The sequence below is a fragment of the Pseudoalteromonas sp. GCY genome (assembly GCF_016695175.1).
GTDB lineage: Bacteria > Pseudomonadota > Gammaproteobacteria > Enterobacterales > Alteromonadaceae > Pseudoalteromonas.
Genome location: NZ_CP068023.1, coordinates 400,857 through 458,527 on the forward strand (window position 1 = coordinate 400,857; position 57,671 = coordinate 458,527).

56 protein-coding genes, 1 tRNA gene, 1 pseudogene and 1 riboswitch (1 of these 59 only partly in view) are annotated in these 57,671 nt (G+C 43.6%); of the genes and pseudogenes, 42 read left to right on the forward strand and 16 right to left on the reverse strand.

Features of this window, described 5'->3' with window-relative positions; all coding sequences use genetic code 11:
* Nucleotides 1-109: the start of a ribonuclease E activity regulator RraA gene (gene rraA, locus JJQ94_RS06975; RefSeq protein WP_010607046.1), read on the reverse strand. 395 nt of this gene lie to the left of the window's left edge; 109 of the gene's 504 nt are visible here — the first part of the coding sequence; it begins with the start codon at nt 107-109; its stop codon lies beyond the left edge, outside the window.
* A gap of 158 nt (nt 110-267) precedes the next feature.
* On the opposite strand from rraA, the gene JJQ94_RS06980 reads away from it, so the two are divergent.
* The 4 genes from JJQ94_RS06980 to JJQ94_RS06995 all read left to right on the forward strand — a co-directional run bounded on the left by JJQ94_RS06980 (nt 268) and on the right by JJQ94_RS06995 (nt 4,667).
* Complete coding sequence (locus JJQ94_RS06980; RefSeq protein WP_099028929.1) at nt 268-792, forward strand: phosphatase PAP2 family protein; 525 nt, start codon at nt 268-270, stop codon at nt 790-792.
* Nucleotides 789-1,841 (forward strand): MJ1255/VC2487 family glycosyltransferase, encoded by a 1,053-nt coding sequence (locus JJQ94_RS06985; protein ID WP_099028930.1) that lies wholly within the window; start codon nt 789-791, stop codon nt 1,839-1,841. The genes JJQ94_RS06980 and JJQ94_RS06985 overlap by 4 nt, the downstream gene beginning before the upstream one ends.
* A 105-nt stretch (nt 1,842-1,946) precedes the next feature.
* Nucleotides 1,947-3,827: a methyl-accepting chemotaxis protein gene (locus tag JJQ94_RS06990; RefSeq protein ID WP_099028931.1), complete on the forward strand. Its 1,881-nt coding sequence runs from the start codon at nt 1,947-1,949 to the stop codon at nt 3,825-3,827.
* A 291-nt stretch (nt 3,828-4,118) separates the two neighbouring features.
* Nucleotides 4,119-4,667, forward strand: coding sequence for a hypothetical protein (locus JJQ94_RS06995; protein ID WP_099028932.1), 549 nt, complete (start codon nt 4,119-4,121; stop codon nt 4,665-4,667).
* A gap of 2 nt (nt 4,668-4,669) precedes the next feature.
* Here JJQ94_RS06995 and JJQ94_RS07000 read toward each other — a convergent pair whose 3' ends face one another.
* From JJQ94_RS07000 to priA, 5 genes are all read right to left on the reverse strand, one after another.
* Nucleotides 4,670-5,044: a gamma-butyrobetaine hydroxylase-like domain-containing protein gene (locus JJQ94_RS07000; RefSeq protein ID WP_099028933.1), complete on the reverse strand. Its 375-nt coding sequence runs from the start codon at nt 5,042-5,044 to the stop codon at nt 4,670-4,672.
* Between the two features lie 49 nt (nt 5,045-5,093).
* Nucleotides 5,094-6,422: an HslU--HslV peptidase ATPase subunit gene (gene hslU / locus JJQ94_RS07005; RefSeq protein WP_010607051.1), complete on the reverse strand. Its 1,329-nt coding sequence runs from the start codon at nt 6,420-6,422 to the stop codon at nt 5,094-5,096.
* Between the two features lie 11 nt (nt 6,423-6,433).
* Nucleotides 6,434-6,952: an ATP-dependent protease subunit HslV gene (gene hslV, locus JJQ94_RS07010; protein ID WP_010368932.1), complete on the reverse strand. Its 519-nt coding sequence runs from the start codon at nt 6,950-6,952 to the stop codon at nt 6,434-6,436.
* Between the two features lie 70 nt (nt 6,953-7,022).
* Complete coding sequence (locus tag JJQ94_RS07015; RefSeq protein ID WP_099028934.1) at nt 7,023-7,553, reverse strand: SPOR domain-containing protein; 531 nt, start codon at nt 7,551-7,553, stop codon at nt 7,023-7,025.
* Nucleotides 7,554-7,566: 13 nt separating this feature from the next.
* Complete coding sequence (priA, locus tag JJQ94_RS07020) at nt 7,567-9,738, reverse strand: primosomal protein N' (RefSeq protein ID WP_099028935.1); 2,172 nt, start codon at nt 9,736-9,738, stop codon at nt 7,567-7,569.
* Nucleotides 9,739-9,952: 214 nt separating this feature from the next.
* On the opposite strand from priA, the gene rpmE reads away from it, so the two are divergent.
* Both rpmE and JJQ94_RS07030 read left to right on the forward strand, forming a co-directional pair.
* Entirely contained in the window at nt 9,953-10,168 is a 216-nt protein-coding gene (gene rpmE, locus JJQ94_RS07025) for a 50S ribosomal protein L31 (RefSeq protein WP_010607053.1), read from the forward strand.
* 771 nt (nt 10,169-10,939) lie between these two features.
* Nucleotides 10,940-12,181 (forward strand): malic enzyme-like NAD(P)-binding protein, encoded by a 1,242-nt coding sequence (locus JJQ94_RS07030; RefSeq protein WP_099028936.1) that lies wholly within the window; start codon nt 10,940-10,942, stop codon nt 12,179-12,181.
* An 80-nt stretch (nt 12,182-12,261) separates the two neighbouring features.
* On the opposite strand, the gene metJ is transcribed toward JJQ94_RS07030, so the two are convergent.
* Nucleotides 12,262-12,582, reverse strand: coding sequence for a met regulon transcriptional regulator MetJ (gene metJ / locus JJQ94_RS07035; RefSeq protein ID WP_010368921.1), 321 nt, complete (start codon nt 12,580-12,582; stop codon nt 12,262-12,264).
* A gap of 344 nt (nt 12,583-12,926) precedes the next feature.
* Between metJ and metB the strand changes: the two genes are divergently transcribed.
* Both metB and metL read left to right on the forward strand, forming a co-directional pair.
* Nucleotides 12,927-14,147, forward strand: coding sequence for a cystathionine gamma-synthase (gene metB, locus JJQ94_RS07040; protein WP_099028937.1), 1,221 nt, complete (start codon nt 12,927-12,929; stop codon nt 14,145-14,147).
* Nucleotides 14,148-14,151: 4 nt separating this feature from the next.
* Nucleotides 14,152-16,500: a bifunctional aspartate kinase/homoserine dehydrogenase II gene (metL, locus tag JJQ94_RS07045; protein ID WP_099028938.1), complete on the forward strand. Its 2,349-nt coding sequence runs from the start codon at nt 14,152-14,154 to the stop codon at nt 16,498-16,500.
* A gap of 61 nt (nt 16,501-16,561) precedes the next feature.
* Here metL and JJQ94_RS07050 read toward each other — a convergent pair whose 3' ends face one another.
* A complete protein-coding gene (locus JJQ94_RS07050) occupies nt 16,562-19,018 on the reverse strand; it encodes a penicillin-binding protein 1A (RefSeq protein ID WP_099028939.1) in 2,457 nt (818 codons plus the stop codon).
* Between the two features lie 129 nt (nt 19,019-19,147).
* Between JJQ94_RS07050 and JJQ94_RS07055 the strand changes: the two genes are divergently transcribed.
* The 9 genes from JJQ94_RS07055 to JJQ94_RS07095 all read left to right on the forward strand — a co-directional run bounded on the left by JJQ94_RS07055 (nt 19,148) and on the right by JJQ94_RS07095 (nt 28,011).
* Nucleotides 19,148-20,227 carry a pilus assembly protein PilM gene (locus tag JJQ94_RS07055; protein WP_099028940.1) on the forward strand — a complete coding sequence of 360 codons (1,080 nt, stop codon included), beginning with the start codon at nt 19,148-19,150 and terminating at the stop codon, nt 20,225-20,227.
* On the forward strand, nt 20,215-20,787 hold the full coding sequence (locus tag JJQ94_RS07060; protein WP_099028941.1) for a PilN domain-containing protein: 573 nt from the start codon (nt 20,215-20,217) through the stop codon (nt 20,785-20,787). Before JJQ94_RS07055 ends, JJQ94_RS07060 begins: the two co-directional genes overlap by 13 nt.
* 16 nt (nt 20,788-20,803) lie before the next feature.
* Nucleotides 20,804-21,409, forward strand: a complete 606-nt coding sequence (locus JJQ94_RS07065; protein ID WP_099028942.1) for a type 4a pilus biogenesis protein PilO — start codon at nt 20,804-20,806, stop codon at nt 21,407-21,409.
* Nucleotides 21,406-21,948 (forward strand): pilus assembly protein PilP, encoded by a 543-nt coding sequence (locus JJQ94_RS07070; protein WP_099028943.1) that lies wholly within the window; start codon nt 21,406-21,408, stop codon nt 21,946-21,948. The genes JJQ94_RS07065 and JJQ94_RS07070 overlap by 4 nt, the downstream gene beginning before the upstream one ends.
* Nucleotides 21,938-24,004, forward strand: a complete 2,067-nt coding sequence (locus JJQ94_RS07075; protein WP_099028944.1) for a type IV pilus secretin PilQ — start codon at nt 21,938-21,940, stop codon at nt 24,002-24,004. The genes JJQ94_RS07070 and JJQ94_RS07075 overlap by 11 nt, the downstream gene beginning before the upstream one ends.
* A 150-nt stretch (nt 24,005-24,154) precedes the next feature.
* A complete protein-coding gene (gene aroK / locus JJQ94_RS07080) occupies nt 24,155-24,673 on the forward strand; it encodes a shikimate kinase AroK (protein WP_010607062.1) in 519 nt (172 codons plus the stop codon).
* A 24-nt stretch (nt 24,674-24,697) separates the two neighbouring features.
* Nucleotides 24,698-25,768 (forward strand): 3-dehydroquinate synthase, encoded by a 1,071-nt coding sequence (aroB, locus tag JJQ94_RS07085; protein WP_099028945.1) that lies wholly within the window; start codon nt 24,698-24,700, stop codon nt 25,766-25,768.
* Nucleotides 25,769-27,130: an SPOR domain-containing protein gene (locus tag JJQ94_RS07090; RefSeq protein WP_099028946.1), complete on the forward strand. Its 1,362-nt coding sequence runs from the start codon at nt 25,769-25,771 to the stop codon at nt 27,128-27,130.
* 47 nt (nt 27,131-27,177) lie between these two features.
* Nucleotides 27,178-28,011: a Dam family site-specific DNA-(adenine-N6)-methyltransferase gene (locus JJQ94_RS07095; protein ID WP_099028947.1), complete on the forward strand. Its 834-nt coding sequence runs from the start codon at nt 27,178-27,180 to the stop codon at nt 28,009-28,011.
* 19 nt (nt 28,012-28,030) lie between these two features.
* Here the strand turns inward: JJQ94_RS07095 and JJQ94_RS07100 are convergent, their stop codons facing one another.
* Together JJQ94_RS07100 and JJQ94_RS07105 are read right to left on the reverse strand one after the other, a co-directional pair.
* The gene (locus JJQ94_RS07100) at nt 28,031-28,225 is read right to left on the reverse strand and encodes a DUF2970 domain-containing protein (RefSeq protein ID WP_010368896.1); all 195 of its coding nucleotides are present in this window, start codon (nt 28,223-28,225) and stop codon (nt 28,031-28,033) included.
* 38 nt (nt 28,226-28,263) lie between these two features.
* Complete coding sequence (locus JJQ94_RS07105) at nt 28,264-28,566, reverse strand: hypothetical protein (protein WP_010368894.1); 303 nt, start codon at nt 28,564-28,566, stop codon at nt 28,264-28,266.
* A 137-nt stretch (nt 28,567-28,703) separates the two neighbouring features.
* Here JJQ94_RS07105 and rpe point away from each other — a divergent pair, with 137 nt between their 5' ends.
* The 14 genes and pseudogenes from rpe to JJQ94_RS24340 all read left to right on the forward strand — a co-directional run bounded on the left by rpe (nt 28,704) and on the right by JJQ94_RS24340 (nt 41,724).
* Nucleotides 28,704-29,375 (forward strand): ribulose-phosphate 3-epimerase, encoded by a 672-nt coding sequence (rpe, locus tag JJQ94_RS07110; protein WP_099028948.1) that lies wholly within the window; start codon nt 28,704-28,706, stop codon nt 29,373-29,375.
* Nucleotides 29,375-30,040: an HAD-IA family hydrolase gene (locus JJQ94_RS07115; RefSeq protein ID WP_039494034.1), complete on the forward strand. Its 666-nt coding sequence runs from the start codon at nt 29,375-29,377 to the stop codon at nt 30,038-30,040. The genes rpe and JJQ94_RS07115 overlap by 1 nt, the downstream gene beginning before the upstream one ends.
* A gap of 25 nt (nt 30,041-30,065) precedes the next feature.
* Nucleotides 30,066-31,070 carry a tryptophan--tRNA ligase gene (trpS, locus tag JJQ94_RS07120; protein WP_010368888.1) on the forward strand — a complete coding sequence of 335 codons (1,005 nt, stop codon included), beginning with the start codon at nt 30,066-30,068 and terminating at the stop codon, nt 31,068-31,070.
* A 185-nt stretch (nt 31,071-31,255) separates the two neighbouring features.
* Nucleotides 31,256-31,837: an anthranilate synthase component II gene (locus JJQ94_RS07125; RefSeq protein WP_099028949.1), complete on the forward strand. Its 582-nt coding sequence runs from the start codon at nt 31,256-31,258 to the stop codon at nt 31,835-31,837.
* Between the two features lie 219 nt (nt 31,838-32,056).
* Entirely contained in the window at nt 32,057-33,232 is a 1,176-nt protein-coding gene (locus JJQ94_RS07130) for an HDOD domain-containing protein (protein WP_099028950.1), read from the forward strand.
* 357 nt (nt 33,233-33,589) lie between these two features.
* Nucleotides 33,590-34,801 (forward strand): aspartate aminotransferase family protein, encoded by a 1,212-nt coding sequence (locus tag JJQ94_RS07135; protein ID WP_099028951.1) that lies wholly within the window; start codon nt 33,590-33,592, stop codon nt 34,799-34,801.
* A 67-nt stretch (nt 34,802-34,868) separates the two neighbouring features.
* Nucleotides 34,869-35,882, forward strand: a complete 1,014-nt coding sequence (gene astA, locus JJQ94_RS07140) for an arginine N-succinyltransferase (RefSeq protein WP_099028952.1) — start codon at nt 34,869-34,871, stop codon at nt 35,880-35,882.
* A gap of 15 nt (nt 35,883-35,897) precedes the next feature.
* A complete protein-coding gene (gene astD, locus JJQ94_RS07145; RefSeq protein WP_099028953.1) occupies nt 35,898-37,370 on the forward strand; it encodes a succinylglutamate-semialdehyde dehydrogenase in 1,473 nt (490 codons plus the stop codon).
* 152 nt (nt 37,371-37,522) lie between these two features.
* Nucleotides 37,523-37,858, forward strand: coding sequence for a DUF3802 family protein (locus tag JJQ94_RS07150; protein ID WP_029215895.1), 336 nt, complete (start codon nt 37,523-37,525; stop codon nt 37,856-37,858).
* A 103-nt stretch (nt 37,859-37,961) separates the two neighbouring features.
* Nucleotides 37,962-38,375: an OsmC family protein gene (locus tag JJQ94_RS07155; RefSeq protein WP_099028954.1), complete on the forward strand. Its 414-nt coding sequence runs from the start codon at nt 37,962-37,964 to the stop codon at nt 38,373-38,375.
* 85 nt (nt 38,376-38,460) lie between these two features.
* Nucleotides 38,461-39,270 carry an adenosylmethionine decarboxylase gene (gene speD, locus JJQ94_RS07160; RefSeq protein ID WP_010607075.1) on the forward strand — a complete coding sequence of 270 codons (810 nt, stop codon included), beginning with the start codon at nt 38,461-38,463 and terminating at the stop codon, nt 39,268-39,270.
* A 447-nt stretch (nt 39,271-39,717) separates the two neighbouring features.
* Nucleotides 39,718-40,350, forward strand: coding sequence for a hypothetical protein (locus JJQ94_RS07165; protein WP_099028955.1), 633 nt, complete (start codon nt 39,718-39,720; stop codon nt 40,348-40,350).
* 59 nt (nt 40,351-40,409) lie between these two features.
* Nucleotides 40,410-41,042 (forward strand): imm11 family protein, encoded by a 633-nt coding sequence (locus JJQ94_RS07170; RefSeq protein WP_099028956.1) that lies wholly within the window; start codon nt 40,410-40,412, stop codon nt 41,040-41,042.
* Nucleotides 41,043-41,089: 47 nt separating this feature from the next.
* A pseudogene (locus tag JJQ94_RS24340) lies at nt 41,090-41,724 on the forward strand (imm11 family protein).
* A gap of 66 nt (nt 41,725-41,790) precedes the next feature.
* Here the strand turns inward: JJQ94_RS24340 and JJQ94_RS07180 are convergent.
* From JJQ94_RS07180 to JJQ94_RS07190, 3 genes are all read right to left on the reverse strand, one after another.
* Entirely contained in the window at nt 41,791-42,447 is a 657-nt protein-coding gene (locus JJQ94_RS07180; protein WP_099028957.1) for a hypothetical protein, read from the reverse strand.
* Between the two features lie 98 nt (nt 42,448-42,545).
* A complete protein-coding gene (locus tag JJQ94_RS07185; RefSeq protein ID WP_099028958.1) occupies nt 42,546-43,334 on the reverse strand; it encodes a hypothetical protein in 789 nt (262 codons plus the stop codon).
* 157 nt (nt 43,335-43,491) lie between these two features.
* Complete coding sequence (locus JJQ94_RS07190) at nt 43,492-43,842, reverse strand: helix-turn-helix domain-containing protein (protein ID WP_099028959.1); 351 nt, start codon at nt 43,840-43,842, stop codon at nt 43,492-43,494.
* 346 nt (nt 43,843-44,188) lie between these two features.
* On the opposite strand from JJQ94_RS07190, the gene JJQ94_RS07195 reads away from it, so the two are divergent.
* The gene (locus JJQ94_RS07195; RefSeq protein ID WP_010607079.1) at nt 44,189-44,422 is read left to right on the forward strand and encodes a hypothetical protein; all 234 of its coding nucleotides are present in this window, start codon (nt 44,189-44,191) and stop codon (nt 44,420-44,422) included.
* 125 nt (nt 44,423-44,547) lie between these two features.
* Here JJQ94_RS07195 and JJQ94_RS07200 read toward each other — a convergent pair whose 3' ends face one another.
* Nucleotides 44,548-46,626, reverse strand: a complete 2,079-nt coding sequence (locus JJQ94_RS07200) for a TonB-dependent receptor (RefSeq protein ID WP_099028960.1) — start codon at nt 46,624-46,626, stop codon at nt 44,548-44,550.
* 111 nt (nt 46,627-46,737) lie between these two features.
* Here JJQ94_RS07200 and JJQ94_RS07205 point away from each other — a divergent pair, with 111 nt between their 5' ends.
* The 8 genes from JJQ94_RS07205 to JJQ94_RS07240 all read left to right on the forward strand — a co-directional run bounded on the left by JJQ94_RS07205 (nt 46,738) and on the right by JJQ94_RS07240 (nt 54,337).
* Nucleotides 46,738-47,127: an acyl-CoA thioesterase gene (locus tag JJQ94_RS07205; protein ID WP_099028961.1), complete on the forward strand. Its 390-nt coding sequence runs from the start codon at nt 46,738-46,740 to the stop codon at nt 47,125-47,127.
* Between the two features lie 155 nt (nt 47,128-47,282).
* The gene (locus JJQ94_RS07210) at nt 47,283-47,702 is read left to right on the forward strand and encodes an META domain-containing protein (protein ID WP_010368829.1); all 420 of its coding nucleotides are present in this window, start codon (nt 47,283-47,285) and stop codon (nt 47,700-47,702) included.
* A gap of 68 nt (nt 47,703-47,770) precedes the next feature.
* A riboswitch (TPP riboswitch) is annotated at nt 47,771-47,900 on the forward strand.
* Between the two features lie 118 nt (nt 47,901-48,018).
* Nucleotides 48,019-49,971, forward strand: a complete 1,953-nt coding sequence (gene thiC / locus JJQ94_RS07215) for a phosphomethylpyrimidine synthase ThiC (protein ID WP_010607083.1) — start codon at nt 48,019-48,021, stop codon at nt 49,969-49,971.
* A gap of 58 nt (nt 49,972-50,029) precedes the next feature.
* A complete protein-coding gene (locus JJQ94_RS07220; protein ID WP_099028962.1) occupies nt 50,030-51,043 on the forward strand; it encodes an FAD-dependent oxidoreductase in 1,014 nt (337 codons plus the stop codon).
* Nucleotides 51,040-51,237, forward strand: coding sequence for a sulfur carrier protein ThiS (gene thiS / locus JJQ94_RS07225; protein ID WP_010368823.1), 198 nt, complete (start codon nt 51,040-51,042; stop codon nt 51,235-51,237). The genes JJQ94_RS07220 and thiS overlap by 4 nt, the downstream gene beginning before the upstream one ends.
* Before the next feature lie 2 nt (nt 51,238-51,239).
* Nucleotides 51,240-52,037: a thiazole synthase gene (locus tag JJQ94_RS07230; RefSeq protein WP_099028963.1), complete on the forward strand. Its 798-nt coding sequence runs from the start codon at nt 51,240-51,242 to the stop codon at nt 52,035-52,037.
* A gap of 34 nt (nt 52,038-52,071) precedes the next feature.
* Nucleotides 52,072-53,595 (forward strand): thiamine phosphate synthase, encoded by a 1,524-nt coding sequence (gene thiE / locus JJQ94_RS07235; RefSeq protein ID WP_099028964.1) that lies wholly within the window; start codon nt 52,072-52,074, stop codon nt 53,593-53,595.
* Complete coding sequence (locus tag JJQ94_RS07240; RefSeq protein WP_099028965.1) at nt 53,588-54,337, forward strand: HesA/MoeB/ThiF family protein; 750 nt, start codon at nt 53,588-53,590, stop codon at nt 54,335-54,337. The genes thiE and JJQ94_RS07240 overlap by 8 nt, the downstream gene beginning before the upstream one ends.
* Nucleotides 54,338-54,358: 21 nt before the next feature.
* On the opposite strand, the gene asd is transcribed toward JJQ94_RS07240, so the two are convergent.
* Both asd and rsgA read right to left on the reverse strand, forming a co-directional pair.
* Nucleotides 54,359-55,225 (reverse strand): archaetidylserine decarboxylase, encoded by an 867-nt coding sequence (gene asd, locus JJQ94_RS07245; protein WP_045965938.1) that lies wholly within the window; start codon nt 55,223-55,225, stop codon nt 54,359-54,361.
* A 99-nt stretch (nt 55,226-55,324) separates the two neighbouring features.
* Nucleotides 55,325-56,377 (reverse strand): small ribosomal subunit biogenesis GTPase RsgA, encoded by a 1,053-nt coding sequence (gene rsgA, locus JJQ94_RS07250; RefSeq protein WP_099028966.1) that lies wholly within the window; start codon nt 56,375-56,377, stop codon nt 55,325-55,327.
* A 161-nt stretch (nt 56,378-56,538) separates the two neighbouring features.
* Here rsgA and orn point away from each other — a divergent pair, with 161 nt between their 5' ends.
* Nucleotides 56,539-57,084, forward strand: coding sequence for an oligoribonuclease (gene orn / locus JJQ94_RS07255; RefSeq protein WP_010607090.1), 546 nt, complete (start codon nt 56,539-56,541; stop codon nt 57,082-57,084).
* 321 nt (nt 57,085-57,405) lie between these two features.
* Nucleotides 57,406-57,481 (forward strand) — tRNA-Gly (locus JJQ94_RS07260).
* Nucleotides 57,482-57,671 lie beyond the last annotated feature (190 nt).

Consider the following 57,671-nt stretch of genomic DNA (forward strand, 5'->3'; position numbering starts at 1 on the left):
TGATACGACCACTAAATGACGTCTGGCCGCCAAAATTGATGAACATAGGCTCTAGCACATCAACCACATCAGCAAAGTGGTCGCAAAGATCAGAAGTGCTGTATTCCATATTGAATCCTCGAATATTGATTGTCGATAACCAGTATACTCTCATACTTGTGCTTAGCAATGCTTTGATTCAACTTACATATTTGTGTCTTAAAAGTGTCACCCATTTGTTATTTTGCTCTTCTATGCTGATATTGTGAGCAATTAGGCGTGACTCGAATGATGAAAGCAAAACTAGCCGAGCTGGACGCTGCATTATACTTTGTGGTGTTTTGCCCTAAACCAAGAAACTGGTTTAGATTGATAGCATTAGGTCTATCCAAAAGTGGCAACGGTGGACTCTATGTGTTGGTAGCAATTGCGTGTGCTCTTTTTTTGGAGCAGCTAGGTCAGCAATTTGCACTCACCGTGATTTTGGCTTTTGCAATTGAAAGGCCGCTTTACTTCTATCTAAAAAATCGTTTTGCACGATTACGACCATGTGACTGCTACGCAGTGAAAGCTTTGTTGACGCCGAGTGACAAATTTAGTCTGCCCTCGGGGCATAGTGCTGGCGCTTGGTTATATGCGACTTGCTTGATGGAGCAAATTCCACTGGCTGCGTTTCCGTTGATGATTTGGGCTTCAGGAGTGTCATTGTCACGCGTAATTGTAGGGGTACATTATCCACTTGATGTGGTGCTTGGCGCGGCAATGGGTGTTGCCTGTGCAAGTTTAGCGATAGTGATATTAGGAAGCATATGAAAATACTATATGGTGTTCAAGGAACGGGAAATGGCCATACGACTCGAGCTCGGGTAATGGCAAATTGCTTTCGCAACATGGGGGTTTCTGTTGACTACTTTTTTTCTGGACGTCCTTCGGAAAATTATTTCGATATGCATGATTTTGGTGATTATCGCAGTTGTCGAGGGTTGTCATTTGTTACCGAGCGTGGCCAGTTAAATCGCTTAAAAACTTTCCAATCGCTCAAGTTTGGTGAGTTTATCCGCGACGTAAAAAAGTTAGATGTATCGGGTTATGATCTGATCTTTAACGATTTTGAGCCTGTTAGTGCGTGGGCAGGAAAGCTGGCAAAGGTTCCGGTGATAGCAATGAGTCATCAAGCGTCATATTTATATGATGCTGTTCCACAATTTGCCGTACAGCCTTGGCATAAAGCCCTGATCCGGTACTTTGCGCCAGCAGATATCCATTTGGGGGTGCACTGGCAACCGTTTGATAAGCATATTATTCCGCCTTTTATTCCTTATGAGGCAGAGCAGGAGCAATGTGCATCGATAATTAATAAAGTCTTGGTCTATCTGCCGTTTGAAGCATTGGATAGCATTATTGAGTTGCTAAAAGACTTCCCCGATAAGGAGTTTTACTGCTATCACCCCGATGCCGACAATGCTTCTTTACAACATATTCATCTGAGAAAACCGAGTCGTTCTGGATTTATTCAGGACTTAAGAAATACCAGTGGTGTGATTGCAAATGCGGGGTTTGAGCTGTCTAGTGAAGCATTAAAACTCGGTAAAAAACTGCTACTTAAGCCATTAGATGGTCAATTTGAACAGCAGAATAATGCGCAGACGCTAGCCGAGCTCGGTCATGCTCAAGTCATGAATTATCTTAATGCTGGCGCGCTGGAAGAATGGCTACGAACAGACGCGAAAGCATCGTTTTATTTTCCATCCGATCCTAGCTTGTTGGTGGAGTGGCTAGTTGGGCGTCAGTGGAACAACATTGATTTATTGCACAATCAACTCTGGAATGGTGTTAATAATTTGTATGTGAAAGCGGCGTAAATATATTATTTTGTAATATGAATCCAGAATCATTACCTATTATGAGGCAAGGCAGAAAGGCTTCAGCTATACTTTAGCCAGTCTATTAACATTGTAGGTAAGCCGATGGCGGTATTAGAAAATCTGACTATCAGACGTCGTTTGCAAGTGAATGCATTAGTGGTAGGGATTGCCTTGGTTGTTATGTTAATTATGATCATGTACGAAGCTCGTACTATGCTGAAATTGAATGAAACCATTCAATATGCAGAAGAGCTCGACATTCATGAATTAGCAATGCGCAAACACGAGAAAAACTTCCTTTTTTACAAGCAGGTAGAGTCACTCGATGAGTTTGAGAACGAGTATCGAGAGCTACAAACTAAGCTCGCTTTATTGCAGGGGACTTTTTCTGATTTTGATGTCGATTTAGACCGGATCAACGAATTCGATCGGTTAGCAAAAAGTTATTACGATGACTTTCAAAAAGTGGTGCAATTACAAAAAACAATTGGATTGCATCCAAAGGATGCCCTTTACGGTGAGCTTCGTGGTGCGGTACACGAGGTAGAAACACTGATAAAAGAGCAACAGAATTATCAACTCCTTGCAACCATGCTGCAGCTTCGCCGAGCCGAAAAAGACTTTATGCTACGTTTTGACATCAAATACTTGAAATACTTTGACGAGCTAGTTGCACAGTTTTCTCAGGAAATTCGTGGTGCTGGGTTTAACGCTCAATATCAATCTAAGTTGCTTAACTTATTGAACACCTATCAATCCAAATTTGCGAGTTTAGTTCGAGCACAAGAAGCACTTGGCTTAGATTTGACGAGCGGTGCGCTAGGAAAAATGAAAGTGAGTGTTGAGAAAAGTGATGCGGTGGTCTCTGAAGTCGTAGAACAGGCAAAAGCAGAGATCAAAGAAAACGTTGATAAAACTCAGATGCTCGCCATTGGTGTATTTGTTGTGGCTGGTATTATCGTGATGACTTTGGTGTTATCGACTAGTCGCTCAATTATTCAGCCCGTAGAGCGCGTTTATCAAACCATTGAACGTATTCGTCGTGAAAATAATTTAAGTCTACAAATTGAGCAAAGCGGCAATGACGAAATCACGATTATGACCCGTGACTTTAATAGCTTAATTTCTGACTTTAGAGATCTCATTGCTGATGTGAATGGGGCGTTGGCAACCATTAATGAAGCCACGGATCATTTAACGGAGACAACAGCCCAAACGAGTACTGGTATGGCTGAGCAGTTGCACGAAGCGGATATGGTCGCAACCGCTGCAACCGAGATGCAAGCGACGATCCAAGACATTTCTCATAATACGGGTGAAGCGGCGCATAAAGCCGAGACAACGAATGAAAATGCGCAACAAGGTCGCCGTGAGGTTACAGCAACAATTGAGCACATCATGCAGTTATCGGAATCGTTAGGTGGTGCTTCAAGCGTTGTTGCCCAGTTAGAGCGTGACGGTGAAACCATTGGCTCTGTCTTGGATGTGATCCGTGGTATTGCAGAACAAACAAACTTACTTGCGCTAAACGCTGCTATTGAAGCTGCGCGCGCAGGTGAGCAAGGTCGAGGTTTTGCTGTTGTGGCGGATGAAGTTAGGTCACTTGCGCAGCGCACTCAAGACTCCACACAAGAAATCGAAAGTATCATTTCTACACTGCAACAGCGTACACGAGAAGTGGTGAACATCATGGAACAATGTCGTGAGCAAGGCAATGAAAGTGTGTCGCAAGCCGAAAAGGCTGGGGAGTTGCTCAGCATGATCACCCAAGATGTGCAAACGATTATGGAAATGAGCACGCATATCGCGACGGCAATTGATGAACAAAACCAAGTTGCTTCAGAAGTGAATAAAAACGTGGTTAAGATCAGAGACATTGCGCAAGGTGCGTCAGAGCATGCTCGTTCTAATGCGCAAAGTAGTGAAGAAGTCGCAGAGCAAGCGCGCGTATTACACCAAGCCGTTGCTAAGTATCAGGTATAAACACCAATTCAACCTAAGATTCTTTATGTCGAAGCCCCACTTATTTTATAGTGGGGTTTTTTATTTAACCTGAGGATCGGATAAGAAATGAGCTTGCTTATTATTTTTAAAGTTCAGGTTGATTGTCATTTTGAATATTGAGAAGCGTATTGCATTTAAGGCGACTCTATTCAACATCGTGAGTAATATGTACTGTTGCAGAAATTTTCCGGATCGTCTTAGGTAGGGGTTTGCATCTTTAAAAGGTATGTTTTATAAAGAGAAAGTCACATGTTGAAAAGGAATATTTAAATGAAACTCTCCACACGTAATTCTTGTATCCGGGGGCTATTTTTACTTTTGGCTATGGGAAACTTTTCTGTTCAAGCCTCGATGTTATGCCGAGATAGCTTTGATACTTTACGCAATAACATGACTAATATGAATTATAAAAGCTTTGATCAAACACCTAACTCTGGGTGGCGAGTACTGTATAATCAGGGTTGTTATTTAGAAGCTGCAATGCTCATTGAGCAATATAAAACCATGACTGGAGAGCAGCAAGCAAGTTTGCAATGGCATTTATTTCAGAATTACGCTATGGCGGGAAAGCGAGAAAAGGCGATAGAGGTTGGAGAGGCACTTCTGCTCTCTGCGAAGAATAATCCCGCCGAGTTCCTTTGGGTAGAGTATATAGCCGCGAGCGTTGCGTTTTTAAAAGAAGATAGAGTGACACTAATGAAGATGCGTAACAAACTAGCGGCACAAGCTGATTTCTTCCCCAATAAGATGAATTTAAAGGTTTTAGATAGCTTGGTCGATAATGTCAAATCTTCGTATCAGGCTGCTTATCAACAGTAAATTTAAGGCACAAACTTGATAGGTACGCTGTCCTTTTGGGTTTTATACTCTTCTACCGCGTCTACGTATTCCTGCCATAGCGCATCGTGTTGTGTAGCTATAGTGTATAAGTATTGCCAGCTGTAGAGCCCTGAGTCGTGGCCATCATCAAAAACAAAGCGTGCAGCATAGTGACCAACGGGTTCAATTGTCTTGATAGCGACATTCTGCTTGTTTAGCACGAGTTGCTTTTGCGCTGGGCTATGTCCTTGTACTTCGGCGGATGGTGAGTGTGTTCGCAGAAATTCGGCACTTAGCGTAAAACAGCGGCCGTCCTCAAAATAAACATCGAGCACTTTACTGAGCGTATGATAATGAAGTTTGGTGACTTGATACATAGTTTGTATATCTCAAAAAGCGGAGCAAGGCTCCGCTTTTGATTTTCATTTACAGAATGAAGCGACTTAAATCTTCATCCTGAACAAGCATGTCTAAATGCTGTTCAACGTAGGCGGCATCAATCGTCAAGGTATCACCGGCCTTTTCACTGGCATCGAATGAAATCTCTTCCATCAGTTTTTCCATCACAGTGTGAAGGCGACGCGCACCGATGTTTTCAGTTTTCTCGTTGACCTGATATGCAGCTTCAGCCAGTTTGGTGATAGCGTCATCGGTAAAGTCGATAGTGACGTCTTCTGTTTTAAGTAGCGCCTGTTGCTGCTCTGTAAGAGATGCATTTGGCTCAGTTAGAATACGTTTGAAATCACCCGCAGTTAGTGCTTCTAGTTCAACGCGAATAGGTAAACGACCTTGTAGCTCTGGGATTAAATCCGACGGCTTGGCCATTTGGAATGCACCTGACGCGATAAATAGAATGTGGTCGGTTTTTACCATACCGTGTTTAGTATTAACGGTTGAACCTTCGATAAGTGGTAGTAAGTCGCGTTGTACACCCTCACGGCTAACATCTGGGCCAGAAGATTCTCCGCGCTTACAAATTTTATCGATTTCATCAATAAACACGATACCATTTTGTTCAACGGATTCAATAGCTTGCTCTTTAAGCTCTTCTGGATTAACAAGCTTTGCAGCTTCTTCTTCAATCAATAACTTAAGTGCTTCTTTAATTTTCAGCTTACGGTTCTTTTTCTTGTCACCCGACATGTTTTGGAACATGCTCTGTAGCTGGCTGGTCATTTCTTCCATACCAGGAGGTGACATGATCTCAACATGAGGCGCCGTTTCTGCGATGTCGATCTCAATTTCTTTGTCGTCTAACTGACCTTCACGTAGTTTCTTACGAAATACTTGGCGTGTTGACGAATTTTCATTTGGCTGAGACTCACCCCAAGCGTCTTTTGCTGGTGGCAAAAGTGCATCTAAAATACGCTCTTCAGCAGCTTCTTCAGCGCGGAATTTGAATTTCTTAGTTTGCTGTTCACGTGTTAGTTTAAAAGAAACTTCAACTAGGTCACGGATGATGGTTTCAACTTCTTTACCAACATAACCCACTTCGGTGAACTTAGTCGCTTCTACTTTGATAAATGGCGCGTTAGCAAGCTTTGCTAAACGGCGGGCAATTTCAGTTTTACCTACACCCGTTGGGCCGATCATCAAAATATTCTTTGGTGTAACTTCTGCACGCAGCTCTTCATCAAGCTGCATACGACGCCAGCGGTTGCGCAGTGCAATCGCGACGGCTTTTTTGGCTTTGTCCTGACCGATAATGTGTTGATCAAGCTCGTGCACAATCTCTCTTGGAGTCATAGCTGTCATGACGAGTCCTATTACAATTCTTCGATAGTTTGGAAATTATTGGTAAATACGCAGATATCGCCAGCGATCTTCAGGCTCTTTTCCACGATTTCTTTCGCACTTAAGTCTGTATTTTCAAGTAGTGCGGTTGCAGCCGCCTGTGCGAAGTTACCACCACTGCCGATAGCAATAAGGTCATGCTCTGGCTGCACCACATCGCCGTTACCTGTGATGATAAGCGAGGCGGTTTCATCGGCTACCGCAAGTAGGGCTTCAAGCCTTCTTAATGCTCTGTCGGTACGCCAGTCTTTTGCCATTTCTACGGCTGCTTTAGTGAGATGGCCTTGGTGCATCTCAAGCTTTGCTTCAAAGCGTTCAAATAATGTAAATGCATCAGCTGTACCGCCAGCGAAACCTGCCAGTACTTTACCATTGTATAGACGACGTACTTTACGTGCGTTGCCTTTCATAACTGTGTTACCAAGCGAAACTTGGCCATCACCGCCGATAACCACTTTGTCATCGCGACGAACACTAACGATGGTAGTCATAGTAATCCTTATCTGGGCCTGTGCCCGTGTAACTCTAGATTAGTAGGAAATATGGGTAGACTTATAAAAATCAAGTCCAGCCCCAAATCCCGCAGCCAAATATCCCAACACGCTGCAACTTGTTTTTATCACTCTCGGCTAAACGTTTGGTATCGTAGGGACCAAGACGGACACGATACCAGACACCGTTACTCCCTTCGGTACGACGGATCTCCGCGATTAATCCAGCAAACGCAACTTTGGCTTTCATGGCTTCGGCTTGGCTATGGGTTCTAAATGAACCACACTGCATTTGATAGGGGCCTTTGCTCTCGATCTCTTTAACTTCGACCTTGATTTCATGATTTTTAATTTCTTCAATGAACTCAGGTGGGCGAGGCTTTGGTTTAATAACCTTTTGCTCGGCAATTGGGTGCGGGTTTTTGGCTTGCTCTACTTCTTTAGGATCGGCATTGGTTTTTATAAACCAAAGACCGTAGGCAAACCCACCGATCAGTAGAAATGCAAAAATAGCAGCAATAACAGGAAATTTTGCCGATTTTTCTGGCTTGTCTTTCCCCTTGCCTTTAGGTTTCTTATTGATGTAATCGTGCTGTGCCATAGGTTATTTGATTTTAATAGCTATCCATTGGATCAACATCTATGCTCCAGCGTACTCGATTGGCAGACTCATGCGTGGCGATATAGCGCGCAAGTTGCGAAAGGTAGTCCCGCAGCACAGTGCGTTGTTGTGCGTGTATATGTAATTGATATCTGAACTTTCCAGCTATTCGTTCAAGTGGTGCTGGAATTGGACCCAGCAATTGTATACCAGGATAGGGGGTAGCTGGAACCAAATCCGACAAAAAGCGCAATACTGTATTTATATTTGTTGCCTCGGCGCGGATGATAGCTAAGTGTGCGAAGGGGGGAAGCATTGCTTCTTCACGCTCTTGTAAGGCATATCGCGCAAAGTCGCCGTAGCCGTTATTGATTAAATCTTGCAATAATGGATGTTCTGGAAAATGTGTTTGCAATAACACGGTTCCCGCTTCACCGGCGCGTCCGGCTCGTCCAGCAACTTGCGTAATAAGCTGCGCCATTTGCTCGGTTGCTCTAAAGTCGCAAGAGTAAAGTCCTGAGTCCACATCCAAGATAATCACAAGACTGACATCGGCAAAGTGGTGGCCTTTGGCAAGCATTTGAGTGCCGACCAGAATTCGCGCGCCACCTTGATTAATCTCTTCAAGGGCGCTTTCAAGGCTGCCCTTACGGCGCGTGGAGTCTCGGTCAATGCGAGTAACAGGAATATCAGCGAAGCGTTCGCTTAAAAAGCCTTCGAGTTGTTCTGTACCAAGCCCTGTGGGCATGATTTGGGTGCTGCCGCAATCTGGACACTGTCTCGGTACAAAGTCCTGCTCACCGCAATGATGGCATACCAAGCGGTTCATGTTTTTATGGTACGTGGCGCTGGTAGAGCAATGTTTACAGGTATTAAGCCATCCGCATTCGTGACACATCAATGTTGGTGCAAAACCCCGACGATTTAGAAACACCATAACCTGCTTACCGCGAGCGAGTGTTTTTTCCATCCAATGTAAACTCATTGGTGAAAACCCGCCTTGTTCTGGCTGACCTTTCATGTCTACAAGGTGAAATTGGTTATCGTGCTGGGTCTGCGCTCGTTTACTCAGTGTGACGAGTTGATATTTGTTGGTAATGGCTTTGTGTAATGTTTCTAATGCCGGTGTTGCGGTTCCCAAAAGCAAGGGGCAGTGCGCCTGATGCGCTCGAAATGCAGCGAGATCTCTGGCGTGATAGCGCAGGCCTTCTTGCTGTTTAAACGAGTTGTCGTGCTCTTCGTCAACGATGATCATGCCGAGATTTTGAAATGGCAAAAAAATGGCCGAGCGAGTACCGATAACCAAAGCGCTCAGACCCTTTTCGGCACGACGCCAAGTATGCAGGCGCTCGTTATCGGTTAGATTTGAGTGCCATAAATCAATGGGCAGGTTATTAAAGCGCTTTTTAAAGCGGTTGACTGTTTGCGGTGTGAGTCCAATTTCAGGCACCAAGATCAGTGCTTGTTTACCCGCTTTTATTATGTTTTCAAGGCTTTGTAAGTAGACTTCGGTTTTACCACTTCCCGTTACACCTTCGATTAAAAAGGTACGGTAACCGACTTGTGCATTGACAGCGCTGCAAATAGTCGCTTGCTGGTCGTTTAGGCGCGGCTTTTCGCCTAGCTGTAATTCGTTTTGCGACCAATCACTATCATGCTCAATAGATTGTGAGATAAGCGCTTTTTCTTCCAATGCTTTAATCGTTTGGCTAGCAAACCCGAGCGCTTTGAGCTCGCTTAATTTTATTGCGCCACCTTCATATAATTGAGAAAGCAGTGCTTGTTGCTTTTTGGCTCGTAGTGTTGGTAGCTTTTGCCCTTTTTCCGTTAATCTGACGATAGGGATCTGTGTTTTGTCTGGGCTTCCACCATCTCTGAGTACTGCCGGTAGTGCTGTGAATAAGGTATCGCCAATAGGATGACAGTAATACTGAGAGACAAAGTGTAAAAAGCTAAGTTGTGCTTGATTAAAGACAGGATGCTCGTCCAACACCTCAATAATTTGCTTGAGCTTTTCTTTTGGTACATCGGTGTCGTCTTTTTTAGCAAGCGCAATTGCAGTGCAACGACGGTTGGCGAAATTGACGGTGACTCTCATTCCTGCTTCAACTTGCATGGTTGGTGCTAGCAAATAGTCGAATGTTCGGTGCAGTGGCAGCTTTAAAGCTACTTCAAGAATGAGCATGTATTACAATTCCATAAAGTGAGCGCAGTGACGAAGTATATACCTAAGGTGGCACGAATTGAAAACGTACTCTGCGACGGCGATAAAAAACTCTGAAATATTGCTTGTAGATTGTTCAGTTAGGCACTAGAATATGCGTCCACATTTTTGTATAACTACGTATGGTGCCAGGCTTCGGGTTTGGAGAGCGATACGGCCTTAACTAGAGGTTGCTATGAAAGAAGGTATTCACCCTAATTACGAGACGATCACTGCATCGTGCTCTTGCGGTAACAAGTTCGAAACTCGTTCAACGCTATGTAAAGATATTCACCTAGACGTATGTTCTGCATGTCACCCGTTCTACACTGGTAAGCAGAAGATCCTTGACACAGGTGGCCGTGTAGATCGCTTTAACAAGCGTTTCGGTGCACTTAGCAGCAAGAAGTAATCTTGTTGGTCTAGTCGAAAGAAGCACCTTTGGGTGCTTTTTTTGTGCTTGTTTGAAAATACCTTCCCGATTTATACATCCTATTCTTCATCAACAGACAGACCGTCAGTCACCCTGTCTTATTGTGTCTTTTATTCTTCTAAAATAAAAAACTTGCCAGTTTGGCAGCAAAACTTTACTGATCTCTTGGGTTGAGTAAAAACTCTATTTAGTAGATAAATACTGAACATTTACGAGCTTAAGTTGTGAAAATAATCAAAGCTCATATAGTAAATAGTATCAGGTATGAGCACTTTATATAAACTAAAGTCACTATATTGCGATTAAATGTGGGTATCTTGACGTTAAAGTTAGTTAAGTTGCTATTTTCTTATTGTTTTTATATTTGGTGTACATCTGTGTCAATTTTATTCACTTTGTGCTGGTTTTAGCGTCTTATTTTTTAAGTTTTAGTCATTTTATTTGTGAAATATTTCTTAAAATTGAGCTTATCTTCTCGGAAAAGTATAGAAAATACCGTGCTAGTGGATAGACCTGATTTTACTTGAATAATGAGCAAAACTCGGTATTGTGTGAATACGGTCGATTAACTATATGTCCTATTGACATACCGCGACAGCAAAGCACATATGCTTGTTGAGTGGTTGAATGTCGTCGCTCATATAGTTAATCGCACTGTGTGTTGCTGTAACCAGCCAGATAGGTTGCCGACATTCAGAATGCGAACGTTTACCACACTCTCACATTAACTTCGTAGGAAAATATCGCGCCATGACAGATTTTCGTCAACAAGCTCTAGATTATCACGAGAAGCCCGTTCCAGGTAAAATCAGTGTTGAACTCACTAAACCTGCCGAGACCGTAAAAGACTTAGCACTTGCATATAGCCCAGGTGTTGCAGAGCCAGTACGTGAAATCGCGGCTGATCCGGCGAATGCATACCGTTACACGGGTAAAGGAAATATGGTTGCGGTGATCAGTAATGGTACGGCAATTCTTGGCTTGGGTAACTTAGGTCCTTTGGCGTCAAAGCCTGTTATGGAAGGTAAGGCGCTATTATTTAAGCGTTTTGCGGGTCTTGATTCAATCGATATCGAAGTTAAGCACAATACCACCGAAGACTTCATCAATACGGTGGCAAATATCGCAGACACGTTTGGTGGTATTAACCTTGAAGATATTAAAGCGCCAGAGTGCTTTGAAATTGAGCGCGCGCTAATCGAACGTTGTGACGTTCCTGTATTCCATGATGATCAGCACGGCACCGCAATTGTAACCGCTGCGGGTATGCTGAATGCATTGGAAATCCAAGGTAAAGATATTCATGATGCGATTATTGTGTGTCTTGGCGCGGGTGCAGCCGCTATTGCTTGTATGGAATTATTGATCAAATGCGGTGCTCAACGTGAGCACATCTATATGCTGGATAGAAAAGGCGTGATCCATACTCGCCGTGATGACCTAAATGAATACAAAGAGCTGTTTGCAAACAACACGGATAAGCGTACGTTACAAGACGTGATTGCGGATGCGGACGTATTTGTTGGTGTTTCTGGTCCAGACTTACTTTCTGCTGAAGATCTGAAGCTAATGGCTGACAAGCCAGTGGTATTCGCTTGCTCTAACCCAGATCCTGAGATCAGCCCTGACGTTGCACACGGTGCACGTAATGATTTGATCATGGCGACAGGTCGCTCAGATTATCCAAACCAAGTGAATAACGTGCTGTGTTTCCCGTTTATCTTCCGTGGTGCGCTTGATGTACGTGCAACCGCTATCAATGACGAGATGAAGATTGCAGCGGTTGAAGCGATTAGAACGATTGCGAAAGAACCAGTGCCTGCTGAAGTGTTAAAAGCGGCTGACGTGGATAGTCTTGAGTTTGGTCCTGAGTATATTATTCCAAAACCAATGGACCCGCGTTTGTTACCTCGTATCGCAAAAGCGGTAGCGGTAGCTGCAATTGAATCAGGCGTGGCACAAATCGATATGCCTGCTGGATATATGGAATAATACCATTGGTATTATCCAAATGAAAAAAGCCTCGATTGAGGCTTTTTTTGTGTCTGTTTTCCAGAGCGAGAGAGTAGCTATCACTCTTCGTTTATTTCTGGGATCTCCAAACCGCGCTCTTCCATTATTTGTCTTACCTCTAGCGGAATACGCTCTGGATTATCTTTTCTCAAGTCTTCATCGCTCGGCAGTGGCTGACCTGTGAAAGCATGTAGAAACGCCTCACATAAAAGCTCACTGTTCGTGGCATGACGTAAGTTATTCACTTGGCGACGTGTACGCTCATCAGTTAGCACTTTGAGTACATTCAGAGGTATGCTCACCGTGATCTTTTTTACTTGCTCTGCTTTCTTACCGTGTTCTGCATATGGGTGAATATACTCACCGTTCCATTTTGCCATAATTGTGTACTTGCCTCAGTTACATCAATGCCAATATGACTGGGTTCTGGTCTACATTATTCACCAACCGCATGAATATAGAGATAACCTTACGAATTAAAGATAAATCCCAAACTCAAAGAGATGAATAAACTAATCCGCCATAGCGAGATAGAAGAATCTCTGCCATAGTTTTCAATAACTCAGTCGTATTAGCAACGCCTAGAGTGGCGAAATTTTATCGGTTTAAAAAAGATAGTCAAATACTAGTTATTTAGCCATTTAGCAGTATAAATGTTTTGACTTCTAGTTTCTGTTGCTCTAACCTTTTAGACGTCTAAACATCCAACTATCTAGGTGACCTTATGAGTCAAGTTAACAAATCGACGGTTGCAGTGCGTCACGGTATAGAAGCTGATAAAGCGCATGGGGCAGTAGTGCCACCGCTTTACCTTTCTACCACCTATTCTTTTGCCGATTTTGATACCAAACGCGACTACGATTATGGCCGCAGCGGTAACTTTAATCGTGATGTGCTTGCACAGGCACTTACCGAACTAGAAGGTGGTGCTCGTGGCATTATTACCGCGACTGGTATGGCTGCCGTTCACCTAGTAACACAGCTACTTAACCATGACGATACGCTGGTTATTCCACATGACTGTTACGGTGGTAGCTATCGCTTATTTACATCGCTTGCAAAGCGTGGACTACTCAAATTAGCCGTCTTGGATCTCACGCAACCTGAAAGTCTTGCACAGCTGCAGCAGATCAAACCTAAATTAGTTTGGATTGAAACACCAAGTAACCCAATATTAAGGCTAACGGATATAGAAGCCGTCGTAAATGCAGCACACGCTGTGGGTGCTTTGGTTGCCGCCGACAACACCTTCTTGTCTCCTGCACTACAAAATCCCATTGCCTTTGGCGTGGATGTAGTCGTGCATTCAACCACTAAATATATCAATGGTCATTCTGATGTCGTGGGGGGCGCGGTGATCGCGCGTACACAGGAGTTGGGTGATGAGTTAGCTTGGTGGGCGAATAATATTGGTATTACCGGCGCACCTTTTGATAGTTATCTTACCCTACGTGGGCTGCGCACCTTAAACGTGCGTTTACGCCAACATCAAGAAAATGCCCAGCTGATTGCGGAGTATTTAGAAAAGTCGGCGTATGTTAGCCAAGTTTATTACCCTGGCCTTGAGTCGCATCCTCAACACGAACTTGCGAAAAAACAACAACTCGGTTTTGGTGGTATGGTGAGCTTCGATATCAAAGGCGATCTGCAAACATCTGCGAAGTTTTTAACGTCTCTAACGCACTTTTCATTGGCAGAATCTTTAGGTGGGGTTGAGAGTCTTATTTGCCATCCAGCGACAATGACACACGCAGGTATGGATCCGCAAGCACGTTTAGAAGCGGGAGTGGGCGACACGTTGATTCGTATTTCTGTGGGCATTGAAGATGCACAGGATCTCATTGCAGATCTGGAATCAGGATTTGCATGTATTGATGAAAGTCAGGCGAGTGATGATGCAAAGTCATTCAAATTAACGCCTGCACATACAGTAGCGTTGTGGTGAGTAAATGGCAAAAGTAGTACATAAGTTTGGTGGTTCGAGTTTAAGCTCGCCAGAGCGTTATCAGGCAGTTGCCAAGATAGTGTTAGAGCAATGTCGGCTGGGTGACAGTGTTGTGGTTTCTGCTGCAGGAAAAACAACGAATACACTAGTGAAGTTATGGCAAAGCTTTGAGCAGCAAGATGTTCGCGCATTCAACGATGTTTTATTACAAGTTGAAAACCATCAGCGTGAATTAATTGATGCCTTGTTTGTAGGTGAACAACACGGTGTGTTACTCAAACAGCTTGTCAATGAGCTGCAGGCAATCGCTTTAGGGCGAGAAGAACAGCAGCTTCACTACGCCAGCTTACTTGCACATGGAGAGCTATGGTCGGCTCGTATATTAGCAAACTACCTAAATTCTCAGGGTATTGAAGCCAAAGCTATCGACGCTCGTACGTTATTTGTACAACAAGAGGGAGTGTTACTACACGCCCATAACAAAGAAGCGTGCTATCGCGCAATTGATGACCACGCTATCTATATCGTTACCGGTTTTATTGCCGCAAATGCACAAGGTGAAACGGTGACTTTAGGCCGAAATGGCAGTGACTATAGCGCAACTTTGTTGGCAAGTTATCTTGATGCAGCTCAAGTATCAATTTGGACGGATACAACTGGTGTATTCAGCACTGATCCACGTAAAGTCGCCAATGCCATAAAATACACTAAGGTATGTCGTGGCCAAGCTGAATTACTCGCACGATTAGGTAATCCGGTACTGCATGCAAAAACGCTGTCTCCACTTAAAGATACCGATATAAAACTACAAGTTCGTAGCAGCTTTGATGCCGATGCACTTGGCACTGAGATAGTAAAGGCTGGCTATAGCAAAGAGAAGCGCTTTATTACCACTTTTGGACAACTTGACCTGTTACGCGTTGAACAGCTAAAAAGTGGTGAAGTAAAACAGCTAAGCCAGCTTATCCAGCATAGCATTCATCATTTTGTTAAAGGTGGAGAGGCACACTTACTGGTGCCATCTGAGTTTAGCCATGTTGTGATCAAAGCGCTTGATTCACGAGCCAATATTATTGAGTCGCAAGTACAAGGCTTTGCTATTGTTGCCCCAAGTCAGGATGTTGCTGGGTTACATCAGCAAGCACTAGAATTATTGGATGAGCATGCGATTGTCACCCGTTTTGTGCTGCAAGAGCGTCATTACAGCTTAGTGTTAACCGATCAAGCAATTGATAGCGATCTACTTGCTATATTGCACGAACGTTTGGTGAATAAAGGCAGAGAGCTTGCTGTGATTGTGGCTGGTGTTGGCAATGTGGGTGAAGTGTTTATCGAACAATGCAAAAACCAAGTCGCTAAGCTGAGTGAGCACTTTGATCTTAAGTTGGTTGGCTTACTGCGTTCTAAGCAAATGTTGTTCTGTCCAAGCGGGTTGAACTTAGCATCGTGGCAACAGCAATGGCAAAATGAGGCCATCGAATACAATGAAGCAGAGCTATTCACTCGTATTAAAGAGCTCGATTACGAGCATAAAGTGGTGGTTGATATTACTGCGAGCGAGCGTTTCAGTGAATTGTATCCGCAGTTTGTTGAACATGACTGTCATTTGATCAGCGCCAATAAATATGCCGGCACGGCACAACAAGGTTGGTACTCAAAGCTGCGCCAGCAGTTACAAGAGCGTAACCTGTTATGGCGTTACAACACCAGTGTTGGCGCGGGTCTACCCATTAACTTTGCGTTGGCTGATCTGCAAAATAGTGGTGATGAAGTGGTAAGAATTGAAGGCGTCTTTTCTGGCACTTTATCTTGGCTTTGTAGTCGCTATGATGGTTCTGAAGCATTTTCTGAGCTAGTGCTCGGGGCGCAAGAACTTGGTTTTACCGAGCCTGATCCACGCGAAGATTTATCTGGCCGTGATATGCAGCGTAAGCTTTTGATCTTAGCACGAGAGTTAGGCATTGAACTTGAGCTTGAAGATATTGAATTAGAGGCGTTAATGCCTGAGTCCTTGAGTGTGGGTTCATGGCAAACGTTTTTAGAAAATCGCCAGCAACTCGATGACTTTTATGCAACACACTATGCAAAGGCCACAGCGAATGACGCTGCGCTTCGCTATACTGGTGCGCTTGAAATTGCAAGCAATGGCAAGGTGTCTGCAAAAGTAGGCATTGCACAGGTACCAAACGGCTCTGCAATCGCGAATTTAACACCGGGTGATAATATTTTTGTGATCCACACTAAATGGTATGAACAAAACCCACTGGTGATCCAAGGTCCGGGGGCAGGTAAAGAAGTGACAGCCGCGGGAATACATTCCGATTTATTCTGGTTGACGCAAAATCTAAAATAACTCTATTAAGAAAATAGATATAAGACAAAAATGCCGATACATCTGTATCGGCATTTCTATTTTAGAATAACTCCTCGTGAGTCGGTAGCGGCGCGGTATTGTCAAACGGTGTGCTGCTATCCGTATCTAATACGTATTTGGTTGGGGCTGTACCTTGCTCGAAATACTCAAACCGAGATGTGTAATCGTTCTTACGAGACAAAAGCCCTGTTTTTAAGTCAATCCGAGTTGAAATAAGCCCAGGAGGCGGCTCTATCGGGGCCAAAGGCTCATCTTTAAGTGCCTCACGCATAAAGTCTATCCAAGCAGGTTGAGCTGAAATTGCACCGGCTTCTGCACCAACAAGTTGGTTATCACCAAGGTTAGCGTTGTAGGCCGCACGACCCAAGGATTTACTCGCATCGTCAAAGCCAACCCAAACTGTGGTGAGGACATTACGGTTAAAGCCCGTAAACCAAGTATCTACTGAGTCATTGGTGGTACCCGTTTTTCCAGCAAGATCACGGCGTTTCAACCACTGACCACGCCAGCCAGTGCCGCTCCAGCCCGTGTCGTGTTTCCAGCTACCGCCACCCCAGATAGCACTATGAAGCGCATCGGCAATCAGAAATGCGTTTTGCTCCGAAATCACTTGCGGTGCACAGCGCTCAGGTTGTTCTTCCAGCTGCTGCTCGTCGCAGACTAATAACGGCTCTGCCGAACCCAGCTCGGTACCGAATGAGTCGGTAATTTTATCGATAAAATACGGCTCAATGAGGTGACCACCGTTGGCAAAAGTGGCCATGCCGCGCGCCATTTCAATAGGAGTTAATGCGGCACTACCGAGCGCTAATGACTCGCTGCGATTAATATCTGCGTCTTGGAAACCAAATTTAAGCAAATGATCAGCAGCCTTATTTATGCCAACGCCTTTGATCAAACGAACAGATACCACGTTTTTCGATTGTGCAAGCGCTCGGCGAATACGGATTGGGCCGTTATACACCTCAGGGCTATTCTTCGGACGCCAAGCTACGCCAACGCTTCTGTCCCAATGATTAATCGGGGCATCATTAAGGATGGTGGCTAGGGTATAGCCATTTTCTAATGCGGATGAATAAATAAAAGGTTTGATGTTCGAACCCACCTGGCGCTTAGCTTGGGTAGCACGATTGTATTGGCTAAGCTCAAAGCTGTAGCCGCCCACAATCGCCTTTACACGCCCATCCTGCGGGTCAAGAGAGACAAGTGCACTGGATGCCTGCGGCAACTGACTTAACATCCAACCGTCGTCTTGTTTGCGGACGAACACTTGCATGCCCGGCGCGAGGATATCTGCGGTAGTTTTTGGTGGTAAGCTTTGACGCGTCTCACTGATGTATTGTCTGGCCCAACTTAAGCCTGACCATTCCAATGTAATTTGTTCACCGGTTTTTAAGAGCAGGTCGGCGGTTTTCTCTGCAATGTTTAGCACGACAGCGGCTTTTAAAGGTCCAATTTCATTGACCTTTTTAAGGCGAGTAATAATGCCTTCGTGGCTTAGCGGCGATTCCGTCTCAGCATGCCAATAGGTTTCTTCTGCGCCTCTAAAGCCGTGACGCATATCGTAGGCATGTAAATTATCAACTAATGCATGCTGAGCAGCCTGTTGCATGTCAGACTCCACACTGGTGTAAACTTTCATGCCTGAGTTATAAGCTTTATCAGTACCGTAGCGTTCGACCATATAGGCGCGAACCATTTCAGAAATATAAGGTGCATACAGCTCGATTTCGGCACCATGGAATTTAGCCGTGATGGGAGCTTGTGTCGCCTCATCATATTCTGCTCGAGTAATATACTTTTCTGCAAGCATTCGTCCGAGCACAACATTCCGGCGCAATTGTGCGCGCTCTGGGTTACGAATTGGATTTAACGCAGAAGGCGCTTTTGGCAGGCCTGCAATCATTGCCATTTCTGCTAAAGTTAATTCTGATAGTGAGCGACCGTAGTAGACTTGTGCTGCTGCACCGATACCAAAGGCGCGATTACCCAGTTCAATTTTGTTTAAGTAAAGCTCAAAAATTTCATCTTTTGTTAAGAGTTGCTCAATATGCAACGCAATAAAGATTTCTTTCACTTTACGAATATAGGCTTTCTCTCTTGTTAAGAAGAAGTTTCTGGCAAGTTGCATGGTGAGCGTACTGGCTCCCTGCTTTTTTTGTCCTGTGGTGATTAGCACTAAAGCGGAGCGGACGATACCTATCGGATCTACGCCGAAATGATCGTAAAAACGGTTATCTTCTGTCGCTAAGAATGCCTTTCGCATGGGGAGTGGAACATCCTGCAAGCGTACAGGTATTCTGCGCTTTTCACCAAACTGGTTGATGAGTTTTCCGTCTCGTGTAAAGACTTGCATGGGGGTTTGTAGTTGAACATCTTTCAAAACCTCTACACTTGGTATGTCAGATTTGACATAATAATAAAGACTGATAAGTGTCAACACGCCTAAAAGGGTACAAACAAAAACGAATTGTAAAAATCTTTTCAATAATTTCACGGAATTATCCCTAGTTAGACTCCCAATTACAGGTAGACACTGCTAGTATATCTTGATTAAAAAACGATTAATATTTTTGTGTGCTAAATTTTTATGGTACACAGTCTTAAAAGGAAACGGGCGCTTCACATGCTGAGCCAACTACTAAAAAAACAAGCACCTCTGATGATAGGGATCGATATCGGCTCCCATTGTGTCAAAGCGGTGTTGCTGTCGAAGACAAGTTCCAGCTACCGAGTAGAAGCCGTTGCGATTGAACCTATTCCGAAAGGAGCAGTAAATGAAAGGGCCATTCAAGACATTGAAGCGATCGGCAACGCGATAACTAAAATGAAGCGGCGCATTCCAAAGCTTACGCAATATGCAGCAGTTGCCGTATCCGGTCAGACCGTGATTACAAAAGTGATCTTTATGGATGTGTCATTAACTGATGCTGAACTCGAGTCCCAGATAGCTATTGAAGCAGATAGCCTGATCCCTTACCCGTTAGATGAAGTTAGTCTAGATTTTGAAAAAATTGGAGTAAACGAAGCCGATCCGTCAAAAATGAATGTGCTACTTTCTGCGGCGCGTACTGAAAGCGTGCAAGCACGGGTAGGCGCATTGGAAGAAGCGGGTTTCAAAGCGAAAGTTGTCGATGTAGAAAACTATGCACTGAGCAGGGCCATGGATGTCATTTATCCTGAACTGCCAACTGATGCCTTTGATAAAATCGTAGCAATGATAGATATTGGCGCTGTGCTTACGCTGATAAGCGTTATTCAATCTGGGAAAACGATTTACACCCGTGACCAAGTGTTTGGTGGTGAGCAATATACCAACAGCATTGTTGCTTATTACAACAAAACCTACGATGAGGCAGAACTGGCGAAAACAACGGGGGACTTACCTCCTAACTATACCTTTGAAGTCTTAGCTCCTTTCCAAACTTCTATGTTGCAGCAAATTCGCCGAGCGGTGCAAATGTTTATGACGACCAGTGGTAAAGATCATATTGACTACATCGTGTTGACAGGTGGAACCGCGTTGGTGGATGGCTTAGATAAACTGCTGATTGATGAGCTTGGGATCCACACAATAGTGGCTGATCCGTTTACTGACATGGAGATTGCACCAAAAGTAGATAGACATGTGCTGCAAAAGCATAAAGCGCAGTTCGCCTTAGCGACAGGCTTGGCATTAAGGAGCTTCTCATCATGCCACATATAAATTTGCTTCCTTGGCGCGAGCAGCAAAGGCAAGCGTCGCAACAAATCTTTCTGACTATCATTGCGGTGATCATCGCGGCTTGTCTATTGATAATGTACATGCTTGGTAGTTTTTATGACGGCTTAAAAACCGGGCAAGAAATTAAAAACCGCTATCTCGAAAGTGAGATCTCTCAATTAGATTCACGGATAGTCGCGATTAACGATCTGAATAAGCAAAAAGAAAATTTACAGCGCCGTATTCGGCTTATTGAAGAGTTGCAACTCAACCGTAGTCTTGGCACACAAATTATCGATGAAATAGCGCGAGTAGTTCCGGCTGGGATTTATCTCACCAGTCTTGAACGACAGGACAATATGATCAAAGTCATTGGTCGTAGTGAATCAAACAACCGTTTGTCACAGATGCTACGACAAGTTGAATCGTCTTATTTATTAGAGCGACCTGTCATCCAAGGTATAGTAGCAGGTGAGCAAAGTTCAAAATTATTGAGTGATTTTACGATGCATTTTTATGTTAAGTCTTATGAAGACATCCACTTAGCCGATAAAGCGAAATAGGGCGGAGGCACAGTGCATGAATTTTGACTTAAACAGTTTGAAAGAAATCGATTGGAATGAGCTGGAGCTCGATAATATTGGCCATTGGCCATTCCCTGTAAAAGTTTTATGTTCTGTTCTTGTCGTTATACTGATGATGATATTGGGTTATAACCTGATGGTTTCAAGCTCAATAGACCGTTATGACCAAGCGGTTAAAAAAGAGCAGGAGCTGAGAACGAGCTACCGAATTAAATACGCAAGAGCAAACAATCTAGAGCTATATAAACAGCAAATGATTGATATGGAAGCGCAATTCACAGAGCTGTTGAGACGACTGCCAAGTTCTAACGAAACGCCTGGACTACTTGATGATTTGACTTACGTTGGTACGTCAAGCGGATTAACCTTCCTAAAAATTGGCTGGATGCCTGAGGTACGTAAAGAGTTCTATACCGAATTGCCGATTAAGTTAGAAGTGATTGGTAAATATCATGAATTTGGTCAGTTTGTGAGTAAAGTTTCTGAGTTGCCTCGTATCGTGAGCTTGCATGATTTTAGAATTGAAAATGCGGGGAATGGCGAACTGATATTTAGTGTTGTGGCAAAAACTTATCGCTATGAGCAAGGAGGTCAGAAATGATCCGGCTGATGCTCTGCGTGACCACATTAATGTTCATTTCAGGTTGTAATGATAGTACGGCAGAACAAAAAGAATTTATTGATCAGGTAAAGGCAAGCTCAACGCCGAAAATCGAGCCTATACCTGAAATGCAAAATTATGAACCGTTTAAGTATAGCGCTTCGGAGTTACGTAGTCCTTTTGTTGCGCCGCAGCCAGAAGTGATTGAAAATAAACTAGTTCAAATTAAAAACTGCTTACACCCAGATCCAGACAGAGATCGCTATCCATTAGAGAAATTTCCATTGGATAACCTGCGTATGAAAGGCATTATCGCTAAATCTGACGGTCGTTGGGCGCTAATAGAAGCGGCAACGCAGGGGTTATATCGTGTTAAACGTGGCGAATATATGGGCTTGTATCATGGCAAAGTGCTGAATGTACAAGCCGATCATTTAGAATTATTAGAATTGATCCCAGATGGAACGGGATGTTGGAAAGAAAGGCTAACAAAAGTGGAAATGTTAGAAGCGGAACAAGGTGGCGCGAGTGAATACTAACAATAACGTTATAAAATCAACCATTAAAAGCACTCGAACACTATGGCGTTCTGTGCTCGGTGTTGCCTTAGTTGGCCTTTCGTCAATTGCGCATGCCATTCCTATGTTGTATGACATTCGCTATAACCCAGTGCCAACGGGGGAAACCCAGCTACAACTGGTGTTTGACGAAAAGCTTAATACAGAGCCAAAAGTTCGAGTTGTTGGTGAAAGTGCTAGTATTGAATTATTTTTCCAGCAGGCTGAGTTCGAAGAAAGCTTAAAAGCATTGAGCATTAACAAGGCTGGCATTCAAGGCATTACCAGTGAACTCAGAGATGGCGGTTTTGCCGTTTCCATCAACATGGATGAGCTAAAACTATATAAAACCGAGGTTAAGAATAATCTTGTGATAGTGGAAGTGTCTAACAAACCGATTGTCTCAGAGCAAGATCAAAGTCAAAAAGTCACCGCATTTATCAACCAAATTCAAGCTATCGATTTTCGTCGCGGTGAGAAAGGTGAGGCTAAGGTTCTCGCGTTTCTTGAGCACAACCAAGCGGCCATCGATGTACAAGAGCGCGGTGGCAAAATCATTGCGGACTTCCACCATATCGATATTGCAGAAGACCTGCTATACGAACTCGATGTGTTAGATTTTGGCACTGTGGTATCTCGTATAGAAACCTTTAAAGAAGACAATAAAAGCCGCATTGTGATTGAGCCTAATGCGGCATTCAAGTTTACCTATCAGCAGCTTGATAATATCTTTACCCTAACTATCGAAAAGGATGAAGGTAATAAAACCTTTGGCGATAAAAAAGAGTACAAAGGACAGCCAATCACGTTGAATTTCCAGGATATTCCAATTCGTTCCGTACTACAGATTATCGCAGATACAAACGACTTTAACCTAGTAACAAGTGATACGGTATCTGGCAATATTACCCTGCGTCTAGACGGTGTACCTTGGGATCAGGCTCTTGATGTCGTGTTACGTGTGAAAGGGCTAGATAAGCGTATGGATGGTTCTATTTTGATGGTTGCACCATCAGAAGAACTCGCAGCGAGAGAAGCCAAAGAATTACAAGCGCGTCAGCAAGTGGAAGAGCTAGAGCCATTATATAGCGAGTATATTCAACTTAATTACGCGAAAGCGGAAGAGTTTGCTGACTTACTTAAAACAGATATCAACTCTATTATTAGCCATCGTGGAAGTGTGTCGGTTGATAAACGTACCAATACTTTATTAATTAAAGATACCTCGCGCAGTATTGAAAGTGTGCGCCGTATGGTTGAAACCTTGGACGTGCCGGTGAAGCAGGTGCGTATTGAGTCGCGTATGGTTACTGTGGATGACACGGTACAAGAAGACTTAGGCGTTCGTTGGGGCTTTAGCGACCAACAAGGTAGCGATGCTATATCTGGTACGCTGGAAGGTGCTGATGCTTTGTCCAACGGCAACATCCCGTCTTTGGAAAACCGCTTAAACGTTAATTTAGGTGTGAAAGGAGTTCCTGCTGGTAGCATTGGTATGCACATTGCGAAATTAGCCGATGGTACTTTGATTGATCTCGAGTTGTCTGCCTTGGAGCAAGAGAATAAAGGTGAGATAATCGCGACGCCAAGTATCACTACGGCTAACCAGAAAAAGGCGCGTATTGAGCAAGGTACAGAGATTCCTTACGTAGAGGCATCATCAAGTGGCGCTACAACAGTAAGCTTCAAAAAAGCGGTATTAAGCTTGGAGGTGACACCGCAAATCACGCCTGATAATAAAATAATTCTCGACTTGGTGATTACACAAGACACTAAAGGTGATACCGTGCAAACGCCAAATGGCCCTGCGACAGCAATTAACACGCAAGAGATTCAAACACAGGTACTGGTTGAAAATGGTCAAACTATCGTACTGGGTGGTATATATCAGCAAGAAGTGAAAACAGCAGTAAGTAAGATCCCAATTTTAGGCGATATCCCATATTTAGGTCTATTGTTTAAGAACTCTCGTGATATTAATGAAAAGCGAGAATTGCTGATATTTGTGACGCCTAAGATCATTCAAGACAGTTTATAGGCCCGTTGACAGTAAAAGTATTGCGCTTTTTGCGTGGTTTGACTTGAAATTGTTCACGGATTACTGAGATAATCCCCTCCTTAATTTTGGGGCCAGGTCGTTAGGCGGGGTTTTATTTCAAATTTTAGAGTTCGTTTGTACTAAAAAGATATGGCTGAGAAACGTAATATATTTCTAGTAGGCCCGATGGGGGCTGGTAAAAGCACGATTGGTCGTCACATTGCAGATCAATTACACCTTGAATTTTTCGATTCGGATCAGGAAATTGAACGCCGCACAGGTGCCGATATTTCTTGGGTGTTCGATATTGAAGGCGAAGAGGGGTTCCGCAAGCGTGAAGAAAGTGTCATCTCTGACCTAACAGAAATGCAAGGCATTGTGTTAGCGACAGGTGGTGGCTCTGTGATCAGCAAAGAAGTGCGCAACAAGTTGTCTGCGCGCGGTATTGTTGTTTACCTAGAAACGCCGATCGAAAAACAGGTAGCTCGTACTCAGCGTGATAAGCGTCGTCCATTACTACAAACCAGTGAAGACTCACGTGACGTGCTAGAGCGCTTAGCTGATGAGCGTGAACCACTATATAGAGAAGTGGCGGATCACGTTGTTCGCACGGATGAGCAAAGCGCTAAAGTAGTTGCAAACCAAATTATTGAAAAATTAGATTTCTAATAACAATACCGTAGGAGGGAAGCCATGCTTGAATTAAAGGTTGATTTAAACGAGCGAAGCTATCCCATCTTCATCGGTGAACATCTCTTATCAGATGAAGGACGACTTAAGCAGTATGTTGGGCAAAGTCGTCCTGTTATCATCACCAACACCACCATAGCGCCTCTATATTTAGACGGTTTGTTAGCGATATTTGACGCTCAAAAACCGCTACATTTTGTTATCCCTGATGGTGAACAATACAAATCGCTAGAATGGTTTGAAAAGATCTCTGCCTTTTTGCTTGAGCATAATTGTGGTCGAGATACGTGTTTAATTGCCCTCGGTGGCGGTGTGGTTGGCGATTTGACTGGTTTTGTTGCGGCATGCTACCAGCGTGGTGTTCCGTTTATTCAGATCCCTACGACTTTGTTGTCACAAGTAGATTCGTCAGTTGGTGGTAAAACAGCGGTAAATCATCCGTTAGGTAAAAACATGATTGGTGCTTTCTATCAGCCAAAAGCGGTTTTTATCGACACCAAGACCTTAAGTTCATTACCTGCAAGAGAGTTTGCTGCGGGTATGGCTGAAGTCATTAAATATGCGTTGATCTATGATGCATCTTTTCTTGATACATTAACGGATCAGCACCCTCAGCTCAGCGTACTAGATTCTGAAAGCCTTCAACAAGTTATTTATAAGTGTTGTGCAATAAAAGCTGAAATCGTCGCCAAAGACGAAACCGAAGCGGGGTTGCGTGCATTACTTAATCTGGGGCACACCTTTGGCCATGCGATTGAAGCGCAAATGGGCTATGGTAATTGGTTGCACGGTGAGGCTGTTGCTGCTGGTATGATGATAGCTGCAAATCTGGCTTGCCAGCGCGGCGCGCTTAGTACTGCTGATGTTGAAAAGATCCGTCGCGTTATTGCGCTTTATCAATTACCGACAGAAGCGCCAAGCGAGATGACCGCAGCGCAGTTTTTACAACATATGCGCAAAGACAAAAAGAACAAACAAGGCAAAATTCGCTTTATTCTGCCAACGCAACTAGGTCAATGTGCGCTAGTGGATGATGTTAGCGATGAAACCGTGGTAACTCTAATAGGTCGTTAAATGCAGTCGCAAATTTTACCAAGCAGAGCTGCATTGGTAGATAGAATTGCTATGCAATTCGACTATGGCCAAAACCTGATAACCTTAGTCGGTTCTTCGGGTCTTGGTAAAAGCTACCTTGCGGAATCGTTTCTCACCGATAAATATCCAGACTTTAACAAAGCGTTTGTAAAGCTGACTGCAAATACTCAAGAGTTTGATGTAGTGCGGCAGCTGCTTGAACATAGCTTTCGCAGTCCTCTCATTGATCAGAAGTTATCTCTAAGTGAAAACTTCATGTTGCTCCACGATGAACAAGCTTGTGGACCATGCTTATGGGTTTTAGACAACGTCAGGCATTTAACCCAAGAGCTTGCGGAACAACTACAAAAGCTCGCAAAATCTTCTCGCGAAACAATTTACATACTCGCTACGGCGCAGCAGCCTCAACTGATCCCTGAAAGTTTGGATATTCATATCGAGCCTTTATCCATGCTCGAAAGTAAGCGTTTGATGAGCATGTTTTACAAAGACTTACCGCCTGATGAAGATCCTATTTTTAATACATTTGTTGCTGAAGCTCGAGGTAATCCGAGTGTTTTACTTTCTTGGCAGCCGCAGCAACAGAGTCTGAATTTACGTGAACAAAGTTCAAAAGTGGGTAGCAAATCACAATGGCAATGGTATGTCATTGCGCTTTGTTTGATACTGACCGCGTTAATGGTTGCTTTAGTGTATAAGCAAGAATTAAAACGATACTGGACGCCAACTCAAGATAATGAAGAAACCGTCGCTACTGCTATTGATGCGCAAGCTGTATTTGAAGCGCCAAATGCTACAGTTGAAAAAGTTGAAATTAAAAGCGACGTGCAACCAGAGTTGCCAGCCGAAGCGCCAACGCAAATCGAAACAGCGTCTGTTGGTAGTATTTTATCTGCATTAACTGAAGCAAAAGAAGATACTACAAACAACAATAACGCACAATCAGAGCAAGCGAATGCAGCTGAAGAAACTAATGTTGGTAGTACTCCGGTCACTTTATCGCCAGTAAAAGAACCTCAATACGCAGAGCCTGAACCATTGACGGGAAACCCTTGGTATCTCAGTCGTTCAGATGATGAATGGGTGATACAGTTACTTGCAGTGACAGAAAGTGAGATTGCAGCTGGGTTTATGGCGGAGCATAACGAGGTAGTGACACAGCAGTTTACTGTCTCAAGAAACGGCCGAACTTGGTTTGTAGTTACTACTGATGCTTATGAGAGTTTGGCCTCAGCGAAGCAAGCAAAGGCGGTATTGCCAGAAGCCCTACGAAAAGGTCAGCCATTTTTTAAGAGAATGAGTAAAATTAAACAAGAAATTACTCAGTCTCTCGGTAATTAGCCACATTTAGTGTAAAATCGCGCAACCACTCACGACATAGAACGAGCATGCAACAAAAGACTAGAGCCTTCTTAAAATGGGCAGGCGGAAAATACAGCTTAGTAGAAGATATTTCTAAGCGCTTACAAGCAGCAAGCAATGAAGCCGACACGCTAGTAGAACCTTTTGTTGGAGCGGGATCTGTGTTCCTGAATACTCAGTTTAAGCACTATGTCTTAAATGACATTAACGCTGATCTTATCAACTTGTATAAAGAGTTGAAGCGTATTCCGGATGAATTTATCAGTGACGCTAAAAGGCTATTCGTCGAGCTGAATAACCATCCAGATGCTTACTACGCCTATCGACAGCAGTTTAACGAAAGCATTGATGTGTATGAGCGTGCGATTCTATTTTTATACATGAACCGCCATGGCTACAATGGTTTATGTCGTTATAACCTCAAGGGGATCTTTAATGTCCCTTTTGGTAAGTACAAAAAGCCTTATTTTCCTGAGCGCGAGTTATATGTGTTTGCTGAAAAGGCTCAACAGGCTACTTTTACCTGTCAAAGTTACAGCCAAGTATTTGAAACCATGCCAAATAACGCGGTAGTGTATTGCGATCCACCGTATGTACCTTTGAGCAAAACTGCGTCATTTACTAGCTATGCAAAAGGTGGCTTTAACTTAGACGACCAAGCACAATTGGCGAATCTTGCGGAAACCGCGGCTTTTGAAAAGCAAACGCCAGTGTTAATCTCCAATCACGATACGGTGTGGACACGAAAGATTTATAATCAAGCGAAGCTAGATGTGATCAAAGTGAAACGTACAATTAGCCCTAAAGGCAATGGTCGGAATAAAGTTGACGAGCTAATGGCGTTATATCACCGTCCGTAATTTGCTGCGACATAAAGGACTAAGCCAAAACCACACCATTTACAAACCAAATTAAGCCAATGACAAAGGCGGCGACAAAAACGATGCCCGCAAAAGCAAACGGCCAAAAATGCTTTTTGTTAAAGTCATATGCTTGTTTTTGACCACTCTGCACACCAAACATCGCTGCACAGACACTTTGAACTAATGCGAATTTACTATTGGAAGAAGCCATAGTGTTTACCTCTTACCAGTTGATTGGCTCAACTGGTATTAGTAAGGAGATGAAACTTTACTACTGCTTTGATTATCTTTAGAACCAAGTAATAGCTCAAGCAAATCCAAATAATGGAATTGGCCACTCGAACTACCGCCAGTCAACCACGCAGCCCAACTGGTGTGCGCTTCTTGCTGACATTCCACCGCATTTATTCGACTGCTTAAATTGCCAGTGCTACAAGTGCATGCGGAGTAATTTGCGGCAAGACTTTCATCATTGTCGAAAGAAAATACCCCTGCCGACACGGCTAATACCGTCCCAAGCAGAGCAATCCGTGCTTTATATCTAGAAACCATAACCCTATCCCCAGAAGTTAGATATCACGTAATGATACACAATGTTCGTTTATTGCACAATCATAAAGCGCCTTAAATCGCAGACATTTTGGGCAATTTACTGTACAGTATCACGGTCTTACGTTTAGGGGAAAAGTATGTCTGATTTTTTAATTGCACCATCCATTCTATCCGCAGATTTTGCGAGGTTAGGCGAAGATGTTGAAAAAGTACTGACAGCAGGTGCAGACGTGGTTCATTTCGATGTAATGGATAATCACTATGTGCCAAATTTAACCTTTGGCCCAATGATTTGTGACGCATTAAGAAATTACGGAATTACCGCTCCTATCGACGTACACTTGATGATAAAGCCAGTAGATAGTCTAATCCCAGAGTTTGCTAAAGCCGGGGCGAGCATTATTACATTTCACCCAGAAGCCAGCGAGCACATAGACAGAAGCCTTGCTTTAATTAAAGAGTCAGGTTGTAAAGCCGGTTTGGTATTTAATCCGGGCACACCGCTGCATTATCTCGATCATGTGATGGATAAAATTGATCAAATCCTCTTGATGTCAGTAAATCCGGGTTTTGGTGGCCAAAGTTTTATCCCACATACACTTGAGAAATTAAAAGAAGCGAGAACACGCATTGACGTATCAGGCCGTGATATTCGCCTTGAAGTGGATGGGGGGATTAAGGTGGAAAACATTGCAGAAGTCGCAGCTGCCGGTGCAGACATGTTTGTTGCGGGTTCCGCTATCTTTAATCAACCCGATTACAAAGCGGTAATAGACGCCATGCGTCACGAATTAGCAAAGGTAAAATAATGCGTTTTGAGGGTATTTTATTTGACCTCGATGGCACGTTAGTTGATAGCGTCGAGGATATGTATATGGCGCTTAATTTAACACTGTCTGAGCTTGCTCATCCAATTGTTAGTCATGCTCTAGTGCGTGAATGGGTGGGTAACGGTATCGATATGTTAGTAAAAAGAGGCCTAAGCGGTAGTCATGAAGTTAGCGAAGCGCTATCCGAAGGTTTAGCGCACACCGCCATTGAGCGTTTTAAAGTGCATTATGATGAATTAGTTGGTCAGTATGCAGGTTTGTATCCGCATGTTGAGACAGGGCTATCTGCATTTGCCACAGTGCCAAAAGCCGTCGTGACCAATAAAAATCGTGCATTTACGCTAAAACTACTGGATAAATTAAATCTCACTTCGCATTTTGATTGTATCGTCTGTGGTGATGATACTGACAAGAAACCATCACCAGCTCCGCTATTGCTGGCAGCCGAGCGTCTTGGTATACCAGCGGATAAGCTAATTATGGTTGGGGATTCTAAAAGCGATATTTTGGCCGCTCAGGGCGCTAAGATACCTGTGATCGCGCTAAATTATGGGTATAATCAGGGATTCGATTTGAAAGAGTTCAATCCACAGTACCTTTGTGATGGATTCTTAGATATTATTCCCATTATCAATCAACGTTAATTCAATGAAGAAATAAAGGAACGACATGAGTAAACCTGTAGTATTAAGTGGTATTCAGCCAACCGGTGGTATGACAATAGGCAATTACGTAGGTGCCATTAACCAGTGGCTTAAACTACAAAACGATCATGATTGTTACTTTATGTTGGTTGACTTGCATGCCATTACGGTTCGCCAAGAGCCACAGCAATTACGCGATCGCGTATTAGACGGCGTAGCACTGTATACTGCTTGCGGCATCGATCCAGATAAATCATCACTATTTGTGCAATCACAGGTTCCTGAGCATGCACAGCTAGGTTGGGTGCTAAACTGTTATGCACAAATGGGTGAGTTAAACCGCATGACGCAGTTTAAAGATAAGTCAGCAAAGCACGCAAATAACGTAAACGTTGGTTTATTCGCGTATCCAGTATTGCAAGCGGCGGATATTTTATTGTATCAAGCGGATCAAGTACCTGTTGGTGAAGACCAAAAGCAACACCTTGAGTTGACCCGTGATATTGCAACGCGCTTTAACAACCTGTACGGCGATGTCTTTAAGATCCCAGAACCTTATATTCCAGAGTTTGGTGCTCGTGTTATGAGCTTGCAAGACCCGAGCAAGAAGATGTCAAAATCAGACGAAAACCCAAATGGTTTTGTGATGCTGTTGGATGAACCGAAGAAGATAGAGAAAAAGCTTAAAAAAGCGGTAACGGATTCAGATGAGCAAGCACGTATTTACTTTGATCGTGTTGAAAAGCCTGGTGTATCCAACTTACTGACTCTACTCAGTGTTGCAACTAAACGCTCAATTGAAGAGTTAGTGCCAGAGTACGAAGACAAAATGTACGGTCACTTGAAGAAAGACACTGCCGATGCGGTAGTGAATATGCTTGAGCCTATTCAAGCGCGCTTTAAAGAAATCCGTGAAGATCAAACTTTGCTGGACGAAATCATGAAAAAAGGTGCGGAAAAAGCAAGTATTCGTGCTGAGAAAACGCTTAAAGCTGTGTATGACGCCGTCGGTTTTATTCCTCGCGGTTAATAAAAAACAAAGAAAGACACCATTTATGGTGTCTTTTTGTATTACAAGGGCCTATCGCCTCTTGGTTTAAAGCAGATACTAGATATAAGAAAACCCTCCTGTTGAGTTCGTGATAAAATAGATTCATAACGAAGATCTTTACCTTAGTGGCGAATAGGCTGCTTGGTTCTTTTAGTGGTACCTACATGCTGTTGATGATTGATAACTATGATTCCTTTACCTACAACCTAGTGCAGTATTTTCAGCGCTTAGACGTGGACGTGCTGGTAAAGCGAAATAATGAAATCAGCGCCTCACAAATCAAGCCGCTTAATCCCAAATATGTTGTGCTATCTCCTGGCCCTTGTAGTCCTGATGAAGCAGGGATTTCGCTTGAAGTCGTAAAACGCTTACAGGGGCAAATCCCTATTCTTGGCATTTGCCTTGGTCATCAAACTATTGCACAAGCTTTAGGTGGTAAAATCATTCGAGCAAAACAAGTGATGCATGGTAAAACGTCTCAAGTGCACCATAACAATATGGGTGTATTTCAAGATCTGCCATCACCATACGAAGTATGCCGCTACCACTCTTTGGTTGTTGAGCAAAGTAGCTTACCAAAATCTCTAGCCGTAACGGCTTGGACACAGACGCAAGAGGGTGAACGTGATGAAATTATGGGACTCTTAGCTGCCGATAGAGCACTAGAAGGAGTGCAATTTCACCCAGAAGCTATCCTCACGGAACACGGCTTAGCATTACTTGATAACTTTATAAAACGCTTCTAAAGTTTAAACAAAACCAACAGAGTTTCGCCTAGGTGTTATATATCCATATTTGCCGCGCTTTTGTTGGTTAGACTAGGGTCTAGTTTTTGATACATAACTTTTTGATTCTATTGTGCGCAATATCAAATCATAATATTGCTTTTACTGGTATAATGTTAATCAGTAAGACGATTCTGTGAGTGCTTAACTCAGTGTTTTTCTTTTAGATAAGTAGCATGCATGACGCAAGAAAATAAGCAAATTAGAATGGCACAAGCGCTGTCCGAACGTGCCCATGACCTTCTTATCAGCCTCAACTTTGCGCAGAAGCAAATAGGCTATATTCATACATTTGATATTAGCTACGGTGAGAATATCGCACAGCGCACTATGCTAGAGGTGGAAATTGCTGCGGCTGCAAAACGCCAAGAAAGCAGCACAAGTCATCACAAATATATTGCCAAAGCGAGTAAGCATCTACATTCGGTTATCGAAGAAGCTATTACAAAGCAACTGCATGACCTTGATAATATCTATCATGAAGTCATTGGTGTTCAAGACTCTGTTCCTGCTATCTTAGACATTCTTGCGGTGCGCTCAGCTTCGGTTGGGCGTTTAGAGCCTTTGGTCAATGATTTAAGTTGGTTGGGTCGTGAGCTGGTTTCGCTAGTCAACTTGCCACAGTATCGCAAAAAAAACAGTAAAGGTACGTCCATTAAGGTCGACACGCCGGCATTAGCATTGAGGTACTTAGGCCTTGAGAACTTGCAAATGGTGATCCCGACAATGGCAGTGAGACATTGGATGCCGCATGCAACAGAGCCGTTTACTCTGATGAAACGTAAATTACGCGAGCTGAGTATGAGTACGGCTATTGCGGCAAAAGAGCTGGCACCATTTTTTGGGGTAAAAGAACAGCATGCATTTACCTTGGGCATGTTACTAGAACTTGGGAAAGTGGCCTTGATCCGTCTTTATTTACGCACCTTCGAAAAGGTGTGGCAAGCCAAGGTGCAAATAGCACGAGACAAAAAGCAAAAAGACCTACACACCGCATTAATGGAGTTATCTCCTGATCCGTTATTTTTACGTAACTTATTGATAGAACATTCGGCAGAGATTTCACGTAAGCTAATTGAAAAAATGGAGCTACGTTATTTGCCCTTTAATGCCGTCATGGAAGAGTATGCGCAAACTTATCTACCAAATGCGCATAAAAACATTGCCGACCCATTACCACTGACGCAAGTGATGCAAAAAGCCTATGGTTACGCACAACTACTTGTTTTAAAAGATAGTCAGTTGATTGAAGACGACGAAGCTGAGACTTTGCTCAATCATTTAGAACTTACCGAGGAAATGCGTCAGCAATTAGCAAAATGTGCGTTCCATAACCTGCAGTTGACGATTTTGTAAAAAAAATTGAAATTTTTTTTGCGACTATTCATTCAAAACCTAATCTTAAATGATCTGTGCAAGGCTGCACGGCGCTTGCTTTGCCCTAAATATCTGCCCTAGATAGTTATTCACTTGAGTTGAGAATATATGTTAAACCCTTGAATACTAAGGGCTGAGAACGTGGTATAAGTGAGACAAATGGCGCTTTTTCTGGAATAATGAGCGTATGAATTTTGTGCCATCAAGGGGCGGGTCAAAATACATAGCACCGAATTGGTGTGAATAAATATCCTATCAAGTGGCGGCAACGCGCCGACCTCCAAAAGGAAATGACTCCTTGTTTGCACTTTCACTCACCAAATATGAGGAAATAAAATGACTATCAATCGTGAATTGTTTGACGACGTAATGGTACCTAACTACGCACCTTCAGCGGTAATTCCAGTGAAAGGTGAAGGTTCTCGAGTATGGGATCAGGAAGGTCGTGAGTACATCGACTTTGCTGGTGGTATCGCAGTTAACTGTCTAGGTCATTGTCACCCAGCTTTGGTGGGCGCGCTTAAAGAGCAAGGCGAGAAAATTTGGCATCTGTCTAACGTGATGACCAATGAGCCTGCACTACGTTTAGCGAAAAAGCTAACCGATGCCACGTTTGCAGAGAAAGTCTACTTTGCAAACTCAGGTGCAGAAGCGAACGAAGCGGCGCTTAAGTTAGCACGCCGTTGGGCACTAGATAAGTTTGGTGCTGAAAAGTCGCAAATCATCTCTTTCAACAAAGGTTTTCACGGCCGTACTTTCTTCACTGTGACCGTAGGTGGTCAAGCTGCATACTCTGATGGCTTTGGTCCAAAGCCGGGCGACATTGTTCACACAGACTATAACGATTTAGCGGCATTTGAAGCGCTTATCTCAGACAACACTTGTGCTGTGATGATGGAGCCGCTACAAGGCGAAGGTGGCATCATTTCACCAACGGCTGAGTTTGTAAAAGGTGTTCGCGAGCTGTGTGACAAGCACAACGCGCTACTTATTTTTGATGAAGTGCAAACAGGTGTTGGCCGTACTGGTGATCTGTATGCATACCAAGGTTTAAACGTAACCCCTGATATTTTAACAACGGCTAAAGCACTTGGCGGTGGTTTCCCTATCGGCGCGATGATCACAACGACTGAGATTGCTGCGCACCTAAAAGTAGGCACTCACGGTTCTACATACGGCGGTAACCCGCTGGCCTGTGCGGTTGCAGAAGCGGCATTTGACACAGTAAACACAACAGCAGTACTTGATGGCGTAAAAGCAAAAGAGCAGCTGTTCCGTGATCTACTAAACGACATCAACGAAAAGTACAATGTATTCAAAGAAGTACGTGGTAAAGGTCTATTACTTGGTGGTGTAGTCACTGAAAAGTACGAAGGCAAAGCAAAAGAATTCTTGGTTGAAGGGATCAAGCAAGGCGTGATGTCACTTGTTGCAGGTGCAAACGTAGTACGCTTCACTCCATCTCTTGTTATTCCAGAAGCTGACATTCGCGAAGGGATGGCACGTTTTGAAAAAGCCGTTGCTGCGGTAGTTGCTAACAACGCTTAATACTGGTTGCAAGGTCACCTTTTGGTGGCCTTGTTGTTATCCACATTTTTGAGGAGTAAGCGGGCTCATGATGATCCTTCGCCCAATCCAAGAAAGCGATTATCCAGCGCTTTTAAACATTGCTCACGAATCAGGTCACGGTTTTACCTCTTTGCCTGTAAACGAAGAGCTATTACAGAAGAAGATTGCACGCTCAGTTGCTTCCTTTGGCAAGCAAGCAGACAAGCCTTTTGATGAAGGCTATTTATTTGTATTAGAAGATACTGAAACAGGCGAGGTGGTTGGTACCAGCGGTATCGAAGCTGCGGTTGGTTTAGATGATGCGTTTTATCATTATCACCTAAGCAAAGTGATCCACTCTTCACGCACACTCGATGTTTATAAAGCAGTGGATATTTTAACGCTATGTAATGACTATACTGGCGCGACGGAATTATGCACCCTGTTTTTAAAAGATGGCTATCGCAAAGGCGCAAACGGCAAATTGCTGTCGCGCTCTCGCTTTATGTTTATCAATCAACATCGTGATCGTTTTGCTGAAACCGTTATCGCGGAAATGCGCGGTGTTTCTAACGAACAAGGGGAAAGTCCGTTCTGGCAATGGCTTGAAGAGCACTTCTTCTCGATGGATTTCCCGACAGCGGATTATTTAACGGGGATCGGCCAAAAGGTCTTTATTGCTGAATTAATGCCTAAGTACCCAATCTACGTAAACCTGCTTAGTAAAGAAGCACAAGCGGTGATTGGTGAAGTTCACGACAATACGCGTCCTGCTATTGAGCTACTAAAAAGCGAAGGTTTCACATTTAATGGTTATGTTGATATCTTCGACGCGGGTCCAACGGTAGAAGCAAAAGTGGGGAATATCCGCACGGTTCGCAATAGTGAAACTCGTACTGTAAAAATAGGCGAAAGCAACGGTGGATTCCCTGTTATGGTCGCAAATGGTAAACTTGTTGATTATCGCGCGGCGGTGATCGAGTTAGCCCTGAGTGATAGCAATGAAGTAACGCTTGCTCCACATGTTGCCGCGGCGCTAAAAGTTGAAGAAGGCGATCAAGTAAGCCTAGTAAAGATTTAAGATTGGGAACAGATTATGACAACACATGCAGCACAACTAATAAATGGTGAGTGGATTGCAGGACAAGGCGCAAGCTTTAGCTCTGTAAACCCAGCAAACAACGACGTTATTTGGAGCGCAAACGCAGCTACTGCTGAGCAAGTTGATGGCGCAGTAACAGCTGCTCGTGAAGCTTTCTATTCATGGAGTGACATGAGCTTTGAAGCGCGCCTAGAAATTGTTAAGCGTTTCGCTGAAGTACTAAAAGAAAATAGCGAAGAGCTTGCTATTGCAATTGCTAAAGAAACGGGTAAGCCACTTTGGGAAACTCGTACAGAAGCGGGTGCTATGGTAGGTAAAATCGCGATTTCTGAGAAAGCCTATCAAGAGCGCACAGGTGTTGTTGAAAATCCAATGCCAGTTGGCCGTGCCGTGATCCGTCACAAGGCGCACGGTGTAGTTGCTGTATTTGGCCCATATAACTTCCCAGGTCACTTACCTAATGGCCACATCGTACCTGCGCTACTTGCCGGTAACACGGTTATCTTTAAGCCATCTGAACTAACGCCATATGTTGCTGAGCTAACGCTTAAATACTGGCAACAAGCGGGTCTTCCTGCTGGTGTAATTAACCTAGTTCAGGGTGAAGTTGAAACAGGTAAAGCACTTGCGTCACACGCAGGTATTGACGGCTTATTCTTTACTGGCTCTTCTCGTACGGGTCACTTGCTACATGAGCAATATGCAGGTCAACCGGGTAAGATCCTAGCGCTTGAAATGGGTGGTAATAACCCACTCATCGTAAAAGACGTAGCGGATACAAAAGCGGCAGTACACGACATTATTCAATCTGCGTTTATCTCAAGCGGTCAGCGTTGTACTTGTGCTCGTAAACTATTCCTTCCTGCAGGTGAACAAGGTGACACAATCCTTGAGCAACTGATCAAAGCAACTAAAGCGATTAAAGTGGGTAACTTTGACGATGCAGATCAACCATTCATGGGCTCAATGATCTCAAATGCTGCCGCCGCTGGCATGGTAAAAGCACAGCAACAGCTTGTTGAGCTCGGTGGTGAGTCGCTTATCGAGCTGACGCACACAGAAGGTACAGGCTTTGTGACACCAGGGATCATCGAATGTACTAACATTGCAGACTTCCCTGATGAAGAGCACTTCGGTCCGCTGTTAAAAATATTCCGCTACACAGACTTTGACGCGGCTATCGAAAAAGCGAACGAGACAAGCTTTGGCTTATCTGCAGGTCTGCTTGGCGACAACGAAGCTGACTACGACCGTTTCTTACGTCGTATTCGCGCAGGTATCGTAAACTGGAACCGCCCAATCACTGGCGCTTCAAGTGCCGCTCCGTTTGGTGGTATCGGTGCATCAGGTAACCATCGTGCAAGTGCATACTACGCGGCAGATTACTGTGCATACCCAGTGGCTTCTGTGGAACTAGAAAAGGTAACTTTACCTTCTAGCTTGAGCCCAGGTTTATCTTTGGATTAAAATGCCAATATTGAGGTTTACTCAATAAAAATTGATAAGAAAAGCAGCTTCGGCTGCTTTTTTGTGTCTAGTTGACTACAAAAGTAGCAATCGAAAAAACTTTCTGCTTAAATCAATAGGAGATGTCTTTGATAGGTTCGGGTGAGCAAAGTATGGTTTTAGATAAACAAGGGTACGATGATTTAGTCATGTATTTGACGCAAAACTTAGCCTTGTTTGAGAAGTCTGGGACGGTTGAACCAGGGGCTCCAACAGTCATGGAATTAATCGAAGATGTGATCGCTGAAAACGTTATCCGTATATGCGAGCAGCATACTGAGTTATCTACAGAGCAGCGCAGCATGATTGTGCGAGAGGTAGATGGCATTGTGTATGACTTACAAGAAGTGCTATCAAGTGTTGTTGATAGACGTGTCACCGTAGAACAAAAAGAATTTATCGAAGAATTCGCAGGTTTGGTCAAAAACCTGTTTGATTCTGCTGTATAGCTTGGCACAATCACTATCGACAGTGTAGAAAACATACTTAGAGGCAATTCTAGGTTTAAGATACACCGCCATTTGGCGGTGTTATGCTTTATAGAGGATAACTATGTTAGCTAGCGTAAAATGGGTTGAAGGAGATACCTTTATCGGTCGCTCTGCGTCGGGACATAATGTGGTATTTGATGCCAGTTCTGATAGTGCTGCGCCAAGTCCAATGGAGATGGTGTTAATGTCAGCGGGATGTTGTTCGTCAGTCGATGTAGTCAGCATTCTACAAAAGGCGCGTCAGGATGTTACCGACGTGGAAGTAAAATTAACCGCAGAGCGCGCAGAAAGTGCACCTCGGGTTTTTACCAAGATCAATTTACACTTCGTGGTGAAAGGGCGTAATGTCTCTGAAAAACACCTAGAAAGAGCCGTAAGTTTATCTGCTGAAAAGTATTGTTCAGTGGCATTAATGCTTGAAAAAGCAGTAGAAATTACGCATAGCCATGAAGTGGTTGAAATTGACGAAAAATAACGCTTTTTCATAGCGCTATTTTCGTATAAAATCCGCGAACTTTTGTTTCTGCAGCGCAGATTTTTTGTATTAAGGTGGGTCTATCGTGAACAAGCCCTTTGATAAAATTAAACTCCATGGCTTTAACAACTTAACTAAGAGTTTAAGCTTTAGCATTTACGATATTTGCTACGCCAAGACCGAGCAGCAACGTAAAGAATATCTAGAATACATCGATGAGCAGTATAGTGCTGATCGTTTGACGGATATTCTAAAAGACGTAACGGATATCATCGGTGCAAACGTACTGAATATCGCACGTCAAGATTATGAACCACAAGGGGCGAGTGTGACGATATTAGTATCAGAAGAGCCTGTTGATCAACAGACTTTTGATAGTAATGAAGCACCAGGTCCACTTCCTGAGTCAGTGGTAGCACACTTAGATAAGAGTCACATCTGTGTTCATACTTATCCTGAAGCACACCCTGATGATGGCATTTGTACTTTTAGAGCAGATATCGAAGTTTCAACGTGTGGCATTATTTCGCCACTTAAAGCGCTTAACTTCTTAATTCACTCTTTAGAGTCAGATGTGGTGACGATTGACTATCGTGTTCGTGGATTTACTCGTGACGTTAATGGTGTTAAACACTATATCGACCACGCAATTCACTCGATCCAGAATTACATGACGGAAGATACTAAAGACGCATACCACATGGTAGACGTAAACGTGTATCAAGAGAACCTATTCCACACTAAGATGATGCTTAAGGAGACAGACCTAAATGCATATCTATTTGGAATTAGTACTGATGATTTAGACGCAGACGAAGAGGAAGAAATTCGTCTTAAGCTGAATCGTGAAATTCAGGAAGTGTTCTACGGTCGCAATTTACCAGAAACTGAATAATCAGCGGTAAATTGAGGAATTAAAAAAGGCGCGCAAGCGCCTTTTTTAATGTCTGAAATTTGTAAGATATTCAGCTTACATTTAATTTAAATATGGACAATAATTATTCGCTTTAAATAGCGGCTAAAGCGTCTAATCGGTGGGCTTATTCGGTAGGCAATAGTGCAGGCTAAAACCAGCTGGAAGAAGGCACCAATTATCCGAGGCTCAGACTAAGTACTAACCTCTCATTTCATAACGCTATTAAAGGACTAAAAATGGCATTTGATGATCTCATCTCTCGCTTTGGTGATAATCAGGAAAGCACCACTTCTTAGCTATAAGTCTCAGGCTTAATGTGAGGCGCTTGTTCGCGACTTTCTGAAAAGTAATATTTTATCAAGTTGGTATTAATCATTTCCTCGTTTGATGAAGAGAAGAAATGTAACACCTTATACGAGGTTTTTTATGAGCTACGACGATCAATATTACATTATTCTAAAAAAGTTTGATGGCGATACTTTGTATCCTAAGCCTCTGAAGCAAACTGCAAAACGTCGCTTTCGGTTTGAACAGCTTACTTGGGGACAAGAGCCTTTATTTTTTGAAAATGCACATAGAGATAAAGATCTCAAGGCAAATAGGAGTCGTCAAGTTCCTGATGTCTTTCTCAGCGCTACTATTCCAGTCGTTAACTCAAAGATAAGAGAAAAGTTGAAGTTTTTTGCGTTTGAGGGAATGCAGTTATATCCGGCAGTTTATATAGATGATGAAGGAAATTATCATGAAAACTTTTGGTGTATGAATTTTTGGGAAGAGCTAGATTGTCTAGACAGAAATCGCTCTAAGTTCTCTAAATTGACACTTGAAAAGCTGAAATTAGACCCGGACGCAGATGACTTAACGACCTACAAGTACAGCCTTGATAGTGATGTATTAGATAAAATTCCAGAAGAAGAGCGGCTGATTTTTAAAATGGAGCCCGATGATATGGGTTACGTTTTTGTTCATCAAAAAATTGCGGACATCTTTTTTGAAGAAAAGGCGACTGGCGTTAACTTAGTCAAAGTATCTGACTTTGAAGAGGGGATGCAGTTTTAAAGCTCTATAATTAAATACTCACGATGTAATGTTTGCACTATATATTACAAGGAACTTTAGTGAACTATAATGAAATATATTTTATTTTTCTCCCCCGAATTACTGAAAGCACACTGTACTTAACACCATTGCAAAAGTCAGCGGATAGAAATTTTGAGTTTGAACGCTTAGTTTGGGGTCAAGAGCCTCTATTTTTCGAAAATGGATACAAAGACGAAGACTTAAAATCAGGTGTCAAAAGAGCAATACCTAGCGTTATGCTCGATACGACGATCCCAATCATAAGTAGAAATATATGGGAGAAGCTTAAGTTTTTTGATTTTAAAGGAATGCAATTTTATCCCGCTGTTTATATCGATGATGATGGTCACTATCACGAGCAATATTGGTGCATGAACTTCTGGGAAAGGTTGGATTGCCTAGATAGGAAGAGATCAAAATTTTCAAAGACAACATTAAAGAAGCTCAAAGTGAACCCGGACGCAGATGACTTAACGACCTACAAGTACAGCCTTGATAGTGATGTATTAGATAAAATTCCAGAAGAAGAGCGGCTGATTTTTAAAATGGAGCCCGATGATATGGGTTATGTCTTTGTCCATCAAAAAATTGCAGATATCTTTTTTGAAGAGAAGGCGACAGGCGTTAACTTAGTCAAAGTATCCGACTTTGAAGAAGGGATGCAGTTTTAGTTTGCCAACTAGTTAGGAGACTACTTTACATAAAGGTTGGAAGTGCAATGACAAGAGATTTTAACGACCAATATTACATCATTTTAAAAATTATAGCGAAGTAACATTGCACCTTACTGCTTTGCAAAAGTCGGCGGATAGAGATTATGAGTTTGAACAGTTAGTTTGGGGGAAAGAACCGCTATTTTTCGAAAATGCGTATAGAGATAAAGATAATGCGAATGGAGTTATACGTCCTATCCCCAGTGTTTTACTAGACGCTACGATCCCTATCGTTAGCTCAAAAATTAGAGAACGGTTAAAGCTCTTTAATTTTGTTGGGATGCAGCTATATCCTGCTGTGTACATTGACGATGGTGGTAACTATCACGAAGATTATTGGTGCATGAACTTTTGGTAAGAACTGGATTGTTGGGATAGAGAAAAGTCTAAAACAGAGAAAGCGACGAAAGAAGAATTAGCAGATCCATACTTTATGTCGAGAATTGACGTTTATAAATACCACTTAGATAGTGAAGTCTTGGATAAAATCCCAGAAGAAGAACGTTTGATATTTAAACAAGCTGGTGGTCTGAAGTATGTCTTTGTCCATCAAAAAATTGCAGATATCTTTTTTGAGGAAAAAGCGACAGGCGTTAACTTAGTCAAAGTGTCCGATTTTGAAGAAGGGGTGCAGTTTTAGCTCTATATCTGTGTAAAACAAAAAATAAAACCCGCGGGAGCGGGCTTTATTTTTTAAAAGCTATGCCTATTTTGATTCACTTTCTAACTCCTCATCAGGCGTATCAGGGCGCTGTCGTTCGACAAAGGTAGTGGCCAGTAGGGTGGTGATCACACAGGATAGTAAAATCGACTTTAGGATTTCGTAGTTATAGTATATTAAGCCCCAGCTCCAGAATTGTTTGGCAAAGTTTTCATCTACGCCGAAATGTTCTAAATTACGAATAATATTTTCACCGAAGGCCGCGAGGTCAACTAGAATAAACGCAAAGTAAATGCCATATAGGATAGGGTCTGCATGAGTCATATATATGGAACGCCAATTATCAGGTGCTGTGCGTCTAACATAACGAAGAGATAATCGAACGCGATATTTCATTATCATTAGGATTGTTAGATCAACAAGGAAATGGGATCCAAACATCAAAAGGTTGCCTTGAAAAGGTGGTAGTCCCATACTATTTAACGAAACAACGTAACTCACTAAACCATATTCTATAGCTGTCATTATTAACAGTAGTGCCGCAATGTGCTTTATATTTTCATGGTTTTTAGCCATAAAGCAAAATATAATAATGCAGGCAAGCATTACAGTATCTGCATAATGATTGAAATGGATATAAATTACTGAAAGTGAAGCTGCAATTGCTGCACAAATAAGTAAAAAGATCCAAGATGTTCGCATTTTATTTCCTTACAGTAAGCCCTATAACTTCAGCTTTCGGTGTGTTGTAGCAGTTAATAAGCTTAGTTTTAGATGCTAATAGTGATTGTAAATTTGGCCTATGGTTTTTCGGATGGTTCCAACTTCGGGTCATCTATTTTTGCGCCACCGGTTCCGCCGATGGTTTTTCTAATTTCATCAATACCTAAGACTGTAAAGTTGAAGGTACTAGCTTTTGCATCTGCAAATAGCACCCTAGGATCATCAGCTTTAGCTCCACCGGAACCACCAAAAACTTTTCTACTATCGCTATGTTGGATTAGCTTTGGGCGAGAAGTGTATGGTTCTGAAGATGCTGTAGTAAGTCTTGGATCATCACCTTTGGTGCCACTGCTTCCACCTACCACTCGGGTAGTTGAGTTTTTCTCCAGTTGAAACTTGTAATCTGATGACTGTGCTATTGGTTCGCATTTTACCTTTGGCTCTGCGACTTTATTGCCACCACTTCCACCAATCACCTGATTAACTGAGTCAGCACTAAGTGATGATTTTTTATTTGGTGTTATGGAATCGTTTTGTACTCTAGGGTCATCAGCTTGTCCTCCTGTAGTACCACCAATCACCTGATTAACTGAGTCAGCACTAAGTGATGATTTTTTATTTGGTGTTATGGAATCGTTTTGTACTTTAGGGTCATCAGCTTGTCCTCCTGTAGTGCCACCAATCACCTGATTAACTGAATCAGCACTAAGTGATGATTGTTTACTTGGCGCTGCTGAGTCACTTTCGGCTCTTGGGTCTTTTACTTTTGGCCCAAGCGATCCACCATATACCGTGTTAGCTTGTTTTTGGGAAAGTGCTGTTAAAGTTACGAGTCGGTTAGCTATATTTTTTATAAAAAAGCGCATAATGACGTCCTTTCTAAGTTAAGTTTTGCGGTGTTTAGTTTCCACTCCACTTTACTCCTTAACAATAAAGTTGAAAACATCGTGTTGCAAATAGACCTTATTCGTAACTTTATTGTTTGCCATTGTGGTGAGGGGCAATGAAAGTGCGCGTCTTTCATTAGCCGTTATCCTCATTGCTTGATTTGCTATTTCGCGGTGTTGGCGACTTACGCCATAATTTGGCGTCGTCAATTTTGTCTCTTAAGGCAAGGATTTGTTCTCTAAGTGGGTTGAGGTTGATGCCGCAGGCGTCGCACCATATTTCAAAATATTCGTAGGGAAATTTGCTTACGCCTTTTTCATAGTTTTCGTAAGTGCCACGCTCCACGCCGACCAAGTTAGCCATTTCTTGCGTGGTTTTGCCGGCGACTTTGCGCATGCGGCGCAGGTCGTCTCCTGTAAAGCGCTTATCAAATTTCCCCACCAACTCAATCCTTTTTGCCTGTCGCACTCGCGTCACAAACAGCATCAATCCCCATGTAGCCGGGTGTATGCTATTTGTTTGTCTCTATTGTTCGCTTAACCAAGTTGCATTTTTGTATCTAAACCGTAAACGCGAGTCTATCGCAGAAAATTTCTTTTTCAAGTGTATTCAGTCTAAAAATGAACATTTTGTTGCATTTAATTAATCTTCGCTCGATTTTTTAGGCGAAGCCTGAGGTCAGTAACTCGGTATTCAACAGAGGTGTTGCTATGATGGTGCTGGCGTTTTTAATTAATTTACAAATAAATTCAAAAAAATTTTCTTCGCGCAGATTTTTGCACGAAGCTTTTGTTACTTTAGTGTGAAATAAAGTGACATGTTGGAGAGCAATATGGATTATCTACGCCAATATCATGACTTAACGATTTATTACGATGCCCTCAAGAAAGCGGCAAGGCAGGGTGACGAGGTGCCAGACACCACAACCAAATGGTTAGCACTGGTGGAAACAACCTTGTTTGAACTGCAAGAGCTTGCCCATATGGAAAAGGCTTACATGCAGAAGTCAAAAACGATGAATAATCTGGTTGAGTTGGTGTATTCCAGTGCCCCAAGCATGGAGTAACTAAAAGGGTAATTGCTTTTTGAGTTTTTGCGGTGAGGGGGAACGTTTTACTCTAATTTTACGTTCCCCCTTTTTTCTTTTTGTGCGTGTTTATCGCCTTATGTGTAGGCGATAAACGGGTCGTACTACAGTTCGTAACTAAAACTTAGACCATAAACGCGCGGCTCGCCGTACTGTACATAGGTATTGTCTTGCCAGCCGTCTAGTGGATTATTACCAAACCTAAAGCCACGTACTACAATGTCTTCGTCTGCTAGGTTTCTACCCCAAGCCGTTAATGACCAGTTGTCGCCATAGTAACTAAGGCTGGCGTTGATCAGGTTATGATTGCGCGCTTGCTCGTTGTGACTGTCCGAGAGGTAATAGTTGTCTTTGCCTTCCACACCTAATTCAACCACTAGGTTATCCATTAACTCGTAATTGACGGCAAACGAGTATTGATAATTGGGCGCTTGTGCTTGGTCGCGACCATCAAGGTTGAGGCCACTGGCAGCCACAAAGTCTTCAATCTCGGTCTCTAAATAGCCTGCGCTATAGCTAAAACCAAGGCGGTCCGTGTACTGTAGGTTGCCTTCAACTTCTAGGCCGTAGTTACTGCCTTTACTAGCGTTGTCGATGTAGCCTGCAAATTGCTGGTTAGAAACTTGCCATTGCTTTAACTGGATATCATCGCGTTGCATATAAAACGCGGTAACCCGTACAAGGTGACGCTTGTCTTCAGACTCACCTTTTACACCAAACTCAGCGTTCCAAACATACTCAGGGTCAAAGTAATGGTGTTCGGCCGGAATATTTAAACCTTCATCTTTGGCTTTTGCCAGTGCTTCGCCGTTTACACCGCCGACTTTGTAACCGCGAGTAAGGCTGGTGTAGATCATCGTGCGCGGTACAACTTGATATTCAAGTGCGACTTTTCCGCCCCACATTACATCATCGGTTTCGATACTAAAGCCGTTACTATCTAAATAGTCAGCGTCATATTGCTCCGCGCGAAGACCACCGATTAGGCGAGTTTTGTCTGAAAGGTGATGCACGTATTGACCAAAAATCGCCTTACTTTCTACGGTGTATGCTGACGTAAATGGGTTCTCAAGCCAAGTGTAGTGACGGGTCAAATCAACATCGTTACGCTTTGCGAAAACACCTACCACCCAGTCATTTTGTTTATCTTTGATTAAAAACTCTATGTCGCCATTTTCATGGTTACGCTCGTAGGCATCGGTTGAGCTATATCCTTCAGGGTGTAATCCTGCTGCGCATAGCGCTGGCTGAGCTGCGTCATTACATACCCAATCTTCGTCGTAGCTATATAAAGTATCAGCATCTAGCCCAGATACTTTAAATTCCACATTGAATAAGTCTGAGCGAGTATAAATTCCGCGTAGTGAAAACGCATCGGAGCTGAGGTTGTCTTGGCCTGGGGTATCAGCAACACTGTTACGTGAATTATCCAGGGTGAAACCGTCGTACCCGTTTTCAGTATCAATATGGTGATAAGCAAACTCTAGTGCGAGATTATCGCTCACTTGAGAGTTAAGTTTCACTCTTGCTACTTGTTCGTCTTGTTGCTGAGTGGGTTTGTTTAGGTAGAGGTTATCTACGTAACCGTCAGACTCTCGCTGATAAAGGCTGACGCGCACTGCGGTGTCGTCGCTTAATCCTGTGCCTGCAGCAAGGCCTGCTTCGTAGCTACCATAATTACCTGCGCCTAACTTCACTTTTAATGATGGCGCTGTGGTGGCAGCTTGGGTATTTACTTCAACGATTCCAGCTAAAGCATCTGAACCGAATTTAGTGCCTTGAGGGCCGCGATACACCACCACTGACTCAGTATCAAAAAGCAGCGCACTTGCGCCTAATCCTGAATAATTAATACCGTCAATTAATAAGCCAACGCTGGGATAAATAGGATCAACAAACTGTGAACGTAAGCCGATACCACGGATTTGCATAAAGCGACCACGAGACGCACCTGCCGTAAAGTTAACGTTAGCGGTGGCACCTAGTATCTCATCTAAATATTGCGCACCACGTTTAGCGATAGTGAGTTCGTCAACCACCGAAGCGCTTGCACTTAATGTCTGGATAGTTTCATTCTGAAAATCGCCAGTGACGACAATGGTTTCTAGGTTATCGTCGGCAAGTACCTGATGAGAGAAAAATGGCAGCAGTGCCAAGGTGATCGTAGAGAGTTTTAACTTCATGCTTAATCTTTGTCCCATTTTTAATTGGGCACAGTTTAACAAAAGCCAGACCAGTTGACAGTGAAATTGTGTTATATGTTAGCCCGCAAATGTTAAACAAATAGGCCAGATATGAGTTTTAAAGTTGATTTTAAAGTCCGAGACTATGAGTGTGACTTACAGGGAATAGTTAATAACAGCGTGTATTTTAATTATTTAGAGCATGCAAGGCATGAGTTTTTATTGGCGAATAACGTTGATTTTGCAGCGCTTGCAGAACAAAAAGTGAACTTAGTCGTTATTCGTAGCGAAATGAATTACAAAGACTCGTTACGCCCAGGTGATGAGTTTTATGTTGAAGTCGCACTTGAGCGTGAAAGCAGAGTAAAGTTCGCATTTAAGCAAAAAGTGATAAGAGCGCATGACAATAAACTCATGCTTGATGCGGTAGTCACTGGAACTTCGGTGAATGAGCGCGGTAGACCGTTTTTACCAGACGCTATTACACACTTATTTGATTAGGGCCTGTTTATCTTTCAAGTCAGGCCCTAAATACTACGATATGTAAACATGGCGACGGTAAAATACTCAATTGAGTGATTTTTACAGAATTTTACTGCTATTTTTGTGTCTTGAAACGTTATAATAAACTCAGGGCATAAAATAGATGGTTTACCATGAAATTCATCAGCATAATCGGCGCAATAATGGCGCTTAGTGGATGTATATCGACAGGGAAGGTAGACACGGAAGCGCTTAAGTATTCCGCTTGGCAGTTACAGAGTATTAATGGCCAAAATATTACGCAATTACAATCAGACGCTGGACTTGGTGAAAAGCCTATTGATATTCGTTTTATCGATGCACTGCAAGTCAATGGTTTTGCGGGTTGTAATCGCTTTTTTGGCGAAGGCGAAATTGTCGAAGGGCAGTTAAAAGTTAAAAACTTAGGCATGACGCGTAAGTACTGTGGTGAAGAAATTGCTCAGGTTGAATCGCAGCTTATTAACCAATTACAAATTGGTGTCTTGCTTGAAGTAAATGCTAATAAGTTGACCTTGAAAGGAAAACCTCAGTTTAGTTTTATTAAACAATAAGCTGAAAATAAGAATTCTAGTGTCAGTGCTTGCGAGCTTTCGTGTTAGCAAGTAGACTGGCGCTAATTCGTTACTTGTCGGAGTGCCTTGAGTTTTTGCAGCAAATTTGTTGCAGATAGTCGGGCTGAGATCGCATTTTGCGGGATCCGTGGACCTGATCAGGTTAATGCCTGCGTAGGGAACAAGACAGCAAACGCGCTGCGTTTGTCTGTAGCAATAGTGGTTTATTGCTATCCACCTTACCCGAGGACTATCCTCGTCTCTCTCCTTTTGGAGATCTGACAAGACACCTTTGTATGAAAATAAGAGGGACGTCATGTCAAACAATAGTAGCAAGCTAAGTCGTCGTGAAGCGAGAGCAGCCGCGGCAGAATTTATCCATAACCTTAAAGGCCAACCTTTTCCAAACTCACATAAAGTTTATGTGGAGGGCGAACAAGCAGGCGTACGCGTTGGTATGCGTGAAATCACGCTAAGTGATTCGTTTGTAGGTGGCACCGAAGAAAATCCGGTATTTGAATCAAACGATCCCATTCGTGTTTATGATACTTCAGGTCCATACACAGATCCTGAAGTGCCGGTTGACGTTCGTGCTGGTCTTCCTAAATTTAGAGAGCAGTGGATAGTCGAGCGCGATGATACCGAAATGCTAGAGTCGGTGACATCACAGTTTTCTCAGCAGCGTATGGCGGATGAAGGGCTTGATCATATTCGCTTTGAACATTTACCTAAAATCCGTCGTGCCAAGGCGGGTAAAAATGTCACGCAAATGCACTACGCCCGTCAAGGCATAGTAACGCCTGAAATGGAATATGTGGCGATCCGTGAAAATATGGGGCGCGCTAAGTTGCGTGAAGAATTGCTTGCGCAGCAACACAAAGGCCAATCGTTTGGTGCGAGTATTCCTGAGTTTATTACGCCTGAATTTGTGCGTGATGAAATCGCCCGTGGCCGTGCTGTACTACCAAACAATATTAATCACCCTGAAACCGAGCCGATGATCATCGGACGTAACTTCTTAGTCAAAGTTAACGCCAATATCGGTAATTCATCAGTGACCTCCTCTATCGAAGAAGAAGTAGAAAAAATGGTATGGTCGACCCGTTGGGGTGCAGATACCGTAATGGATCTGTCGACAGGGCGTTACATTCATGAAACCCGCGAGTGGGTGGTACGTAACTCTCCAGTGCCAATCGGTACGGTACCAATCTATCAGGCACTAGAAAAAGTGAATGGCGTTGCCGAAGATCTAACGTGGGAGATCTTCCGCGATACCTTGATTGAACAAGCAGAGCAAGGCGTGGATTACTTTACCATCCATGCGGGGGTACTACTGCGTTACGTGCCGATGACGGCAAAACGCGTGACGGGTATTGTGTCTCGCGGTGGTTCAATTATGGCGAAGTGGTGTCTAGCGCATCACAAAGAAAACTTCCTCTACACGCACTTTGAAGACATCTGTGAAATCTTAAAACAGTATGATGTTTGTTTTTCATTGGGTGATGGTTTGCGTCCGGGTTCTATTGCCGATGCCAATGACGAAGCACAATTTAGCGAACTGCGTACCCTTGGTGAGTTAACTAAGCTTGCGTGGAAACACGATGTTCAGGTCTTTATTGAGGGCCCAGGACATGTGCCTATGCATATGATCAAAGAGAATATGGAAGAGCAGCTTAAACACTGTGATGAAGCACCGTTTTACACGCTTGGCCCACTCACAACCGATATTGCTCCGGGTTATGATCACTTCACTTCTGGGATCGGTGCGGCGCAAATTGCTTGGTATGGCTGTGCGATGCTGTGCTATGTGACACCAAAAGAACACTTAGGCTTACCGAATAAAGAAGATGTAAAAGAAGGTTTGATCACCTACAAGATCGCGGCGCATGCAGCGGATCTGGCGAAGGGCCATCCGGGCGCTCAAGTTCGTGACAATGCGCTGTCTAAAGCACGCTTTGAGTTCCGCTGGCACGATCAGTTTAATCTCGGTCTAGATCCAGAACGTGCTCGTGAATATCACGATGAGACCTTGCCACAAGAGTCGGGCAAAGTCGCTCACTTCTGTTCTATGTGTGGTCCTAAATTCTGCTCGATGAAGATCACCCAAGATGTGCGTGACTATGCAAAAGCGTTAGAAGCGCGAGGCATTGATCCTAATAATGTGGGCGAAGAGATCAGCATTAAAATGGTGGATGTTGAAGCCGAGATGAAAGCAAAGTCAGAAGAGTTTAAGCAATCAGGCTCTGAGCTTTACCACAAAGCGATATAACCTATCCCATCATAGCCACCTTGATCCCCGTCGGGTGGCTAATTTTAGGAGTGTAGCTATGTCTACTCAAGCACGTGTTGCTATCTTGGGTTTTGGCTTAACAGGGCGCATCGCCGCGTTGATGCTCGCTGAGCGTTATCAAGTCAGCGTATTTGAACAGGCAAAGCAAGGTACTGAGACCTCAGCAGGTAGTGTGGCGGCGGCCATGTTAGCGCCGTTGGCTGAGTCTGTGGTATGCGATGAAGCATTGGCGCGGCAGGGGCTGGAGTCCATGAAACTCTGGCCACAATTACTGGCGAAACTGGAAAGCCCGGTATTTTTCCAGCAGCAAGGCTCGCTTATTGTGGCACATGGTCAAGACCGTGGTGATTTAGTGAGTTTTCAGCAGCGTTTAAAACCGTTAAAAGATCATAGCGCGGAAGTGGTGAATGGTACTCGGATCGCGCAATTGGAACCAGAGCTTGGCGGTGTGTTCCATCAAGGCTTGTATTTACCTTGCGAAGGCCAGCTTGATAATCAGGCGTTTTATCAAAGTAGTTCGGCAGCATTGACTAAGCAAGGTGTAGAGATTAACTACGGTGTTCATTGTGATGAAGCGCAAAAGGTGCAGCTTAGTCAAGCGTATGACTGGGTGATTGATTGTCGCGGTCTTGGTGCGAAAGCCACGTGTAACGGGCTTCGTGGCGTGCGCGGCGAAGTGGCGAGAATTTATGCCCCGGAAGTGACCTTGACTCGACCTGTGCGCTTGATGCACCCAAGATATCCCATTTACATTGCGCCAAAACCAGACCATCAGTTTGTTATTGGTGCGACGGAAATTGAGTCGCAAGATAATGGTGAGATAACGGTACGTTCTACACTCGAATTACTCTCTGCTGCTTATTCAGTTCATCGTGGGTTTGCCGAAGCGCGAGTATTGTCTTTATTAGCAGGACTTAGACCTGCGTTTAAAGATAATCACCCCAAAATTGAACAACAAGGTAATGTGATCAGTATCAATGGCTTATATAGACACGGCTATCTGCTGGCACCGCTTATCGTGAAACAAGCACTATCTAAGGAGTTATTATGAAAGTCGAATTTAATGGCGAAACGATTAATATCAACCGCGAGCAAAATATTCAGGAATTTATTGAAGCCAGAGGTGCCAAACCGCCTTTTGCCGTCGCGCTTAATGGTACTTTTGTTTCCCGCACGGAGCTGCCAAGCGTGACATTGAGCGACGGTGATAAGATTGAGCTTTTATCGCCAATTCAAGGGGGATAAACATGCAGTCTTTGACTGATACTAAGCTCACTATTTATGGTGAACAATTTACTAGCCGCATGTTAATTGGCTCAGCACTTTATCCCTCTCCAGAAGTAATGCAGGCAGCTATCGCCACCTCGGGTGCTGAAATTGTTACTGTGTCGCTGAGACGCCAGCAAACTAAGCAAGCGGGTGACGACTTTTGGTCGCTTATCAAAGAGATGGGACTGCGAGTCTTACCAAACACGGCTGGCTGTCATGGCGTAAAAGAAGCGGTGACCTTGGCGCAAATGTGCCGGGAAGTGTTTGCCACGGATTGGATTAAACTTGAACTCATTGGTGATGAATATAACTTACAGCCAGATCCCATTGCATTGCTCGAAGCCACCGAAATCTTGCTAAAAGACGGTTTTAAGGTATTGCCCTATTGCACTGATGATTTGGTGCTGTGTCAGCGTTTAGATGCACTTGGTTGTGAAGTTTTAATGCCTTGGGGCGCACCAATTGGTACGGGAAAAGGGCTGTTAAATCCATATAACCTGCAAACCATCCGCACACGTTTGCCCCATCAAACCTTGATTGTCGATGCGGGACTCGGCTTGCCGTCTCATGCTTGCCAAGCTCTAGAGCTGGGTTATGATGCCGTACTATTGAATTCGGCAGTGGCAGGGGCGGGTTGTCCTATCACCATGGCAAAAGCGTTTGAAGCCAGCACGGTTGCAGGGCGTCTGTCTTATTTGGCAAAAGCAATGCCACAAAAAGAGGTGGCATCACCTTCTACGCCAACCTTAGGCATGCCTTTTTGGCACGCAAACTAACTTGAATTGCGGATAATTATATAAGGAGTTCTCTTTGTCACATATCGTTTGGAGTATTGCGGGTTCTGATTCTGGCGGTGGCGCTGGTATTCAAGCGGATATCAAAGCAACGCAGAGCTTTAATGTTCATTGTTGTACCGTAGTAACTGCGTTGACGGCGCAAAATAGTTTAGGGGTGGAAGCGTTAAACCCGGTTTCGACAACAGTTATCGAATCTCAGCTAACGGCGCTTTCGCAAGATATGCCTGCAACGGTGATAAAGATTGGCATGCTCGCCAATGTTCAGCAGATCCAACTGATTGCTGAGCACCTCTTGCATTACAAAGCAACATGGGCAAAACCGCCGCTAGTGGTTTATGACCCCGTTGCCATCGCGACGAGCGGGGATTCATTAACCGAAGAAGACACGGTGGATGCGTTAAAAACCCATTTATTACCGCTGGTGGATATCATTACACCCAATACACACGAAACTCAGCTGCTGACAGGCGTGTATTTGATAGGTCCTGATGCTGTAAAAGAGGCTGCTGCCAAATTGCGTGAATTCGGTGCAAAGTCGGTGATAATTAAAGGCGGTCATTGGGATTACCCAAAAGGCTACTGCATTGATTATGGCTTAGCGGGAGATACCGAGTATTGGCTTGGCAATGAGAAAATTCAAACACCGCATAGCCACGGTACTGGGTGTAGTTTATCGTCAGTGATCGCGGCATGTATGGCCAAGGAGTACCCATTTAAAGATGCTTTTATTCTCGCTAAAGCATACATCAATGCAGGGCTAAAAGCGGCGATACGTTATGGTGAAGGTGTGGGCCCTGTTGCACATACGAGTTTCCCTGTTGATCTCAATGATTACCCGCAAGTGATAGAAGCGGGCTCTTGGCTTGCTGATGAGCTAGAGTTTGCATTACCTGAGGAATTTAATTTTGCCGCAGGCTTTGCCAGCATTGACGACCCTATTGGCCTTTATGCCGTGGTAGACAGTGCAGACTGGGTGGAAAAATGCCTCGCTATTGGGGTTGATACGGTGCAGCTGAGAATTAAAGATCCAGAGCAAGCTAATCTCGAGGCGGAAATACAAACTGCCATTGCACTTGGACAAAAATACGATGCGAAGGTGTTTATTAACGACTACTGGCAGTTAGCGATTAAGCACGGCGCCTATGGAATTCATTTAGGCCAAGAGGATATCGATAAAGCTAATCTTGTTGCCATCCAAGAGGCAGGGCTGCGCTTAGGTATTTCGACCCATGGTTTTTATGAAATGCTCCGGGCACATAACTATCGCCCAAGTTATTTGGCTTTTGGTGCTATCTACCCAACCACGACTAAAGACATGACCGGACAAATCCAAGGGCTGGAAAAGCTGACACACTTTGTTCCTTTGATGGAGTCTGTCTATCCAACCGTCGCTATTGGTGGCATTGATCTTAGTCGCGTGCCAGAAGTGGCTGCAACTGGCGTATCTAGTATTGCGGTTGTAAGAGCTATCACTGAAGCCCAAGACCCACAGCAGGCTGTACTTGAATTAAAGCAAGCTATGGCGCGACATGACTGAGCTCAATGACAAGGAGCGGCTAAGGTATAGTCGTCATTTGCTGTTAAAAGAGGTCGGTGAGCAAGGCCAACTCGCATTGAAACAGGCGCATGTCGCTGTGGTTGGCTGCGGTGGGCTGGGAAGTCCCGCGTTGTTTTACTTAGCGGCGAGTGGCATTGGTAAGCTTACATTTATTGATCACGATGAAGTTGAGTTGTCTAACCTACAGCGGCAAATTTTGTATAAAGTGAATCACTTAGGCCAGCAAAAGGCCAAAGCAGCAGGAAAGGTGCTGGCAAGTCTCAATAACGAGATCACACTAGTACCAATTAATGCGAGATTGACTGATAAGAACATCGCCGAGTTACTCTGTGATGCAGATATTGTCTTGGATTGCAGCGATAACTTTACTACCCGTTATTTGCTCAATAGGTATTGTTATCAAGCGAGTAAGGTGTTGATAGCAGGAGCCGCGATTGCCACGCAAGGCCAACTCATGTGCTTTGATTTTAGCGCTGAATCGCCTTGTTATGCTTGCGTTTTCCCTGAGGGTTTGCAAACACCAGTGGAGAATTGTGACAACTTTGGCGTCATTAGCCCATTACTGGGGGTGATCGGTGCGCAGCAAGCTTTATTGACCATAAATGTGCTACTTGGACATCATCAAGGAAGTGTATTTTGTACGCTAGATGGTATGAGTTTGCAGCAAAAGCAGTATGGGCTCAGTAAAAACCCCGAGTGTGAATGTTGTGGCTTGAAGTAGTTTCAAGCCACTAACAGTAATTTACTCTGCTATTTTTGCAAATGGCGTACCCATGCGTGTGACGGTCTCTGGGTTTTGGCCATCTAAGAACTCAGCCTTATTTGCCCCCCACGCTAAGATCACGGTAGAACCAAGCTTAAAGCGACCCATCTCTTCGCCTTTTTTCAGCGTTATCGCGTTGTCACCTTCTGCTGGATATGTCCAAGTAAAGACATCTCTTCCGGCTGGTGGTGTTACTGTACCGGCCCAAATCGTCTCAATGCTAGCGACGATAGTTGCACCAACCAATACCATAGAAAGCGGGCCAATTTCAGTGTCAAAAATAGCAACAACTCGCTCGTTACGAGCAAATAAATTAGGCACATTTTGCGCGGTAAGTGGATTTACTGAGAATAAGTCACCCGGTACATAAATCATTTTACGAAGGGTGCCATCAACCGGCATGTGGATACGGTGATAATCCTTCGGTGCTAGATAAATCGTTGCAAACTTACCACCAACATAAGGCGCAACGTCTTCTTCTTTACCGCCTAGCAGCGTCTGTAAGCTGTAGTTGTGACCCTTAGCTTGGATAATCTGACCATCGACGACATCACCAAGTTGGCTGATTGCACCATCAACTGGGTGGGCAAGGATATCGCTATCTTCTGCCAAAGGACGGATCCCCGGCTTCAGTGGACGGGTAAAAAACTCGTTAAAGGTTTTATAGTGAGCTGGATCTTCGTGCAATGCCTCGCTCATGTCGATTTTATATTGTTTGATAAACAGCTTAATTAGCTTTGTGGTTAAGGCGCCAGCTTCTGCTGCGGCAAGCTTACCAACCAAACGAGAAACCGCATGTTTAGGTAATGCATATTGCATGGCAATTTTTAGTTTATCCAAATTCACTTTTAACAGTTCCTAATTATTAGTCTTGTCACTTTCGATTTTTTTGTATTGCGAAGTGGCTATCGGGCTCAAGTCATTGAGCCAATTTAGCAAATATTATCAGACTCTCGGCGCGCGCGCACCTGCGCGGCCATCAGCCATAGATTCTAAAATACGATGGTAACTTTCAAAACGTAATTCGCTGATTTTACCGTTATCTACGGCTTCACGAAGTAAACATCCCGGATCGTTTAGGTGTTTACAGTCTCTAAAGCGGCAGCCGCCAATAAACTCTCTAAATTCTTTAAAGCACCAAGTGACGCGTTCCACGTCTAAGTGCCATAGGCCGAACTCACGGATCCCTGGGCTGTCGATCAGGTTTCCACCGGACGGCAAGTGGTGTAAGCGCGATACTGTGGTTGTATGTTGCCCTAAGCCGCTATTTTCGGAGACTTCTTTGGTGAGAATATCTGCATTGGGCAGTACCGTATTGACCAACGTTGATTTGCCAACCCCTGATTGTCCAACAAAAATGTTATTTTTGTCCTCAAGCATGTGTTTTAACTCGTTAATGCCTTCGCCTGACTTTGTACTGACTAAGAGTACGCGATAGCCAAGTTCACGATATATATCTAAGACTTCATCAATATATTCGAGGCTTTCTTGGTCAAGCAAATCAATTTTATTAAGTAATAAAATTGGCTCTATGCCCATATCCTCACAAGCGACTAAGTAGCGATCGATGATTTGAGGGGTAAATTCAGGCACAACGGCCGACACCATCAATATTTGGTCAATATTCGCAGCGACAACTTTCACACCGTCATAAAAATCTGGACGAGTGAGTTGTGTGCGCCTTTCATGCACAGCCTCAATTACGCCGGCTAAGTCACCATCACTGACCTTGGCACGACGAAAAATGACTTCATCACCGCAAACTAAGCTTGTTACGGTACGACGGATATTGCAACGCAAAACCTCTTGGTCTGTGGTTTCTATATCCGCATGTTGGCCGAAGCGGCTGATCACCACTGCGGCTTCTGTTGGCCCTAAGTTGTCGTTTTGCCATGAAACATCAGATACTTCTGTCTCTTTCGCTTTATCGATTCGCTTCTGATGATTGGCTTTAATCCGACGGGATTGGCCCTTACTGAGTTTCTTTTTCTTTGCCATGTTTATAATCTATTTAAGCTTTGGCGTGCAGAGCGTTCAAATTTAGGCTATAAATCAATAAAACGCCGCGCATGGTAAAAAAAGCTTTAGGTCGAGTGTTTAAACTAATATGATATATCTAATTGCATTGGATCTAAAGGAAAGTACCGCTAAGGTAAAGTATGACTTTTCATGAATCAAACTTGATCTGGCTCGATCTAGAGATGACGGGGCTAGAACCGAAAACAGATAAAATCTTAGAAATCGCGACGGTGATCACAGATGGTGATCTCAATGTTTTAGCTGAAGGTCCAGTAGTGGCAATTCATCAAAGTGATGAGCTGTTGGACAATATGGATGAGTGGTGCACCAATCAACATGGTCGCTCAGGTCTGACTGCTCGCTGTAAAGCGAGTAAGTTCACGGAAGCAGATGCAGTTAAGCAAACACTAGATTTCCTTAAAGAGTGGGTGCCGCCAGGTGCTTCTCCAATGTGTGGTAACTCTATTGGTCAAGACCGTAGATTCCTCAACAAATACATGCCAGAGCTAGAAGCTTATTTCCACTATCGCAATTTGGATGTCAGTACGATAAAAGAACTTGCGAGACGTTGGAAGCCTGAGCTATTGGGTGAAATAAAGAAAAAAAGCTCTCATTTAGCACTGGATGATATCAAAGACTCCATCATGGAGCTGAAAGTTTACCAAGAAAAATTCTTCAAAGTTTAAAAAACACTTGCAAAGCAAATTTTATCTTGTAGAATCCTGCCCCGCTTGAGATGACAAGCCTTGCGAGGTTTCTTGAGCATTAATAAAGCAGTATAAGCTCAGCTGCTACAGGTAAGGACGCGACCTAGCGTAGTTACCGACAAATCCAGAGCTAAATATGTGATGCGGCACTAGCTCAGCTGCTAAAACGTTAGACGCGACCTCAAGGTTGCGCCCAGCGGAAAAATAAGAGCTATATAGAAATGCGGCACTAGCTCAGCTGCTACAGGTAAGGACGCGACCTAGCGTAGTTACCGACAAATCCAGAGCTAAATATGTGATGCGGCACTAGCTCAGCTGGTAGAGCGCGACCTTGCCAAGGTCGAGGTCACGAGTTCGAACCTCGTGTGCCGCTCCAAACACTTGTTTTAGGTGTATAAACTAAAAAATGTGATGCGGCACTAGCTCAGCTGCTACAGGTAAAGACGCGACCTTGCGTAGTTACCGACAACATAACGAGCTAACTATGGAATGCGGCACTAGCTCAGCTGCAGTAGGTAATCAACGCGACCTTGCGTAATTACCGACAATATAATGAGCTAACTATG

Coding starts and splice junctions, on each gene's coding strand:
- JJQ94_RS07150 (WP_029215895.1), top strand. CDS start 37,523: ATGGTTTTAGATAAACAAGGGTACGATGATTTAGTCATGTATTTGACG.
- astA (WP_099028952.1), top strand. CDS start 34,869: ATGATGATCCTTCGCCCAATCCAAGAAAGCGATTATCCAGCGCTTTTA.
- JJQ94_RS06990 (WP_099028931.1), top strand. CDS start 1,947: ATGGCGGTATTAGAAAATCTGACTATCAGACGTCGTTTGCAAGTGAAT.
- JJQ94_RS07130 (WP_099028950.1), top strand. CDS start 32,057: ATGACGCAAGAAAATAAGCAAATTAGAATGGCACAAGCGCTGTCCGAA.
- JJQ94_RS07155 (WP_099028954.1), top strand. CDS start 37,962: ATGTTAGCTAGCGTAAAATGGGTTGAAGGAGATACCTTTATCGGTCGC.
- metL (WP_099028938.1), top strand. CDS start 14,152: ATGGCAAAAGTAGTACATAAGTTTGGTGGTTCGAGTTTAAGCTCGCCA.
- rpe (WP_099028948.1), top strand. CDS start 28,704: ATGTCTGATTTTTTAATTGCACCATCCATTCTATCCGCAGATTTTGCG.
- JJQ94_RS06985 (WP_099028930.1), top strand. CDS start 789: ATGAAAATACTATATGGTGTTCAAGGAACGGGAAATGGCCATACGACT.
- aroB (WP_099028945.1), top strand. CDS start 24,698: ATGCTTGAATTAAAGGTTGATTTAAACGAGCGAAGCTATCCCATCTTC.
- JJQ94_RS07095 (WP_099028947.1), top strand. CDS start 27,178: ATGCAACAAAAGACTAGAGCCTTCTTAAAATGGGCAGGCGGAAAATAC.
- JJQ94_RS07030 (WP_099028936.1), top strand. CDS start 10,940: ATGACAGATTTTCGTCAACAAGCTCTAGATTATCACGAGAAGCCCGTT.
- thiC (WP_010607083.1), top strand. CDS start 48,019: ATGTCAAACAATAGTAGCAAGCTAAGTCGTCGTGAAGCGAGAGCAGCC.
- thiS (WP_010368823.1), top strand. CDS start 51,040: ATGAAAGTCGAATTTAATGGCGAAACGATTAATATCAACCGCGAGCAA.
- orn (WP_010607090.1), top strand. CDS start 56,539: ATGACTTTTCATGAATCAAACTTGATCTGGCTCGATCTAGAGATGACG.
- JJQ94_RS06995 (WP_099028932.1), top strand. CDS start 4,119: ATGAAACTCTCCACACGTAATTCTTGTATCCGGGGGCTATTTTTACTT.
- JJQ94_RS07165 (WP_099028955.1), top strand. CDS start 39,718: ATGAGCTACGACGATCAATATTACATTATTCTAAAAAAGTTTGATGGC.
- JJQ94_RS07195 (WP_010607079.1), top strand. CDS start 44,189: ATGGATTATCTACGCCAATATCATGACTTAACGATTTATTACGATGCC.
- JJQ94_RS07210 (WP_010368829.1), top strand. CDS start 47,283: ATGAAATTCATCAGCATAATCGGCGCAATAATGGCGCTTAGTGGATGT.
- JJQ94_RS07200 (WP_099028960.1), bottom strand. CDS start 46,626: ATGAAGTTAAAACTCTCTACGATCACCTTGGCACTGCTGCCATTTTTC.
- astD (WP_099028953.1), top strand. CDS start 35,898: ATGACAACACATGCAGCACAACTAATAAATGGTGAGTGGATTGCAGGA.
- metJ (WP_010368921.1), bottom strand. CDS start 12,582: ATGGCAAAATGGAACGGTGAGTATATTCACCCATATGCAGAACACGGT.
- metB (WP_099028937.1), top strand. CDS start 12,927: ATGAGTCAAGTTAACAAATCGACGGTTGCAGTGCGTCACGGTATAGAA.
- JJQ94_RS07135 (WP_099028951.1), top strand. CDS start 33,590: ATGACTATCAATCGTGAATTGTTTGACGACGTAATGGTACCTAACTAC.
- hslU (WP_010607051.1), bottom strand. CDS start 6,422: ATGACAGCTATGACTCCAAGAGAGATTGTGCACGAGCTTGATCAACAC.
- rpmE (WP_010607053.1), top strand. CDS start 9,953: ATGAAAGAAGGTATTCACCCTAATTACGAGACGATCACTGCATCGTGC.
- JJQ94_RS07115 (WP_039494034.1), top strand. CDS start 29,375: ATGCGTTTTGAGGGTATTTTATTTGACCTCGATGGCACGTTAGTTGAT.
- rsgA (WP_099028966.1), bottom strand. CDS start 56,377: ATGGCAAAGAAAAAGAAACTCAGTAAGGGCCAATCCCGTCGGATTAAA.
- JJQ94_RS07205 (WP_099028961.1), top strand. CDS start 46,738: ATGAGTTTTAAAGTTGATTTTAAAGTCCGAGACTATGAGTGTGACTTA.
- hslV (WP_010368932.1), bottom strand. CDS start 6,952: ATGACTACCATCGTTAGTGTTCGTCGCGATGACAAAGTGGTTATCGGC.
- JJQ94_RS07090 (WP_099028946.1), top strand. CDS start 25,769: ATGCAGTCGCAAATTTTACCAAGCAGAGCTGCATTGGTAGATAGAATT.
- JJQ94_RS07070 (WP_099028943.1), top strand. CDS start 21,406: ATGATCCGGCTGATGCTCTGCGTGACCACATTAATGTTCATTTCAGGT.
- JJQ94_RS07230 (WP_099028963.1), top strand. CDS start 51,240: ATGCAGTCTTTGACTGATACTAAGCTCACTATTTATGGTGAACAATTT.
- JJQ94_RS07000 (WP_099028933.1), bottom strand. CDS start 5,044: ATGTATCAAGTCACCAAACTTCATTATCATACGCTCAGTAAAGTGCTC.
- JJQ94_RS07220 (WP_099028962.1), top strand. CDS start 50,030: ATGTCTACTCAAGCACGTGTTGCTATCTTGGGTTTTGGCTTAACAGGG.
- JJQ94_RS07125 (WP_099028949.1), top strand. CDS start 31,256: ATGCTGTTGATGATTGATAACTATGATTCCTTTACCTACAACCTAGTG.
- JJQ94_RS06980 (WP_099028929.1), top strand. CDS start 268: ATGATGAAAGCAAAACTAGCCGAGCTGGACGCTGCATTATACTTTGTG.
- JJQ94_RS07060 (WP_099028941.1), top strand. CDS start 20,215: ATGCCACATATAAATTTGCTTCCTTGGCGCGAGCAGCAAAGGCAAGCG.
- JJQ94_RS07240 (WP_099028965.1), top strand. CDS start 53,588: ATGACTGAGCTCAATGACAAGGAGCGGCTAAGGTATAGTCGTCATTTG.
- priA (WP_099028935.1), bottom strand. CDS start 9,738: ATGCTCATTCTTGAAGTAGCTTTAAAGCTGCCACTGCACCGAACATTC.
- trpS (WP_010368888.1), top strand. CDS start 30,066: ATGAGTAAACCTGTAGTATTAAGTGGTATTCAGCCAACCGGTGGTATG.
- JJQ94_RS07185 (WP_099028958.1), bottom strand. CDS start 43,334: ATGCGCTTTTTTATAAAAAATATAGCTAACCGACTCGTAACTTTAACA.
- JJQ94_RS07065 (WP_099028942.1), top strand. CDS start 20,804: ATGAATTTTGACTTAAACAGTTTGAAAGAAATCGATTGGAATGAGCTG.
- JJQ94_RS07190 (WP_099028959.1), bottom strand. CDS start 43,842: ATGCTGTTTGTGACGCGAGTGCGACAGGCAAAAAGGATTGAGTTGGTG.
- JJQ94_RS07100 (WP_010368896.1), bottom strand. CDS start 28,225: ATGGCTTCTTCCAATAGTAAATTCGCATTAGTTCAAAGTGTCTGTGCA.
- JJQ94_RS07180 (WP_099028957.1), bottom strand. CDS start 42,447: ATGCGAACATCTTGGATCTTTTTACTTATTTGTGCAGCAATTGCAGCT.
- JJQ94_RS07055 (WP_099028940.1), top strand. CDS start 19,148: ATGCTGAGCCAACTACTAAAAAAACAAGCACCTCTGATGATAGGGATC.
- JJQ94_RS07015 (WP_099028934.1), bottom strand. CDS start 7,553: ATGGCACAGCACGATTACATCAATAAGAAACCTAAAGGCAAGGGGAAA.
- aroK (WP_010607062.1), top strand. CDS start 24,155: ATGGCTGAGAAACGTAATATATTTCTAGTAGGCCCGATGGGGGCTGGT.
- JJQ94_RS07105 (WP_010368894.1), bottom strand. CDS start 28,566: ATGGTTTCTAGATATAAAGCACGGATTGCTCTGCTTGGGACGGTATTA.